General features: G+C 34.3%; 54 protein-coding genes (2 of these 54 only partly in view). 34 read left to right on the top strand and 20 right to left on the bottom strand.

Annotated elements, in window-relative coordinates; translation table 11 throughout:
* The 4 genes from BZARG_RS01720 to BZARG_RS01700 form a co-directional block, all read left to right on the top strand.
* Window positions 1-1,344 carry the 3' portion of a YifB family Mg chelatase-like AAA ATPase gene (locus tag BZARG_RS01720; RefSeq protein ID WP_008634285.1) on the top strand. The gene continues 195 nt to the left of window position 1, outside the view, so 1,344 of the gene's 1,539 nt are visible here — the last part of the coding sequence; its start codon lies beyond the left edge, outside the window; it ends in the stop codon at window positions 1,342-1,344.
* A 144-nt stretch (window positions 1,345-1,488) separates the two neighbouring features.
* Window positions 1,489-2,025, top strand: coding sequence for a hypothetical protein (locus BZARG_RS01715; protein WP_008634424.1), 537 nt, complete (start codon window positions 1,489-1,491; stop codon window positions 2,023-2,025).
* A 52-nt stretch (window positions 2,026-2,077) separates the two neighbouring features.
* A complete protein-coding gene (locus tag BZARG_RS01710; protein ID WP_008634159.1) occupies window positions 2,078-2,383 on the top strand; it encodes a hypothetical protein in 306 nt (101 codons plus the stop codon).
* Between the two features lie 876 nt (window positions 2,384-3,259).
* A complete protein-coding gene (locus tag BZARG_RS01700; RefSeq protein ID WP_040287883.1) occupies window positions 3,260-4,099 on the top strand; it encodes a sensor histidine kinase in 840 nt (279 codons plus the stop codon).
* On the opposite strand, the gene BZARG_RS01695 is transcribed toward BZARG_RS01700, so the two are convergent.
* The 4 genes from BZARG_RS01695 to BZARG_RS01680 form a co-directional block, all read right to left on the bottom strand.
* Entirely contained in the window at window positions 4,088-4,789 is a 702-nt protein-coding gene (locus BZARG_RS01695) for an RluA family pseudouridine synthase (RefSeq protein ID WP_008634442.1), read from the bottom strand. The two genes, BZARG_RS01700 and BZARG_RS01695, sit on opposite strands and share 12 nt — an antisense overlap.
* 203 nt (window positions 4,790-4,992) lie before the next feature.
* Entirely contained in the window at window positions 4,993-5,811 is an 819-nt protein-coding gene (gene panB / locus BZARG_RS01690) for a 3-methyl-2-oxobutanoate hydroxymethyltransferase (RefSeq protein WP_008634667.1), read from the bottom strand.
* 162 nt (window positions 5,812-5,973) lie between these two features.
* Window positions 5,974-7,398, bottom strand: a complete 1,425-nt coding sequence (locus BZARG_RS01685; protein WP_008634241.1) for an L-serine ammonia-lyase — start codon at window positions 7,396-7,398, stop codon at window positions 5,974-5,976.
* Window positions 7,399-7,499: 101 nt separating this feature from the next.
* Complete coding sequence (locus tag BZARG_RS01680; protein WP_008634688.1) at window positions 7,500-8,012, bottom strand: hypothetical protein; 513 nt, start codon at window positions 8,010-8,012, stop codon at window positions 7,500-7,502.
* A 199-nt stretch (window positions 8,013-8,211) separates the two neighbouring features.
* On the opposite strand from BZARG_RS01680, the gene dnaK reads away from it, so the two are divergent.
* The 3 genes from dnaK to BZARG_RS01665 all read left to right on the top strand — a co-directional run bounded on the left by dnaK (window position 8,212) and on the right by BZARG_RS01665 (window position 12,095).
* Window positions 8,212-10,116 carry a molecular chaperone DnaK gene (gene dnaK, locus BZARG_RS01675; RefSeq protein ID WP_008634531.1) on the top strand — a complete coding sequence of 635 codons (1,905 nt, stop codon included), beginning with the start codon at window positions 8,212-8,214 and terminating at the stop codon, window positions 10,114-10,116.
* 165 nt (window positions 10,117-10,281) lie between these two features.
* Entirely contained in the window at window positions 10,282-11,016 is a 735-nt protein-coding gene (locus BZARG_RS15725; protein WP_008634695.1) for a class I SAM-dependent methyltransferase, read from the top strand.
* A gap of 110 nt (window positions 11,017-11,126) precedes the next feature.
* On the top strand, window positions 11,127-12,095 hold the full coding sequence (locus BZARG_RS01665) for an NAD(P)H-dependent flavin oxidoreductase (protein WP_008634487.1): 969 nt from the start codon (window positions 11,127-11,129) through the stop codon (window positions 12,093-12,095).
* Between the two features lie 3 nt (window positions 12,096-12,098).
* Here BZARG_RS01665 and BZARG_RS01660 read toward each other — a convergent pair whose 3' ends face one another.
* A complete protein-coding gene (locus BZARG_RS01660) occupies window positions 12,099-12,740 on the bottom strand; it encodes an alpha/beta hydrolase (RefSeq protein WP_008634631.1) in 642 nt (213 codons plus the stop codon).
* A 54-nt stretch (window positions 12,741-12,794) separates the two neighbouring features.
* On the opposite strand from BZARG_RS01660, the gene BZARG_RS01655 reads away from it, so the two are divergent.
* The 5 genes from BZARG_RS01655 (at window position 12,795) to BZARG_RS01635 (ending at window position 17,576) form a co-directional block, all read left to right on the top strand.
* A complete protein-coding gene (locus tag BZARG_RS01655; RefSeq protein ID WP_008634709.1) occupies window positions 12,795-13,220 on the top strand; it encodes a PaaI family thioesterase in 426 nt (141 codons plus the stop codon).
* A 3-nt stretch (window positions 13,221-13,223) separates the two neighbouring features.
* Window positions 13,224-14,360 (top strand): chorismate-binding protein, encoded by a 1,137-nt coding sequence (locus BZARG_RS01650; RefSeq protein WP_008634497.1) that lies wholly within the window; start codon window positions 13,224-13,226, stop codon window positions 14,358-14,360.
* Between the two features lie 50 nt (window positions 14,361-14,410).
* A complete protein-coding gene (gene menD, locus BZARG_RS01645; protein ID WP_008634468.1) occupies window positions 14,411-16,171 on the top strand; it encodes a 2-succinyl-5-enolpyruvyl-6-hydroxy-3-cyclohexene-1-carboxylate synthase in 1,761 nt (586 codons plus the stop codon).
* A gap of 74 nt (window positions 16,172-16,245) precedes the next feature.
* Window positions 16,246-16,584, top strand: a complete 339-nt coding sequence (locus BZARG_RS01640; protein ID WP_008634713.1) for a DUF2853 family protein — start codon at window positions 16,246-16,248, stop codon at window positions 16,582-16,584.
* A 158-nt stretch (window positions 16,585-16,742) separates the two neighbouring features.
* Window positions 16,743-17,576 carry a CvfB family protein gene (locus BZARG_RS01635; protein WP_008634261.1) on the top strand — a complete coding sequence of 278 codons (834 nt, stop codon included), beginning with the start codon at window positions 16,743-16,745 and terminating at the stop codon, window positions 17,574-17,576.
* A gap of 275 nt (window positions 17,577-17,851) precedes the next feature.
* On the opposite strand, the gene BZARG_RS01630 is transcribed toward BZARG_RS01635, so the two are convergent.
* A complete protein-coding gene (locus BZARG_RS01630) occupies window positions 17,852-18,970 on the bottom strand; it encodes a C1 family peptidase (protein WP_008634796.1) in 1,119 nt (372 codons plus the stop codon).
* 50 nt (window positions 18,971-19,020) lie between these two features.
* Here BZARG_RS01630 and BZARG_RS01625 point away from each other — a divergent pair, with 50 nt between their 5' ends.
* From BZARG_RS01625 to BZARG_RS01615, 3 genes are all read left to right on the top strand, one after another.
* Window positions 19,021-19,860, top strand: a complete 840-nt coding sequence (locus tag BZARG_RS01625) for a 1,4-dihydroxy-2-naphthoyl-CoA synthase (RefSeq protein ID WP_008634333.1) — start codon at window positions 19,021-19,023, stop codon at window positions 19,858-19,860.
* 9 nt (window positions 19,861-19,869) lie between these two features.
* On the top strand, window positions 19,870-20,772 hold the full coding sequence (menA, locus tag BZARG_RS01620) for a 1,4-dihydroxy-2-naphthoate octaprenyltransferase (RefSeq protein ID WP_008634310.1): 903 nt from the start codon (window positions 19,870-19,872) through the stop codon (window positions 20,770-20,772).
* 78 nt (window positions 20,773-20,850) lie between these two features.
* Window positions 20,851-21,528, top strand: coding sequence for a metal-dependent hydrolase (locus BZARG_RS01615; protein ID WP_008634444.1), 678 nt, complete (start codon window positions 20,851-20,853; stop codon window positions 21,526-21,528).
* 3 nt (window positions 21,529-21,531) lie between these two features.
* Here BZARG_RS01615 and BZARG_RS01610 read toward each other — a convergent pair whose 3' ends face one another.
* On the bottom strand, window positions 21,532-22,323 hold the full coding sequence (locus tag BZARG_RS01610) for an SDR family oxidoreductase (protein ID WP_008634349.1): 792 nt from the start codon (window positions 22,321-22,323) through the stop codon (window positions 21,532-21,534).
* A 39-nt stretch (window positions 22,324-22,362) separates the two neighbouring features.
* The gene (locus tag BZARG_RS01605) at window positions 22,363-23,325 is read right to left on the bottom strand and encodes a sterol desaturase family protein (protein WP_008634279.1); all 963 of its coding nucleotides are present in this window, start codon (window positions 23,323-23,325) and stop codon (window positions 22,363-22,365) included.
* Window positions 23,326-23,382: 57 nt separating this feature from the next.
* On the opposite strand from BZARG_RS01605, the gene BZARG_RS01600 reads away from it, so the two are divergent.
* From BZARG_RS01600 to BZARG_RS01585, 4 genes are all read left to right on the top strand, one after another.
* A complete protein-coding gene (locus BZARG_RS01600) occupies window positions 23,383-24,423 on the top strand; it encodes an o-succinylbenzoate synthase (protein WP_008634583.1) in 1,041 nt (346 codons plus the stop codon).
* Window positions 24,424-24,459: 36 nt separating this feature from the next.
* Window positions 24,460-25,626 carry a CPBP family glutamic-type intramembrane protease gene (locus BZARG_RS01595; protein ID WP_008634383.1) on the top strand — a complete coding sequence of 389 codons (1,167 nt, stop codon included), beginning with the start codon at window positions 24,460-24,462 and terminating at the stop codon, window positions 25,624-25,626.
* A gap of 6 nt (window positions 25,627-25,632) precedes the next feature.
* A complete protein-coding gene (locus BZARG_RS01590) occupies window positions 25,633-26,700 on the top strand; it encodes an AMP-binding protein (RefSeq protein ID WP_008634665.1) in 1,068 nt (355 codons plus the stop codon).
* A 73-nt stretch (window positions 26,701-26,773) separates the two neighbouring features.
* On the top strand, window positions 26,774-28,879 hold the full coding sequence (locus tag BZARG_RS01585; protein ID WP_008634663.1) for a vWA domain-containing protein: 2,106 nt from the start codon (window positions 26,774-26,776) through the stop codon (window positions 28,877-28,879).
* 35 nt (window positions 28,880-28,914) lie between these two features.
* On the opposite strand, the gene BZARG_RS01580 is transcribed toward BZARG_RS01585, so the two are convergent.
* Both BZARG_RS01580 and BZARG_RS01575 read right to left on the bottom strand, forming a co-directional pair.
* A complete protein-coding gene (locus BZARG_RS01580; RefSeq protein ID WP_008634527.1) occupies window positions 28,915-30,186 on the bottom strand; it encodes an MFS transporter in 1,272 nt (423 codons plus the stop codon).
* Complete coding sequence (locus tag BZARG_RS01575) at window positions 30,186-31,814, bottom strand: acyl-CoA carboxylase subunit beta (protein WP_008634591.1); 1,629 nt, start codon at window positions 31,812-31,814, stop codon at window positions 30,186-30,188. Before BZARG_RS01575 ends, BZARG_RS01580 begins: the two co-directional genes overlap by 1 nt.
* A 144-nt stretch (window positions 31,815-31,958) precedes the next feature.
* On the opposite strand from BZARG_RS01575, the gene BZARG_RS01570 reads away from it, so the two are divergent.
* From BZARG_RS01570 to ettA, 7 genes are all read left to right on the top strand, one after another.
* On the top strand, window positions 31,959-32,315 hold the full coding sequence (locus tag BZARG_RS01570; protein WP_040287882.1) for a DoxX family protein: 357 nt from the start codon (window positions 31,959-31,961) through the stop codon (window positions 32,313-32,315).
* A 1-nt stretch (window position 32,316) separates the two neighbouring features.
* Entirely contained in the window at window positions 32,317-32,865 is a 549-nt protein-coding gene (locus BZARG_RS01565; protein WP_008634786.1) for an NADPH-dependent FMN reductase, read from the top strand.
* Window positions 32,843-33,142 (top strand): GNAT family N-acetyltransferase, encoded by a 300-nt coding sequence (locus tag BZARG_RS01560; protein WP_237702555.1) that lies wholly within the window; start codon window positions 32,843-32,845, stop codon window positions 33,140-33,142. The genes BZARG_RS01565 and BZARG_RS01560 overlap by 23 nt, the downstream gene beginning before the upstream one ends.
* Window positions 33,143-33,171: 29 nt before the next feature.
* Window positions 33,172-33,609: a MarR family winged helix-turn-helix transcriptional regulator gene (locus tag BZARG_RS01555; RefSeq protein WP_008634168.1), complete on the top strand. Its 438-nt coding sequence runs from the start codon at window positions 33,172-33,174 to the stop codon at window positions 33,607-33,609.
* A 94-nt stretch (window positions 33,610-33,703) separates the two neighbouring features.
* Window positions 33,704-34,423 (top strand): pirin family protein, encoded by a 720-nt coding sequence (locus tag BZARG_RS01550; RefSeq protein ID WP_008634675.1) that lies wholly within the window; start codon window positions 33,704-33,706, stop codon window positions 34,421-34,423.
* A gap of 102 nt (window positions 34,424-34,525) precedes the next feature.
* Window positions 34,526-34,708 (top strand): CAL67264 family membrane protein, encoded by a 183-nt coding sequence (locus BZARG_RS01545; protein ID WP_040287881.1) that lies wholly within the window; start codon window positions 34,526-34,528, stop codon window positions 34,706-34,708.
* Window positions 34,709-34,786: 78 nt separating this feature from the next.
* Window positions 34,787-36,478, top strand: a complete 1,692-nt coding sequence (gene ettA / locus BZARG_RS01540; RefSeq protein WP_008634175.1) for an energy-dependent translational throttle protein EttA — start codon at window positions 34,787-34,789, stop codon at window positions 36,476-36,478.
* A gap of 485 nt (window positions 36,479-36,963) precedes the next feature.
* Here ettA and BZARG_RS01530 read toward each other — a convergent pair whose 3' ends face one another.
* Both BZARG_RS01530 and BZARG_RS01525 read right to left on the bottom strand, forming a co-directional pair.
* Window positions 36,964-37,425, bottom strand: a complete 462-nt coding sequence (locus BZARG_RS01530; RefSeq protein ID WP_008634421.1) for a GNAT family N-acetyltransferase — start codon at window positions 37,423-37,425, stop codon at window positions 36,964-36,966.
* Complete coding sequence (locus tag BZARG_RS01525) at window positions 37,418-38,440, bottom strand: formimidoylglutamase (protein WP_008634222.1); 1,023 nt, start codon at window positions 38,438-38,440, stop codon at window positions 37,418-37,420. The genes BZARG_RS01530 and BZARG_RS01525 overlap by 8 nt, the downstream gene beginning before the upstream one ends.
* 116 nt (window positions 38,441-38,556) lie before the next feature.
* Between BZARG_RS01525 and BZARG_RS01520 the strand changes: the two genes are divergently transcribed.
* Window positions 38,557-39,438: a chromosome segregation ATPase gene (locus BZARG_RS01520; protein ID WP_008634504.1), complete on the top strand. Its 882-nt coding sequence runs from the start codon at window positions 38,557-38,559 to the stop codon at window positions 39,436-39,438.
* Between the two features lie 112 nt (window positions 39,439-39,550).
* Here BZARG_RS01520 and hutI read toward each other — a convergent pair whose 3' ends face one another.
* Entirely contained in the window at window positions 39,551-40,786 is a 1,236-nt protein-coding gene (gene hutI, locus BZARG_RS01515) for an imidazolonepropionase (protein ID WP_008634525.1), read from the bottom strand.
* A gap of 99 nt (window positions 40,787-40,885) precedes the next feature.
* Window positions 40,886-42,286 carry a class II fumarate hydratase gene (gene fumC, locus BZARG_RS01510; protein ID WP_008634521.1) on the bottom strand — a complete coding sequence of 467 codons (1,401 nt, stop codon included), beginning with the start codon at window positions 42,284-42,286 and terminating at the stop codon, window positions 40,886-40,888.
* Between the two features lie 520 nt (window positions 42,287-42,806).
* Here fumC and BZARG_RS01505 point away from each other — a divergent pair.
* Complete coding sequence (locus BZARG_RS01505) at window positions 42,807-42,986, top strand: hypothetical protein (RefSeq protein WP_008634273.1); 180 nt, start codon at window positions 42,807-42,809, stop codon at window positions 42,984-42,986.
* 297 nt (window positions 42,987-43,283) lie between these two features.
* On the opposite strand, the gene BZARG_RS01500 is transcribed toward BZARG_RS01505, so the two are convergent.
* The 3 genes from BZARG_RS01500 to prfB all read right to left on the bottom strand — a co-directional run bounded on the left by BZARG_RS01500 (window position 43,284) and on the right by prfB (window position 47,332).
* Complete coding sequence (locus tag BZARG_RS01500; RefSeq protein ID WP_008634624.1) at window positions 43,284-45,749, bottom strand: outer membrane beta-barrel family protein; 2,466 nt, start codon at window positions 45,747-45,749, stop codon at window positions 43,284-43,286.
* 110 nt (window positions 45,750-45,859) lie between these two features.
* The gene (gene arsC / locus BZARG_RS01495; RefSeq protein WP_008634200.1) at window positions 45,860-46,201 is read right to left on the bottom strand and encodes an arsenate reductase (glutaredoxin); all 342 of its coding nucleotides are present in this window, start codon (window positions 46,199-46,201) and stop codon (window positions 45,860-45,862) included.
* 20 nt (window positions 46,202-46,221) lie between these two features.
* Window positions 46,222-47,332, bottom strand: a protein-coding gene (gene prfB, locus BZARG_RS01490; RefSeq protein ID WP_123766847.1) for a peptide chain release factor 2 whose coding sequence is annotated in 2 segments (ribosomal slippage) — window positions 46,222-47,268 and window positions 47,270-47,332 — 1,110 coding nt in all. Because the reading frame shifts where the segments join, the coding sequence is not laid out codon by codon here.
* Window positions 47,333-47,421: 89 nt separating this feature from the next.
* On the opposite strand from prfB, the gene BZARG_RS01485 reads away from it, so the two are divergent.
* Window positions 47,422-48,447, top strand: a complete 1,026-nt coding sequence (locus tag BZARG_RS01485; protein WP_008634330.1) for a threonine aldolase family protein — start codon at window positions 47,422-47,424, stop codon at window positions 48,445-48,447.
* Window positions 48,448-48,538: 91 nt separating this feature from the next.
* Here the strand turns inward: BZARG_RS01485 and BZARG_RS01480 are convergent, their stop codons facing one another.
* Complete coding sequence (locus tag BZARG_RS01480) at window positions 48,539-48,862, bottom strand: YbaB/EbfC family nucleoid-associated protein (RefSeq protein WP_008634207.1); 324 nt, start codon at window positions 48,860-48,862, stop codon at window positions 48,539-48,541.
* 87 nt (window positions 48,863-48,949) lie between these two features.
* On the opposite strand from BZARG_RS01480, the gene BZARG_RS01475 reads away from it, so the two are divergent.
* The 3 genes from BZARG_RS01475 (at window position 48,950) to BZARG_RS01465 (ending at window position 53,514) form a co-directional block, all read left to right on the top strand.
* The gene (locus BZARG_RS01475; RefSeq protein ID WP_008634520.1) at window positions 48,950-50,995 is read left to right on the top strand and encodes a S9 family peptidase; all 2,046 of its coding nucleotides are present in this window, start codon (window positions 48,950-48,952) and stop codon (window positions 50,993-50,995) included.
* Window positions 50,996-51,071: 76 nt separating this feature from the next.
* Window positions 51,072-52,109, top strand: a complete 1,038-nt coding sequence (locus BZARG_RS01470; RefSeq protein ID WP_008634204.1) for a PLP-dependent cysteine synthase family protein — start codon at window positions 51,072-51,074, stop codon at window positions 52,107-52,109.
* Between the two features lie 145 nt (window positions 52,110-52,254).
* The gene (locus BZARG_RS01465; protein WP_008634382.1) at window positions 52,255-53,514 is read left to right on the top strand and encodes an aminotransferase class I/II-fold pyridoxal phosphate-dependent enzyme; all 1,260 of its coding nucleotides are present in this window, start codon (window positions 52,255-52,257) and stop codon (window positions 53,512-53,514) included.
* 205 nt (window positions 53,515-53,719) lie between these two features.
* Here the strand turns inward: BZARG_RS01465 and BZARG_RS01460 are convergent, their stop codons facing one another.
* Both BZARG_RS01460 and BZARG_RS01455 read right to left on the bottom strand, forming a co-directional pair.
* The gene (locus tag BZARG_RS01460; protein WP_008634298.1) at window positions 53,720-54,838 is read right to left on the bottom strand and encodes a hypothetical protein; all 1,119 of its coding nucleotides are present in this window, start codon (window positions 54,836-54,838) and stop codon (window positions 53,720-53,722) included.
* A gap of 22 nt (window positions 54,839-54,860) precedes the next feature.
* On the bottom strand, window positions 54,861-55,841 hold the full coding sequence (locus tag BZARG_RS01455) for a transporter (protein ID WP_008634215.1): 981 nt from the start codon (window positions 55,839-55,841) through the stop codon (window positions 54,861-54,863).
* A gap of 103 nt (window positions 55,842-55,944) precedes the next feature.
* On the opposite strand from BZARG_RS01455, the gene BZARG_RS01450 reads away from it, so the two are divergent.
* On the top strand, window positions 55,945-56,241 hold the full coding sequence (locus BZARG_RS01450; RefSeq protein ID WP_008634648.1) for a DUF4834 family protein: 297 nt from the start codon (window positions 55,945-55,947) through the stop codon (window positions 56,239-56,241).
* A 29-nt stretch (window positions 56,242-56,270) separates the two neighbouring features.
* Window positions 56,271-57,671 carry the 5' portion of a YfhO family protein gene (locus BZARG_RS01445; protein ID WP_008634545.1) on the top strand. It continues 1,011 nt past the right edge of the window, so only the first 1,401 of its 2,412 coding nucleotides appear in the window; its start codon is at window positions 56,271-56,273; the stop codon falls past the right edge of the window.

Genomic DNA, 57,671 nt, shown 5'->3' with positions numbered 1-57,671 from the left:
AATATGTCTCCAGCCGATTTACGCAAGGAGGGAAGTGCATACGATTTAACGCTAGCCATGGGGATTCTGACAGCCACTAATCAAATAAAAGCCGATGATCTAGAGAATTATGTTATTATGGGCGAATTGTCTTTAGATGGAACCTTGCAGCCCATAAAAGGCGCGTTGCCCATTGCTATTAAAGCACACGAAGAAGGTTTTAAAGGCTTTATTTTGCCAAGCCAAAATGCAAAAGAAGCTGCTATCGTTTCTGGTTTTAATGTATATGGTGTGGATAATATTACGCAAGTCATTAATTATTTTGATAAAGGCGAAGCTTTAGAGCAAACTATTATTGATGTGAAGGAAGAATTTAATAAAAGTCTTAATTTTCCTGAATTCGATTTTGCTGATGTTAAAGGTCAAGAAGGTATAAAACGTTGTATGGAAATTGCGGCAGCTGGAGGTCATAACATTATATTAATTGGTCCACCAGGTGCTGGAAAAACGATGCTTGCCAAACGTTTACCTAGTATTTTACCACCTATGACCTTGCAAGAAGCCTTGGAAACTACTAAAATTCATTCTGTAGTTGGTCGCGTAAAAGAAAATACAGGTTTAATGGCTCAACGGCCTTTTAGAAGTCCTCACCACACAATTTCAAATGTCGCTTTAGTTGGTGGCGGAAGCTACCCACAACCGGGCGAAATTTCCATGTCCCATAACGGTGTTTTATTTTTAGATGAACTACCAGAATTTAAGCGCGATGTTTTAGAAGTCATGCGCCAACCTTTGGAGGATCGGGAAGTGACAATTTCTAGAGCCAAGTTTACGGTTACTTATCCATGTTCGTTTATGTTAGTAGCCAGTATGAATCCGAGTCCAAGCGGTTATTTTAACGATCCTAGTGCGCCGGTAACGTCATCCCCAGCAGAAATGCAACGCTACTTGAGCAAAGTTTCTGGACCTCTATTGGATCGAATTGATATCCATATTGAAGTGACGCCAGTACCTTTTGAAAAACTATCTGATGAACGCAAAGGAGAAGGTTCCATAGATATTAGAAAACGTGTTACAGAAGCTAGAGAGAGGCAAACCGATCGTTTTGTAGAATCCGAAAGCGTACATTATAATGCGCAAATGAATGTTAAGCAAATTAGAAAACATTGCCGATTAGATGATACATCCAAAGAACTTTTAAAAACCGCAATGGAACGTTTAAATTTATCTGCTCGTGCTTACGACAGGATTTTAAAAGTATCCCGAACCATTGCCGATTTAGAAGCAAGTCCACACATAAATGGGTCGCATATTAGTGAAGCTATTCAGTACCGCAGTTTAGATCGTGATGGCTGGTTAGGTTAGGTAAAGTCTTTCTGACAAGTTAAATGGTAAATATTAGATATTATGAGAATTGAAAACTTACTGATTTTACATTTAAAGTCTAAAACAGGTCTATTCACATTCTTTTTTATAAATTTAACTTTTAAATTAGCTAACTAATCAACCATGAAAAATTTATCCTTATTTATTGTAGGCATCATCATTGGTGCTTTAGTCACGTATTATTTTGTTTTTAATTCTGAAATTAGTAAAAACGTCAGTAGTACAGATCCAGCATTATTTAGTAAAGTGAGTATGAAACCTAAGGGCATCATTACATCTGAACAAGCTAAAAAATTAGATAATGCTTTTAACGATAGACACAAACTCATCAGTGATTCCATTGTTAAGCGTCCAGATAACCGTTCGGCTTGGTGGTCCTTGGAGGATGTGCGGAATTATTTAAAACATGCTGAAACTCAAACACAAGAACTAGGCTATAAAATGGATGGAATTCGAGTATATTTAGGTGCGTATCCAGATACAAAGGAGAAAGGTGGTGGCTATACAACTATGTTTTTTATACCTACAGGCATGAAAGCGTTGTCTAAAGGATCTAGTATACCATTTAATTTTCAGAATGGAGGCGAAGACATTCCTGGAGGAGATGGCTTGAATGTGGGAGGATTAGGAGACCCACCTTCTGCCAGCTATCCACAATAACCTCGTAATTGTTAACCCTTAAATAAATTATTTTAATTTGAAATTCTTATGTATGTTGTTTATTAACTTTAGTTGTTCTAATGATGACGTTAAAGTTACTAATAATGATGATGCCTTGTCACCCAGGAAATTTAAAGCATCTTATGGTATTATTTCGCCAGAGCGAGCCCAAGAATTAAATAATAATTGGTCGGCTATACATGCAAACGCCATTGAGGCTGCTATCGGAAAACCGGACAATCGTTCGGTAAAATTTTCGCTACAAGATATAAGAGCATATCTGGATTATACTGAAAATCAAGCTCAAGATTTGGGTTATGATATGGATGGTGTCCGTATTTATATTGCCTTATGGTGAAAATGAAACAAATGGTAAGGCAGGTCAAGCTACGGTATTTTTAGTACCAACCGGAAATAGAAATATGTATGATTCCTTTCTTACGTGAAGAAGGCGGTGGCATTCCTTGTGGTGATGGATTGTATATGGGTAGTGATGGTGATCCACCAAGTGCCAATTACCAACAATAATCTCTAAAAATGAAGGAGTTTTTAAGCCAAAATTATTTTTTAATTACGCATACAGTTGAATTTTTAGCGGCAGTTACTGGCTTATTCTTTTATAAAAAGTATAAATCAACTGCTGTTATTTATTTTATATGGTTTCTTGTTTATAGCTCACTTTCAGATTTAACATCAAGGTATCCAAGATTTTTTCATTATTTGGAAATTTTTGATAGTATTGAGAATACCATCTTTGAAAAGAATTATTGGTATGCTACTATATTTTGGTTTATTGGCAGTACTATATTTTACGTTTTCTATTTTCAGAAAATAATTCATAAAATTCTATTGAAAAATTTTTTAAATTTTATAAAATGGTTATTTATCATATTATCTATACTTTTTTTAATTATTTATTTTGAAAATTTATATTTGGGAACTATCCCTATTATACACATTATGTCAACTATAGTGGTTGTTATCGCTACCAGTTTATATCTTTATGAAATTTTAAATAGTGATACCATTCTAAATTTCTACAAATCCATCAACTTTTATATAAGTGTTACCGTATTAATTTGGTGGTTAATTACCACGCCATTGGTTTTTTATGAGATCTATTTTTCAACTGCGGATTGGAATTTTGTGTTTTTAAAATATCAAATTTTTCTGTTTGCTAATGTATTTATGTACTTAAGTTTTACTTTAGCCTTAATTTTTTGCCAACCAAAGTATGATTAATAATTTACCTCTTAAAGTGTTTCAAGAAATATCTGTCTCAACAGCCGCTGAACGCTATTTGTTAGTCTACATGATAGGTGTTCTACTTATTATTTGTACGCTTATTATTTTGATTTTTATATTTTTTAATAAACGTAAAAATAAATTATTATTAGATAAAATTGAACGCGAACAAGCGTTTCAAGAAGAATTAACCAGTACCCAAATTGAAATTCAAGAACAAACACTAAAAAATATTGGTCAGGAGTTACATGATAATATCGGTCAGTTATTATCTGTTGCCAATATGCAAATGAGTATTATGAATACCCAAGTTCAGGAAGGTATTAGGGAGCAATTCACAGAAACGAAGAATGTCGTTAAAGAAAGTTTAAGTGAAGTGCGTGCGCTTTCTAAATCCTTAAATAGTGATGTGATTATTAATAAGGGTTTTCAGAAATCAGTTGAAAATGAAATCTCTCGGTTAAACAAATTAAAATTATTGTCGGCTAATCTAGAAATTATTGGTGATGAAACGTTGTTTAGTAATTCAAAAGACAGCATTATCTTATTCCGTATTATTCAAGAGTTTATTTCGAATACCGTTAAATATGCGTCTGCCGCTAGTTTATTTGTGAGATTAGAATATCAAAAAGAAAGCTTATTGATTAAAATTTTAGATGATGGGAAAGGCTTTGATATCGCTTCCGCAGAAAAAGGTTCAGGTTTAATTAATATGAAAAGTCGAGCAGATTTAATTCATGCTGATTTAAAATTACATTCAGCCATAAAACAAGGAACCAAATTAGAATTACAGTATCCATATCGTGAAGAAACGATGTTAACTTTCTAAACAGGCATCCCAAACAGGATCTTTTGGTAATGCTGCGGTAACATCAATAACATGGTTAGAAACGGGATGTGTAAACTTTAAATATCTGGCGTGCAAACTAATACTACCATCGGGATTGCTTCGGTTAAAGCCGTACTTTAAGTCGCCTTTTATTGGACTTCCAATACTTGCCAATTGTACTCGAATTTGATGATGTCTACCGGTTTCTAAAGATACTTCAACTAAAACGTAATTATCTAATTGTTTTAAAACTTGATAGTGTAAGATAGCCTTTTTACTATCTGGAGATTTATTAGGAAAGGCTGTCGATTTATTATTCTTAGGATTCTTTCGTAACCAATGCGTTAACGTATCGGCTTGTTTTTCCGGTACATTTTTAACCAAAGCCCAATAGGTTTTATCGGCTTTTCTGTCTACAAATAATTTGTTAAGTCGCGGTAATGCTTTACTGGTTTTTGCAAACATAACGACACCAGTTGTGGGTCTATCCAAACGATGAACCACCCCCAAATATACGTTTCCTGGTTTGTTGTATTTATCTTTTATATAGTCTTTCACAACGTCGCTTAACGGAGTGTCACCCGTTTTATCGCCTTGAACAATATCACCAGCACGTTTATTGACAATTATTAAGTGATTGTCTTCGTAGAGAACTTGGAGATTTGATTTGTTGGATAGGGTTTTCGACACGAATTATTAAATTTTACTTGACACGGATTTCACGGATGTTATAGCGCGGAAATTCACAAAGAATACCACAGAGATTCGCGGAGAATTGCTCACGAACTTTTAAACTTTAGTTCTTTAGGTCCTTGCGATAAAAAAATCTAAATTACCTACTGTAAACCGCGATTGATTATTGAACACTGTCTAAAGCAACTACAAACTGAACACTAATACTGCTCATCGTCATTTGGAAAGTCAACCGACTTAACATCTTTCGCATATTGTGAAATAGCATTGGTCATATCTTCATACAAATTCATATAACGACGTAAAAAACGTGGGTTGAATTCGTGGGTCATACCAATCATATCATGTAAAACTAAAACTTGACCATCCACACCTTTTCCTGCGCCAATTCCTATGACAGGAATACTGACACTTTCGGCAACTTCTTGTGCTAATTTCGCAGGGATTTTTTCTAAAACAATAGAAAAACAACCAGCTCTTTCAAGCATTAAAGCATCTTCTTTTAGTTTCTCAGCTTCTTCATCTTCTTTGGCGCGAACTGTATATGTTCCAAATTTATAAATAGATTGTGGCGTTAATCCTAAATGGCCCATAACAGGAATTCCAGCATTTAAAATACGCTTGATAGAGTCCTTAACTTCCTTTCCTCCTTCTAATTTAACGGCATGTCCGCCACTTTCTTTCATAATACGAATAGCAGAGCGTAAGGCTTCTTTAGGGTCACTTTGGTAACTTCCAAAAGGCAAATCTACAACAACCAAAGCGCGCTCAACTGCACGAACTACAGAAGATGCATGATAAATCATATGATCTAGAGTAATAGGTAAGGTCGTTTCATGACCAGCCATTACATTACTTGCAGAATCACCAACAAGAATAACATCTATCCCAGCGCCATCAACAATTTTTGCCATGGTATAATCATAGGCAGTTAACATGGATATTTTTTCGCCTTTGGCTTTCATATCCACTAATGTTTTAACTGTAATTCGTTTGTACTGTTTTTTTGCGACTGACATATGTTTTGTTTAAAATGCGTGTAAAATTAATAAATTTAGAATTGATATGATTAAATTTATAATTATTTCAATCCATTTATTGGTTCAAAAAGCAAATTCGGAATCATTCCAATTAATAATATAAATACAGAATGAAATTAGTTTTGTTTTATTTATAACCGATTAACAATCCGTTATATTGACACTTACTGCTAATCCACCTTCACTCGTTTCTTTATATTTGGAATTCATGTCCTTAGCGGTTTCCCACATAGTTTGAACCACTTTATCCAATGGTACTTTTACGTTTTTAGGATCCGTATCTAATGCTAATTCAGCAGCATTAATGGCTTTTATAGCGCCCATAGAATTTCGTTCAATACATGGTATTTGTACTAAACCTCCAATAGGATCGCAGGTAAGACCTAAATGATGCTCCATAGCAATTTCGGCAGCAATTAAAACTTGATCCGGTGTTCCGCCTAATAATTCACATAATGCACCAGCTGCCATGGCAGACGATACACCAATTTCAGCTTGACAACCTCCCATAGCGGCAGAAATAGTGGCTCCTTTTTTAAAGATAGAACCAATTTCACCAGCTACTAATAAGAATTTTTTAATATGTTCAAAGTCAGCTTCATGGTTTTCAATTACCAAATAATACATTAAAACAGCAGGAATAACGCCAGCGCTTCCGTTAGTAGGTGCCGTAACTACACGACCTAATGCCGCATTAACTTCATTAACCGATAATGCAAAGCAGCTAACCCATTTTAATATAGATCGGAATTTAACTTCAGTTTGGCGAATACCTTGTAACCATGTTTCAGGTGAATCGTAAGGCACATCATTATTTAATTTCTCATGCATATCGAAAGCACGACGGCGCACATTTAAACCACCAGGTAAATTACCTTCGGTATGACAGCCTGTGTACATACACTCTAACATGGTATTCCAGATACGTTTTAATTCGAAATCGATTTCTTCTTCACTACGTAAAGATTTTTCGTTTTCTAAAACAACACTTGAAACTGGTAAATTTAATTGCTTACAAAACTCTAATAATTTCACGCCATTTTCAACAGGATAAGGAAATGTGCGATAGAATGTTTCTTTTTTGGCTTTGGAGTTTTTACGCTCTTCTTGAACTACAAAACCACCCCCAATGGAGTAGTAATAAGCATGTGATTTTTTACCATTAATTTCTGCCGTAAACCGCATACCGTTTGCATGGTATGGTAAAAACTTTCTATTGAAAATAATATCGGTTTTCGGATTAAAATCGACTGTACGTTCGCCATTAAAACTTATTTTATTAGTATTATTTATTTCTGCAATAATACCATCAATAGAATCCACTGGAATATATTCGGGATCGCCACCACTTAAGCCTAGCATAACGGCGAAATCGGTAGCATGACCTTTACCAGTTAAGGATAAAGAGCCATATAGATCGACTGTAATTCTTTCTACTTTTTCAAACTTATTATCAGTTTTCAAATCGGCTATCCAACGTTCGGCAGCACGCCAGGGTCCTAGTGTGTGAGAACTGGAAGGACCAACACCAATTTTTAGCATATCAAATACAGAAATACACTCCATGTAGCAATAGTTTTTAGTTTTAAAGCAAAGATACAGTTAGTTTATGATGTTTCTTAAAGAAACCCATGGATATTCAAAACAGAATTTAATAGATTTTTAATCTACCGTTTATCAAAATGTGTAATATTATAATGTGCCATCACAGCATTGATATCGCTGAAGTCTTGTCTGCCAACATTATCAGCAGGAACAACAACAACACGGAATACGCGATTATTTGTCCAAGAAATATCGAGCGTATTAAAATCTATGGTTCCATCTAAAAAAATACTGACTTCAGTTTGAGTGAAATCGTAATTATAGACCAAAGTACCGTTATTAAATTCCACTGTTTGAGGCAATAAACGCCAAACATCTTGACCGTTATTTACTTCCCAAAGAATATAAACTAAAGTTATATCAGAAGAAAGGGTGTTAAAACCATAAGGTTCGAAAAACTCAAAATTATTAGCTGCCGTAAAATCGAGCTCTATTTCGAAAGAAGGCGCAACAATAGTTTCCCCATCAATTCCATCATTCCCTTGCAATCCGGGGGAGCCTGGAGGACCTTGTGGCCCTTCGCAAGACGTTATAAGTAAAGCAGATACAAATAATACAGCTATAAGATTTTTCATAATCATTTTTTATTAGAACTTAAAAGTAGTGATAATTCCATATAACGTCGTGTTTTTGTTTATAATTAACAAAGAGTTCTGACAAGGTGTCATATTTTTTGTCATGGCACAATCCTTGTCTTATACTATTCGAAATCAAAAAGAATATAACGTTTCCAGGGTCACTTGGAAAAATACAAATTAAAAGAACATATATATTATGAGTAAAATTATTGGAATCGATTTAGGTACAACCAACTCTTGTGTTTCTGTAATGGAAGGTAATGAGCCAGTTGTAATACCAAATGCAGAAGGCAAAAGAACAACGCCATCTGTAATCGCTTTCGTTGAAGGCGGAGAAATTAAAGTTGGAGATCCAGCAAAACGTCAAGCCGTAACCAATCCAACAAAAACGGTTTATTCTATTAAGCGTTTTATGGGTAATAAGTTTTCTGAATCTTCAAAAGAAGCAGGACGCGTACCTTACAAAGTAGTAAAAGGTGACAATGACACACCACGTGTGGATATTGATGGTCGTTTATATACGCCACAAGAATTATCAGCTATGATTCTTCAGAAAATGAAGAAAACTGCTGAAGATTATTTAGGTCAAGATGTAACACGTGCTGTAATTACAGTACCTGCTTACTTTAATGACTCACAACGTCAAGCAACTAAAGAAGCTGGTGAAATTGCAGGTTTAAAAGTAGAACGTATTATTAACGAACCTACTGCTGCTGCTTTAGCATACGGAATGGATAAGAAAGGAACTGACCAAAAAATCGTAGTTTTCGATTTTGGTGGTGGAACTCATGATGTATCTATTTTAGAATTAGGTGATGGTGTTTTTGAAGTATTATCAACTGAAGGTGATACCCATTTAGGTGGTGATGATGTAGATGAGAAAATCATTGATTGGTTAGCTGACGAATTTAAATCTGAAGAAGATATTGATTTACGTAAAGACCCAATGGCTTTACAACGTTTAAAAGAAGCTGCTGAAAAAGCGAAGATTGAATTATCATCTACTGCACAAACAGAAATTAATTTACCATATGTAACGGCTACTGCAAGTGGACCAAAACACTTGGTACGAACATTATCACGTTCTAAATTTGAGCAGTTAATTGACGATTTAGTTAAGCGTACAATCGCACCTTGTGCATCTGCTATGAAAGCAGCAGGTTTAACGAAAAGTGATATTGATGAAATTATTTTAGTAGGTGGATCAACGCGTATTCCTGCAGTTCAGGAAGCTGTTGAGAAATTTTTCGGTAAAAAACCAAGTAAAGGTGTAAATGCTGATGAAGTAGTGTCATTAGGAGCTGCTATTCAAGGTGGTGTTTTAACAGGTGATGTTAAAGATGTACTTTTATTAGATGTTACACCATTATCATTAGGTATTGAAACAATGGGTAACGTAATGACGAAACTTATTGAAGCCAACACGACTATTCCGACTAAAAAATCGCAAGTATTCTCTACAGCGGCCGATAATCAGCCATCTGTTGAAATACATGTGTTACAAGGAGAGCGTGCTATGGCAGCCGATAATAAAACAATTGGACGTTTCCATTTAGATGGTATTCCACCATCTCAACGTGGTACACCTCAAATTGAAGTAACGTTTGACATTGATGCCAACGGTATCATTAAGGTATCTGCAACGGATAAAGCGACGAATAAAACACAAGATATTCGTATTGAAGCATCTTCAGGTTTATCAGAAGAAGATATTAAGAAAATGAAAGCTGATGCTGAAGCAAATGCAGATGCAGATGCCAAAGCAAAAGAAACTGCTGAAAAATTGAATAGTGCTGACGCTATGATTTTCCAAACGGAAAGTCAGCTGAAAGAATTTGGTGAGAAATTATCTGACGATAAGAAAAAGCCAATTGAAGATGCACTTGAAGAATTGAAGACTGCTTACGAAACAAAAGATATCGCAGTTATTGATCCAGCTTTAGAGAAAATCAACGAAGCATGGAAAGTAGCAAGCGAAGAAATGTACAAAGCACAAGGTGAAGGTCAACCAGAAGGTGGTCAAGCTGGTCCAGATGCTTCAGGACAATCTGAAGATGAAGGTAGCGATGTAGAAGATGTTGACTTCGAAGAAGTGAAATAATTAAATTGATATTGTAATGTTGAGCCCAATTGAAAGGCCTTAAAAAGCAATATTATATTAGTATTAAAAACGCAATCTCCCGATAATTACCGGTGTAGATTGCGTTTTTTTTTATTTATAATTGTTAAAAAAGTTATCTTCGAAACATATAAGAATTACAGCTAAATGTACCAAATACTAAAGAAAAAAATAAAAAGCGTCTTACCCAGTAAATTCATAGAGAAAAATGAGGGCTTTTTTAGAAGTATTATTGCATTCTTTTACAGAGGAAATACCCACCAATGTAATATGTGTGATTTTAAATTATCCAAATTTGTTAGAACAGAAAACTTCGATAAACTTTGTCCAAAATGTGGCAGTGTTGCTCGAAATAGAAGATTATATACCATACTTGAAAATACGTTAGAAAATAAAAGAATATTTTACTTTTCACCTTCTAAAAGCATGAAAAGTAAAATAGAGAAATATAATACTTGCGAGTATATAACATCAGATTATTTGGGTGAGTTTAAGACTATGAAAACGCTCAACATCGAAGCGATTGATGAGCCAGACAATTACTATGATGTTGTATTATGTTATCATGTTTTAGAGCACGTTTTGCAAGATAAAAAAGCCATGCATGAACTATATAGAATATTAAAAACAAAAGGCTTGTGTTATGTACAAACGCCTTTTAAAGCTGGAGAAATCTATAAAAATCATTCCATTACAACTGAAAAAGAACTTTTACAGCATTTTGGCCAAGAAGATCATTTAAGAGTATATTCAGTTTCAGGATTATCTAAAAGATTAGAAGAATCTGGTTTTAAAACAGAAGTTTTATCCTTTAATGAAACTGCTGACAATTACTTTGGATTTTCAGAAAATGAAAACATTATTCTAGCGCAGAAGTCTTAAGTTTTTACATCAAATAAACTATGCGTGCATAATAAATTTAATTACATTTGCATTCGTTATTTAAATCTCACAGGTTTTAGAAAGCTGTAAGGTCCATTAAAAATTTAAAAATGTCTACACAACTCACAAAACTTCTTAAAATAAAACACCCAATTATCATAGCACCAATGTTTTTGGTGTCCAATACCGCAATGGTTATAGAAGGCATGAAAAGTGGCGTTGCTGGTTGTATTCCCGCTTTAAACTACCGCACTTTAGACGAGTTACGTGAAGCTATTTTAGAATTAAAAGAAGCGAAAGCAAAAGCTAGCCAGCCGGATGGCACGGGAGGATCGTTTGGATTTAACCTAATTGTAAACAAATCTAACGTTAAATACCTTGAGCAGTTACGCGTAATTTGCGAAGAGGGTTGCGATTTTATAATTACCTCTCTTGGAAGTCCTGAAGAAACTATTAGAGAAGCACACGCTGTTGGTATTAAAGTATTATGTGATGTTACCGATTTACATTTCGCTAAAAAAGTAGAGCAGCTCGGAGCCGATGCTGCCATTGCGGTAAATAGCGAAGCAGGTGGTCATCGTGGAAATTTATCACCGGAAGAATTAATCCTTTTACTTAAAAAAGAAATATCTATTCCTGTTATCTCTGCAGGTGGTGTTGGCTGCAAAGCGGATATGGATAAAATGATGAGTTATGGAGCTGACGGCGTTTCTGTGGGAAGTCCATTTATTGCCTCAATAGAAGCTGGTGTAACCGACGATTATAAGCAAGCGTGTGTGAATTATGGCGCCAAAGATATCGTCATGACAGAGCGTATTTCCGGAACGCCATGTACCGTTATTAACACACCTTATGTTCAGAAAATTGGAACCAAATCTACTGGAATCGAAAAGCTATTAAATAAAAACAAAACGCTTAAAAAATGGGTTAAAATGGTTCGTTTTTATATTGGTATGAAAGCTACAGAAAAAGCAGCTAAAGAAGCAACGTATAAAACGGTTTGGGTTGCTGGACCAAGTATTGAACATACTAAAGCTATTTTACCAACACGAGAGATTATCCAAAATCTGATTAGCTAAATATTAAACCAGACTGTTTATAATTTCAACATTTACTTCATGTTTACCTTGAAAAGGTACTAATTGTAAACGTTTGCCAAATAATTCTTGCGCACGCTTTTCTTCATAATTCATACGTTCATCATTTAAATACTCATCAGAATCACCATATATTAGGGAAACCTTGGTTGTTTCACTTAAGTAGTCAAAATCATTCTCCGTTAATTCTTTAGGAATACCGCCAGAATGCAACACTAATTGGGCACACTTTAATTGCCGTTTCACTAAATACCGTGTGGCAACACTTACACCTTGGGAATACCCTAAAACTATAAGATTCACATCCTCTGGAATTGCTTCGGCTTCTAAAACCGAATCAAAATAACGCATAATATTCTCGGTTTCTTTAACCGTATTTTCTTTGGTTAACCAACTGGAGCCAACATGTTTGAATTTAGGAGGAATATAGTATTTACTTTGGGCTTGTGGTGCAATAATATAATTTTCTTCAGCAGATAATGCTTGAAAATACCGTAAAAAATACCGACTTAAAAAACCCATGCCATGGCAAACAAACCAAACGTTTTTTGTGGAAGCGGTTAGCGTATTTAAAGTGGCATAACTATTTGTGGTGGTATAGGATATTTCCTTTTCGGTTAAATTCATTTTGTAGCGCGTGTTTTTGTACTTTTACATTTGGATTTAAAAATACAGTATTTTATGTCAATATCTAAAGAAGCCAAACTTAAACAAATCAATGCGGTTTGCAAAAATACCTTAATGGAAACTCTGGAAATTACGATTTCGGATTTTGGAGATGATTTCCTAATTGCTAAAATGCCTGTTAATTCGCGCGTATATCAACCAGATGGTGTTTTACATGGTGGCGCGACAGCAGCATTAGCGGAAAGTGTTGGTAGTTTTGCTTCGCATTTATTTTCAAATTTAGATGAAGTATTTGTTCGTGGTATTGAAATTACGGCCAATCACGTAAAAAGTGTAACCGAAGGCCATGTTTATGCAAAAGCGACTTTTTTACATAAGGGTAGAACCACGCAACTTTTAGATATTCGTGTGACTGACGATGATGACAATTTGATTTCAATTTGCCGACTTTCAACTATTTCTTTACCACGAAAAAAATAAGCTATGACTTTTACGACTTTTTTTGAGCGACTTCAAGATCAGTTTGCCAACAATTTACCTTTTGCTGCCTATAGAAACCCAGGTGCCACTGCTATAAAATCTTTTTTACAGAATGATAATACACTTTATAAAACGACAGATTTTACGGAAAGTGGATTCGTTTTTGCGCCATTTAATTTAGAAGATCCTAGTGTTTTAATTCCTGTAGATGCATCTGAAATTATGGAATGTGATTCCCTTGATTTTAAAGTTAAAAAAAGCACAAATTCAACTTCTGAAGCGACTCAAATAATAAAGGAATCTTCCGCAAAGCAAGATCATATTGAACTTGTAGAAAAAGGTGTCGAAGCCATTCTTGATGATGCTTTTGAAAAAGTGGTATTATCCAGAAAAGAAGCAGTTACAATTTCAGAAGCACAACAGATTGAAGTATTTAAAAAATTACTATCTGCCTATCCAACCGCTTATGTTTACATATGGTTTCATCCACAAATAGGGTTGTGGTTAGGCGCTACACCAGAAACCTTACTACACGTAGAAAATAAGCAAGTAAAAACTATGGCACTCGCGGGTACGCAAGTTTATAAAGATACCACCGATGTTATTTGGCAGGAAAAGGAATTACATGAGCAACAAATAGTTACTGATTTTATAGTTTCAGGTCTAAAGAATCATCTGGAATCTATTACAGTTTCAGACGTGGAAACAACAAAAGCAGGAAGTTTACTGCATTTAAAAACGCATATTTCAGGGCGCATCAATTCCGAAGAGTCAGGTTTAAAGAATATTATAAAAACGTTACATCCAACACCGGCGGTTTGTGGAATGCCAAAAGAAATTGCTAAAAGTTTTATCATTGAAAATGAACTTTATAAACGTACCTATTACTCTGGGTTTTTAGGAGAATTAAATCTTAAAAAATCAGTTTCCAGAAACTCCAATCGACGTAATGTTGAAAACAATGCCTACGCGAGTATTAAAACTGTTTCTAATTTATTTGTCAATCTTCGCTGTATGGAAATTCAAAATAATGAAGCCTTTATATATATAGGCGGCGGTATTACCGATGGATCTAATCCGACCAAGGAATGGGAGGAAACGGTGGCAAAATCTCAAACTATGAAAAAGGTATTACAATAATTTTTTTACAGTCCGCTATTTGTTATTTTTACCGTTAGAATCAACCTTAAATGCAATACCCAAAAATTCCGCTTGCTCAAACGATTATTCAGCTTTGTAAAGCTAAAAACGTTCAACACATAGTAATCTCTCCGGGTAGCCGAAATGCACCTATAACTCTTGGTTTTTCCAACGATGATTTCTTTACTTGTTACAGCATTGTGGACGAGCGTTGTGCTGCTTTTTTTGCTTTAGGAATTGCGCAGCAAATTCAAAAACCAGTTGCTGTTGTTTGTAGTTCTGGTAGTGCGCTTTTAAATTATTATCCAGCAGTTGCGGAGGCATATTATAGTCATATTCCATTAGTCGTTTTATCGGCAGACAGGCCAAAGCATTTAATTGGAATAGGAGATGGGCAAACCATTAATCAGCAGGATGTTTATAAAAACCATATACTTTATACGGCTAATTTGAGTTCTCAAATGGATGCTGAATTTAAAAACCGCGATGAAGACGAACCTGCTATTTTTAAAAATATTGAAAATAAACTTGAACGTCTTTTAGGAAGAAAACAGGAATTGCAGCAGGAAAATGAAACCGAAATTAATAAAGCGTTGAATAAAGCTTTATCGAAACGTGGACCTGTTCACATAAATATGCCTTTTCATGAGCCACTTTATGAATTAACGGATACTTTAATTGTAAACCCGAAAGTTATAGGTTTTGAAAAACGCCCTAGTAAAATAGACGATTTTATTTACAACCAATGCTTGGATGCATGGAACAGTTCAGCTAAAAAAATGGTTTTGGTAGGTGTTAATCCTCCAAATGCTGTTGAGCAAAAATGGTTAGACGAGTTAGTTAAGGATAATAGCGTTATTGTTTTTACAGAAACAACATCCAATATTCATAATCCTGGGTTTTTTAATAGTATTGATACCATGATTGCCTCTTTGGATGAGGAAGATTTCAAGGCTTTACAACCGGATATTCTACTTACTTTTGGAGGATTGATAGTTTCTAAAAAAATTAAAGACTATTTAAGAACATATCAGCCTAAAGAACATTGGCACATTGACAGGGATTATGCAAATGATACTTTTTTCTGTTTAGAAAAGCATATTGAAACAACACCGAATAATTTCTTTGAAACCTTTTTACCGCAAATCACACATTTTGTAAAAAGTGATTATAAAGCTACTTGGGAAGCGGTTAAAAATCACCGTAAAGAGAAGCATAGCGAATATTTAACCACAATTCCTTTTAGCGATTTTCAAGCTTTTGAAACCTTATTTAAAAGTCTACCACGCGGTATTGTGTTACAATTAGGAAACAGCTCCACAATTAGGTACGCTCAACTTTTCGATATTCATAAATCCATACAAGTGTTCTGTAATCGCGGTACAAGTGGTATTGATGGTAGTACATCAACTGCTATTGGTTGTGCGGTAAGTAACACCAAGCAAACCGTTTTTATTACTGGCGATTTAAGCTTTTTTTACGACAGTAATGCTTTATGGAATAATTATATTCCAGCAAATTTTAGGATTGTTATAATCAATAATCAGGGTGGTGGTATTTTTAGAATTTTACCAGGAAATACAGATTCCGAAAATTTTGAAAACTTCTTTGAAACAAAACATGATTTAACAGCTAAGCATCTTGCTAGCATGTATGGTTTTCAATATGTAACCGCATCCAATGCCATACAGGTTAAAAATAAATTAAAGGATTTTTATAGTGAGTCCGAAAAGCCTAAAATATTGGAGATATTTACACCTAGAACGGTAAACGATGAAGTTTTACTGAATTATTTCAAGTTTGTTAAGTAATTTTCTTTTAAATTAACTAGATATTATTTATATTTAGATCAAAGAGTGATTTTTTAATTTAAATGCAAAATAAAATGAGTAAGAGAGACGATTTAATCACCAAATACGCAGCCGATTTAAAAGATAAAATTGGTGTAACTGCAGATATGGACTTATTAACTAAAGTAACTATTGGTTGTGGACCATCAATTTACAATGCAGATGCTGCAACAGTATCGGCTACAGATCCAGCTGAATTAGCTACGGTAAAGAATAATTTCTTAATTAAGAAGCTAGGCTTAAAAGATAGTCCAGAATTAGATAAAGCAATTGATTCAGTCATGGAACAATACGGCAAATCAAACCGAAATAAGTACAGAGCAGTTGTTTATTATTTATTAACGAAACATTTCAAAAAAGAAGGTATTTACTAAATATTAGTAAAACTTCATAAATATAAAATTTCAAATTTTAAAAACGTCACTTGTTTCAAGTGACGTTTTTTTTATGGACAAAAGTGATTTTAAAATTACCATATCTAAATCCAATAAACAGATGTGCTTAGTATCCTATAAAATATTATCTTTGTGCCATGATAAAAATTGGAGAATACAATACATTAGAAATATTACGGGAAACAGAACCTGGATTGTTTTTAGAAGACGATGAAGGCAATGAAGTATTATTGCCAAACCGCTATGTACCGAAGGAATTTAAAATTTGGGATAAGCTGGATGTATTTGTGTATCTAGATAATGAAGAACGACTAGTTGCCGTTACCGATAAGCCTTATATAATGCGCGGTGAGTTTGCTGTATTACGCTGTAATGCAGTTACCGATCATGGTGCTTTTTTAGACTGGGGAATGGTTAAAGAATTATTCTGTCCGTTTAGAGAGCAAGCTTTTAGTATGAAAAAAGGCGGCTGGTATTTAGTTTATTGTTTTCTAGATGACGAATCGAATCGTTTAGTGGCTTCTAGTAAAACCAATCAGTTTTTAGATAATAAGGAATTAACTGTTGAACAATTTCAGGAAGTGGATTTAATAGTTTCGCATCCATCGGATATTGGCATGAATGTTATTGTAAACAAAATACATCAAGGCTTAATTTTTACCGATGATATTTTTCAAGATTTATCTATTGGTGATCGCTTAAAAGGTTTTGTTAAAAAAATACGTCCTGACAATAAGCTGGATATCGGTTTAGGTAAAATAGGATATAGAAGTATTGAGCCTAATGCTGATTTAATCATGAAAGAACTCGATGATCATGGTGGTTTTTTAAAGTTGACGGATAAATCTGATCCGGAAGCTATTAAAAATGCGCTTCAAATGAGTAAAAAGAGCTTTAAAAAAGCGATCGGTACACTTTATAAGCAAAAACTTATTGAAATTAAAGACGACGGAATTTATTTAGTAGAATAAGATTTTTCTGGTATATTCAATAACTAGAAAAGCATTTAAAAAAAAGTCATCAACTACGATTTAGAAGTTGATGACTTTTTTGTGTTTTAAAGCATTAGTAGTCTTAACTATGAAAGTTGTGAAGTAGAAAACTCAAAGAATGGATTTATAACTATGATTTTTTGCGTATTTATGTTTTAAATGCATATAAATCAGGTTTTCATTCCTTGGCTAGCGTCAGACGGGTTGTTTCTATAAGCGAAGGGGTCTAAATTATCTGTCCGGCATTACTATTTTTACAACTTCAATTTCTTTTTCAAATCTTTAGTCATAGCATCTTTATGAATCATTATTGCAATAGTTTTTAGGCGCATATAAGCTTCACTCATGTAAACGAATCCACCATTAGCTATATACATGTCATCGGTTCCCCAAGAGTTTTTTACTTTATAATAAATTTTGCCATTTTGATCGCTCATGGTTCCAGTAATATGCATTAAATGATCGTCTTGCGTTGCATAGCTTTCAAACTCTTGTTGTCTGTATGCTTGCGTAATATTTTTCTCTGGACGAACTTGCGTCATAATTTCTTTAAAATGCGCTTCATCATCTGGAATTACAGCAAGACCTTGCTTGGCAGAAAAAGTTCTTTCACTTACATCACAATCTAATTCAACTGTATAACCATTTTCTAATGCACGATTAAGTGTCGCCATCATATCATCTAAAGTCACATTATAAAAACTACCATTTGAGAAATTATCAGGAATATTTAAAATGAATTGCGAGTAAAAAGGATGATGTGTAAATGACGTTAGACTCACATAATTATCAGGATTAATTTTAGTCATTGCCTGAAAGGATTTTGGGGTGTATTGAACACCTTCATAAGTGAAATCTGTAATATCTTTACCTAAATACGTATCTAGCGTATGGCTAACAATCCCTTGCCATTTAGGCGATAAGCTTCTGCTCGGATTATCAATATAAACATCTAACATGCCTTTTAAAAGGGCAGCCAATTCGGCGTGGTTATGTCCGCTAGCATCGGCGTCCATTCCACTATAAACCGATTTTGGAACTAACCCATTTTCACGAATACTATTCATAACATCATGTGCTAAACCGCCTTCTCCAAATTGCGCTTTTCCTTGGCGCATAACGTAATTCCAAGCTTTTTTAGGATAGGTATGGCGGACCTGATACATTTCAGAAACATCAATTTGTTTTCCGGTTAAACGTTTTATTTCACTTTCTAAAAATGAAGAGGTCGAAAAACTCCAGCACGTTCCCGTAGTTCCTTGACTAATAACTTCGGTAGTTTCCAAATTAATAACTTGTTCAAAGGTGTAAACTTGCGAAAAACTGTTTGTAAAACTGAAAAGAAGGGCTAATAAAAATAGAATGTTCTTCATAGGATGGTTTGTTAGCTAAATAATAATTATTTTTGTCTAAAATAGATAAAATGAGTGTAGCAAACTGGAAAACCGCTAAAGAATATGAAGATATCACCTATCAGAAATGTAATGGTGTGGCGCGTATTGCTTTTAACAGACCTGATATTAGAAATGCTTTTCGTCCGAAAACGACGAAAGAATTATATGATGCATTCTATGATGCCGGGGAAGATGTAAATATTGGTGTTGTATTATTATCTGCTGAAGGACCTTCAAGTAAGGATGGTGTTTACAGTTTTTGCTCTGGCGGCGATCAAAAGGCGCGAGGTCATCAAGGTTATGTAGGTGAAGATGGTTATCACCGTTTAAATATTTTAGAAGTACAACGCTTAATTCGCTTTATGCCTAAAGCGGTTATTGCCGTAGTTCCAGGTTGGGCTGTTGGTGGTGGACACAGTTTACATGTTGTTTGCGATTTAACGCTTGCCAGTAAAGAACACGCTATTTTTAAACAAACGGATGCCGATGTTACCAGTTTTGATGGTGGCTATGGTTCTGCGTATTTAGCAAAAATGGTTGGTCAGAAACGCGCACGTGAAATTTTCTTTTTAGGTCGAAACTACTCTGCTCAAGAAGCTTACGAAATGGGTATGGTTAACGCTGTAATTCCGCATGATGAGTTAGAAGCGACAGCTTATGAATGGGCGCAGGAAATTTTAGCAAAATCACCAACATCCATTAAAATGTTGAAATTTGCTATGAATTTAACAGACGATGGCATGGTTGGGCAACAGGTTTTTGCTGGCGAAGCAACACGTTTAGCTTATATGACAGACGAAGCAAAAGAAGGTCGTGATGCCTTTTTAGAAAAACGTAAGCCTAACTTTCCTAAAAAGTGGATTCCTTAAATAATAACTATGCCATCATTTAAACATTGGGTTTCTGCGGCACGTGTCCGCACGTTACCCTTATCTCTTTCTGGAATTATTATAGCCACCTGTTTTGCGGCTTATAATGGTTTTATGAATTGGCCTATTTGTATTTTGGCCATTTTAACTACGGTTGCATTACAAGTGTTATCCAATTTTGCTAATGATTATGGTGATGGCGTAAAAGGTACCGATAATCACGAACGGATTGGTCCACAGCGGGCTTTACAAAGTGGCGCGGTATCTGCAGCGCAGATGCTGGTCGCTATTAAAATCAATATTGCCATCATTATAATTTTGGTTATTGCTTTGCTTTTAACTGCATTTGGTATGCGCTATTTCCTTTATACTATGGGGTTTTTAGTACTTGGAGGTTTTTCAGTTTACGCGGCTATTAGTTATACAGTGGGCGATTCTGCTTATGGCTATCGCGGTTTAGGTGATATTTTCGTTTTTATTTTCTTCGGAATAGTCAGCACTTTTGGAACGTATTTTCTCTATGCATTAAAAATTGATCATATCATTTTTCTTCCAGCCTGTATTATCGGTTTATTAAGTGTGGCAGTTTTGAATTTGAATAATATGCGTGATATTATTTCCGATAAAAATGCCAATAAAATCACATTGGCTGTTAAATTAGGTTTGAAAAATGCGAAAAAATATCATTACTTTTTAATTGGTGGTGCTATCGTTCTATCTTTGGTATTTACCGCTTTCTACTATGTATCGCCATTTAATTTATTGTTTATGGTGTTGTATATTCCGTTGGTAAAGCATTTGTTTTACGTTAAAAAAACAACAGAACCTTCGAATTTAGATCAGGAATTAAAAAAAGTAGCGCTTTCTACATTTTTCTTGGCTATTTTAATGGGTGTTGGGTATCTCATCTAATATATTTTATCCACTTCTTTTGATGAAATTGTTTTAGATTTTGTATTTTTCAGTACATAAAATTTAAAACGTTTTTCAATGAAAATTACATTTTACGGCCACGCCAGTTTAGGAATAGAAGTAGATGGTGTTCACATCTTGGTGGATCCTTTTATTACTGGTAACGAAAAGGCCTCTCACATAGATATCAATACGTTAAAAGCCGATTATATTTTACTTACGCACGCGCATCAAGATCATATTCTGGACGTAGAAGCGATTGCCAAGCGAACAGATGCTGTAATTGTTTCGAACTTTGAAATCGTTACGTATTTTCAAAATAAAGGATTTGAAGGGCATCCAATGAATCATGGAGGTTCTTGGGATTTCGAGTTTGGTGAAGTCAAATATGTAAATGCAATTCACACATCGTCATTTCCAGATGGTAGTTATGGTGGGCAACCTGGTGGATTTGTCATTAAAGGCGAACATAAAAATATTTATATTGCTGGTGATACAGCGCTAACAATGGATATGAAACTGATTCCGTTAAGCACGAAATTAGATTTAGCTATTTTACCAATCGGAGATAATTTTACCATGGGAATCGACGATGCTATTTTAGCCAGTGATTTTGTGGAATGCGATAAAGTACTCGGTTACCATTTTGACACCTTTGGTTATATAGAAATCAATCATGAAGATGCTAAACGCAAGTTTTTTGAAAAAGATAAAGACTTGATGTTATTGGGAATTGGTGAGAGTTTAGATTTGTAGAGTTTATCGTACCACACTTCTCAAAATATACCAATGCAAAAACTTGGGAAAAAAGCGTTTTAAATATACACCCAAAACTTCTTTTTTTCCAAAATACGCTTCGAATTTATTTTTATGAATAGCTTTTAGCATGCGCTCGGCAAAAAGGTTTACGTCTAGTCCGTTTTTGGTAGCAGTATCTTGAGTGTTTTGTAAACTGCCATCACCAGTTAAAGCATTTTTGGCAATATCTGTATTTACGAATCCCGGACAAATAAGCGTGACGCTAATCCCATCTTTTTCATGCTCTAATCGCAAAGCATCAAAAAAGCCATGAAGCGCATGTTTGGCCCCACAATACCCCGATCGATAAGGCGAAGCAAATTTCCCCATTAAACTTGTAACCGCTACAAATTGCCCAGACTGCTGTTTAACAAAATAGGGCAGAAGTGCTTTGGAAAGTGCAACAGTTCCTAAATAATCGACTTCCATTAATTTTTTATCCACGGAAATATCGGTTTCAATAATTAGCGATCGTTGACTAATACCACCGTTGTTTATTAAAATATTAATTTTGCCAAATGCAGAAACTGCCTTTTCTACAATAGTTGACATAGTTTGGTAATCAGCCAAATCAAATGGTAAACAGGCTATGTTTTCGGGTTTTGGACAGGCATTTTTTACGGCTTCCAAATCAGCTATCCGTCGTGAGGAAATAATGAGTTGACAGTTTTGTTTTGCTAAAATCATCACTAACGCTTTTCCTATTCCGCTAGAAGCACCTGTAATCCAAATAACTTGATTGTTGAAATCCATAATAATGCTCGCGAAAGTGGTTATCTCTTAATTAATAAATCAATTTTCATTATGCGACTGCGACTGCGACTGCGACTGCGACTGCGACTGCGACTGCGACTGCGACTGCGACTGCGAGCTATTTTCAAGCCACTCATCCCGTAAATCACCACTCATTTTTCCGGTGCCATCGTGGAGCCATCCAGGTGGTTTTATAAAATATAGTAAGCGACTTTTAAAAGGTTTGTTGCCCGAAAAGGCATCTTTAAATAAATTTCGCCATTCTATAAAAGCAATTTTCACTGGATTATAAGTATCAATGTTAACTACTAATCCATACACTACTTTTTCGTCTTTTAATTCCGGTTGAAAGGTTCCAAATAATTTATCCCAAATAATAAGAATACCGGCGTGATTCCTATCTAAATACAATGGATTACTACCATGATGTACGCGATGGTGAGAAGGTGTATTCATAACGGCTTCAAACCATTTTGGCATTTTATCAATTGCTTCAGTATGAATCCAGAACTGATATAATAAACTAATAGACATCTGCAGTAAAATCATGCCAGGATGAAAACCGACTAGCGGCATCCATAACCAAAATATAAAAGAGTAAAATCCGCCAGACCAGGTTTGCCGTAAGGCCGTACTTAAATTATAATGTTTTGAGGAATGATGCACGACATGCGAGGCCCAAAACAACCGACTTTCATGAGAAATACGATGAAACCAATAATAGGACAAATCATCGGCAAAGAAAATCAATATAAAACTCCACCAGGCAATCGGAATGGTAAATAGACGGAAGTTATCATAAATCCAAAAAAATGCTAATAATACGATAGCCTTACTCAAAAATCCAACAAAAACATTACCCAATCCCATGGCAATGGATGAAAAGGAGTCTTTTACTTCGTAAGATTTAATCTGTTGTTTGGCAGTAACATACATTTCTAGCAACATGGCCAAGACAAAAACTGGAATGGCAAATAGTATGATGTTTGGAAATTCAGGCATTTGGTTTGTTTTATGTTGTCTAAAATACAAAATAATTTGAGTACTTTTGAATACTATATGAAAGCAACTTATTATCAACATATTCTTAATTTTAAACAAGCAAGTGGAACCTCTCGCGGTGTTTTGAAAACGAAAGAAACTTGGTTTATTATTCTAGAAGAAAACAAAAAGCAAGGTATTGGCGAATGTGGTATTTTACGTGGTTTAAGTGCTGACGATGTTCCTAATTACGAGGAGAAACTACAATGGACTTGCGCAAATATTCATTTGGGTTTATCCGTTTTATATAACGAATTAAAAGAATTTCCAAGCATTCAATTCGGATTGGAAATGGCTTTTAAATCATTGCAAGCAGAAAATAAATTCGATTTATTTCCTTCAGAATTCACTCAAAATAACCAATCGATTCCTATAAATGGTTTGATTTGGATGGGAACAGAAGCATTTATGAAACAGCAAATTCAGGAGAAAATTGAAGCCGGTTTCCGCTGTATAAAAATGAAAATTGGAGCGATAGACTTTGAAACTGAATACACGTTGCTAAAAGCTATAAGAAAAGAGTTTTCAGCAAAAGATATCGAATTGCGTGTGGATGCTAACGGCGCGTTTTCACCAGATGAAGCATTAGAGAAATTAAAGCGTTTATCCGAACTAGAATTACATTCCATTGAGCAACCAATAAAAGCGGGACAAATAGAAGTTATGGCAAAACTGTGTAAACAAACACCTTTGCCAATTGCTTTGGATGAAGAATTGATTGGGGTTTTTAAAACTTCGGAAAAAGAAGTTTTATTAAAGACTATCAATCCCCAATTTATTATTTTAAAGCCGAGTTTTGTTGGTGGTTTTCAGGGTAGTACTGAATGGATTCAATTTGCCGAAAAACAACAAATAGGTTGGTGGATAACCAGTGCTTTGGAAAGCAATGTGGGTTTAAATGCGATTGCACAATGGACCTATACGTTGCAAAGTAATTTACCTCAAGGTTTAGGAACAGGTAGTTTATTTACTAACAATTTTGAAAGCCCGTTGACTGTAAAACATGGTTCTTTATATTACGATCACAACAAATTTTGGGAATTTAATTTCCCAAATTAATTTATAATTTCACTAAAATATAATCATAAATAAAATATGTATATAGCTCAAGCATTTAAAGGATTTCACGATTGGTGGCGGTATATTATTGGAACTGTTGCTATAGTTGCGGCAGTGGTGATTGGTCAAATACCATTTACAGTCGCCGTATTTGTAAAAGCATTTTCAGAGGGCGGAAGTGTAATGGGCATGAATGAGGCCGATTTAATGGGGATGTTAGAATCTAATTTGAATTTATTTTTGATGCTTCTATCCTTTGCAGGTGGTTTAGTAGGGGTCTTTTTAGTTGTGAAATATCTGCATAAGCAATCTATTACTGAATTAACAACAGCACGTAAAAAAATTGATTGGAACCGATTTTGGTTTGCCTTTATTTTATGGGGCGTAATTGCTACTAGCTTTATTTTTTTAGATTATTATTCATCACCTGAAAATTACGTCTTAAACTTTAAATTAGTCCCATTTTTAATTTTATGCATGATTGCAATTGTATTGATTCCTATTCAAACTAGTTTTGAAGAATATTTATTTCGTGGTTATTTCATGCAAGGTTTAGGGATAGCAACAATTCAAAATAAGTTTCCTTTTATTTTTATTTTTTCAATTGCCTCAATTCTGATTTACTTCTATTTAGATTATGTTTTTGTATTTAGTTCCATTTTGAAATCAGCATATTACATTTTTATGCCATTACTTTTAATCTGGCTAACGAGTTCTAATCTTTTTAAAAATATCGTTATTTCCAAACCAAATAGCTTGCTATATAAAGTTTTGAACAGAAATTCAACACCCCTTCTAATCACATCTTTAGTTTTCGGTTTACTGCACATTGCCAATCCAGAAGTGGCGCAATTAGGCTATGTAGTTATGGTATATTATATTGGAACAGGCTTGTTTTTAGGTGTTATGACCTTAATGGACGACGGCCTGGAACTTGCTTTGGGTTTTCATGCTGCTAATAATTTATTTACGGCTTTACTTGTTACGGCTGATTGGACTGCCTTTCAAACGCATTCTGTTTTTAAAGACACATCATTGCCTGAAGCAGCAGGATTTATGGATGTATTTATGCCAGTATTTATCGTGTTTCCTATATTACTTTATATATTTTCGAGAAAATACAAATGGAACAATTGGCAACAGAAACTTTTTGGTACAGTAAAAGAGCCGGCAAACGAATCAACTAATAGTATAAACGAATAATTTAAGATGACACCTACATTTGATAAAGTACACAACCATTTTCAACTTAATGGTTTTCATTATAATCGCGAAGGTTTAAAAGAAGTCGCTTACAGTTATATTAAGGAAGGTGATGATTTTGAAATCGCTATTGGCGAATTCCTGGCGGATTGGTTAGATCCTAATGATACTTTGGAAGCCAAAACTTCTGGATCTACAGGAGCGCCTAAAACCATTGGTATTAGTAAACAAGCCATGGTACATTCAGCGTTGACGACTGGAGATTTTTTCGAATTACAACCTAAAGATGGTGCGCTTTTGTGTTTGCCCGCGGGAACTATTGCTGGTAAAATGATGCTAATTCGTGCTATGATGTTGGGTTTACACTTGGACATTATTTCACCAAAAAAAATATTGGAAATTAATGAGCGTAAAGTATACAGGTTTGCTGCTATGATTCCGATGCAATTGCAAATGAATCTTTCTAAAGTCGAAAAAATAGAAATGATTATTGTTGGTGGCGCTCCTGTGTCAAGCGATTTAAAAAAGACGATTCAAAATATTACTCCAACCGTTTTTGAATCCTATGGTATGACGGAAACTGTTAGTCATATAGCACTTAAACAGCTTAATAATTTTCCGGAAGCAAGCGCTAACAACTTTTTTGTAGTGTTGCCTGGTGTTCTAATTTCGCAAGATGAGCGCGGTTGTCTGGTTATAGATGCCAAAAATATTGCTGAAGAGATAATTACAACCAACGATGTTGTAAAAATTCATGGCGATTCAACCTTTGAATGGTTAGGTCGAACGGATTTTGTAATTAATTCTGGAGGTGTTAAAATTCATCCGGAAATGGTTGAAAATGCTTTAGCGACAAATATCGATTCTCGATTTTTTATCGCCTCTTTACCAGATAATGAATTAGGAGAACGTGTTATTCTTATTATTGAAGGTGAAACAAAAACATTTAAACCAGAGGTGTTTTCAAATTTAAATAAACATGAAATTCCTAAAGAAATTTTCTTCGTAAAACGGTTTAAAGAAACAGATTCCGGGAAAATTCAACGTAAAAAGACGGTTGCCTCAATCAAATAGCGCATACACGAATTTCAGATTTTATATATAGTATTTGTGTTTTAGGTTTACATAGAATTTAAAACACAAAACCATGAATAATCTATTACAATTTGTATTTGTAGCTTTTATAAGTCTTCAAATTCATGCGCAACAACGAACTATCTCTGGAACTATCTCTGACGAAAACGGTATTGCGTTACCCGGTGTGAATGTTATTATAAAAGGCACATCAGACGGAACTCAAACTAATTTTGATGGTTTTTACAGTATTAAAGCAAAACCAGGTGATTTATTAGTATTCTCATTTATCGGTTATCAAATCGAAGAAAAAGAAGTCAACAAAAATACATCTAATCTTACGTTTGCTATGCAAGTGGATTCTGCTGTTTTAGAAGAAGTGGTTGTGTCATCTATAGGTTTTGAAAAGGAATTAAACAGAGAACGAAACACCCAAACAAATAGAGTTCATTCATTACAAGGCAAAGTAGCAGCTGTTAATATTAACTCTAATGGCAAACATATTAATCAAACCTCACAAATTGTTTTACGCGGAAATCGGTCAATTCTAGGACCCCAAGAAGCCATAATAGTTATTGATGGCAATATATCTAGTGCCGAAACTTTAGCGAATTTAGAACCTGAAAATATAGATATCGTAAATGTAATAAAAGGAGCAGGAGGTAAAGCTTTATATGGTGCACAAGGCGCAAATGGGGTTGTAATTGTAACAACAAAGGATGGGAATTATATCCTTCCAAATGAAGTTAAGCAGCACATTTTGCATCCAAATACTTATGATAATTCTGATTCCTATGAAGAAATTGTAGAAAACGCTTTTGAAAACGTAAAAACTAAACCCTTATCAACGTTTTCCATTGATGTAGATAAAGCTTCTTACAGCAATATCAGACGCATGATAAATAATGGTCAAGAAGTTCCTGCCAATTCAGTTAAAATTGAGGAAATGGTAAACTATTTCGATTATGATTATCCACAGCCAGTTGATAAGCATCCATTTTCTATCAATACCGAACAAATTAAAACACCTTGGAATACCGATACACAATTAGTTCGGATTGGTTTACAAGGGAAAACCTACGAGAATGATGCGCTGCCAGCTTCTAACTTAACATTCCTTATTGATGTTTCTGGTTCTATGAATGGTACAAATAGACTGCCATTATTAAAATCTGCTTTTAAATTATTAGTTAACCAATTACGAGAAAAAGATTTGGTTTCCATAGTAGTTTACGCTGGAGCGGCAGGTGTGGTTTTAGAGCCGACTTCAGGAAATAAAAAGGATAGAATAATAGCAGCTTTAGATAAATTAGCGGCAGGAGGATCAACTGCTGGTGGACAAGGTATAGAATTGGCATATAGTTTAGCAGAAAAGCATTTTAAGAAAAACGGCAATAATCGTGTTATATTAGCAACGGATGGCGATTTTAACGTTGGTGCTTCTTCAGATAAAGACATGGAAAAATTAATTGAAGAAAAACGTAAAACGGGTGTATTCTTGTCGGTTTTAGGTTTTGGATATGGCAATTACAAAGACTCTAAACTCGAAACATTAGCTGATAAAGGAAATGGAAATCACGCATACATTGACACCATGCAAGAAGCTCAAAAAGTATTTGGAAAAGAATTTGGTGGTACTTTATATACGATAGCTAAAGATGTTAAAATTCAAGTTGAATTTAATCCTGCAGTCGTTCAAGCTTATCGTTTAATTGGTTACGAAAATAGAATATTAGCAGATGAAGATTTTATAGACGATACCAAAGATGCTGGTGAATTAGGAAGTGGACATTCCGTAACTGCCTTATATGAAGTGATCCCAGTAGGTGTAAAGAGTCCTTATATGAAAAATATTTCCGATTTGAAATATACAAAAAGTGAAAATACTTTAAATTTTTCTGATGAATTGTTTACCGTGAAATTCCGTTACAAAAAACCTGATGGCGAAAAAAGCATTGAAATGGTTCATGTGCATGAAAACAAAGTTCATAAAGCTTCTACGGATATGCAATTTGCATCGGCAGTCGCCTTATTTGGCATGCAATTACGGGATTCTAAATATGATAACAACGGACAAATAACAGATGTCTTGGTATTAGCGAAACAGGGTAGAGGTATTGATAATAATGGCTACCGTTCGGAGTTTTTAAGATTGGTAAATGCATATAACAGCTTGTAATTAAATTTAAAAAATTAGAAAGAACGCTTAAGGAATTAAGCGTTCTTTCTTGTTGAAATTTTATAGAAAGCATAAGAAGCAATCAGGCCTATTAGAGATACTACTGCCATAATCATAAATACATGTCTATGACCCAGCGCTCCTGGTGATGCATCTAGAAAGTAACCAATTATTGGGCCAGCAAAAATGTCTGGCGTGTAGCCAACAACAGAAATAAAACCAACAGCTGTACCGGTTAAAGCTACAGGGATTTTAGCTTCGTTTAATGTGGCAAAATATAGTACGCGTGCCGAATATACACCAATAGCCATAATGATAATTGATAATACAAAAAGCATGGTGGTATGACTGTTTATCATAGACGTCGAAAAAATAAGGCTCGTAATTAGCATTGCCAAAAACCCAATGACAATCCACAAGGAAGCACGCGTTTTATCGGCTAATAAACCTATAACGACACCAATTATTGGGCGCATATAAAGTAAATAGGTACCAACTTGAGCAGAATCTATATCATTATAGAGCATGACGTCTTTTGCGTATAAACTAAAAACATCTGTCATTTTATAACCAAAATAAGCACACAGAATAATTATCATTAGCAACCAAACACTAGGATATGCCATGACTGTTTTAAAGTTCCGCCAAGTTAAGTTTTGAGTTGAATTTGAGGCTGTTTCAGAATAGCCTTTATTTTTTAGAAAAAAATAGACTAAAAACGCGATAAAGCAAACAATTGAAGAGGTGACAATAATCACCATTTTAAAGGCTTTTTGTCGTTCTAGTAAACTCGTTTCTGCAATATCCGAAGTGATAAACACAGAAAATAATAATACACCGAGGGAACCAAAAAGTGCAGCCGTTAAACCACGACCACCATCCAAAAATCCAAATGCCAAGCCTTGATGGTTATTACCGCCCCATATGCGGGTGGCTTTTATCATAGCAGCCCAAAATAAAAAAATAGTAGTAAATCCCCAAAAACCATACAAAATATGAAGCATGATTAAAGAGGGATATGAGGCAAGATAGAAACCACCAAATGCTGTTAGCATTAATGCTACAGCCATTAATTTACTAGGTTTAAATTTATCTGCTAAAGGTCCGCCGAAAAGGTAGGAAATAAGCGCAACAGCACCATAAACGGAAAAACAACTTCCCAATTGGGTGTTATTAATGGCAAAAACTTCGAGAAAAGTTGGTCTAAAAATACGCGCTAATACAAAAGGTAAAACAAAAACAGCTTCACCCGCCAATATAAGCAAGATGATTATAAATGCAGATGAAGCCGATTTTTTCTTAAGCATTATACCTGTAAAACACCCATATTAAATTTCTTTTCAATAGGCGAGTGATTAGCAGCTTCTATTCCCATACTTATCCATTTTCGGGTATCTAACGGATCAATTATGGCGTCAGTCCAAATTCGAGCAGCTGCATAATATGGCGAAACCTGATTATCGTAACGATCTTTGATTTCTTTAAACATGGCATCTTCTTTTTCTTGAGTAATTTCTTCACCTTTCTTTTTAAGCGATGCTTTTTCAATTTGTAACAATACCTTTGCAGCACTATTACCACTCATAACTGCTAATTCAGCACTTGGCCAAGCAACAATCAGTCTTGGATCGTAAGCTTTTCCGCACATAGCATAGTTTCCAGCACCGTAACTATTACCTAGGATAATAGTGAATTTTGGTACCACACTATTACTTACAGCATTTACCATTTTAGCACCGTCTTTTATAATACCGCCGTGTTCACTTTTACTTCCTACCATAAATCCGGTAACGTCTTGTAGAAAGACTAAAGGTATTTTCTTCTGGTTACAATTCGCAATAAATCGGGTGGACTTATCAGCTGAATCGTTATAAATAACACCACCAAATTGCATTTCACCTTTTGCGGTTTTCACTAATTTTCGTTGGTTAGCAACAATTCCAACAGCCCAACCATCAATACGTGCATAACAGGTAATAATAGTTTTTCCGTAATCGGCTTTGTACTCTTCAAATTCACTATTATCAACCAAACGCTTAATCACTTCATACATATCGTATTGATCAGCACGAGATTTTGGAAGAATACCATAAATGTCTTCTGGATTTTCTTTAGGCTTTAGGGCGTCAGAACGATTATAACCTGCTTTATCATAATCACCAATTTTATCGATAATATTCTTGATTTTATCTAAAGCATCCTTATCATCTTTCGCTTTATAATCTGTAACTCCCGAAATTTCGCAATGGGTAGTTGCACCTCCTAAAGTTTCGTTATCAATAGTCTCTCCAATAGCAGCTTTTACTAAATAGCTTCCAGCTAAAAAGATACTTCCTGTTTTATCAACAATCATTGCTTCATCACTCATAATTGGTAAATAAGCGCCACCAGCAACACAGCTCCCCATAACGGCAGCAATTTGGGTAATTCCCATACTACTCATAATGGCGTTATTTCTAAAAATACGTCCGAAATGTTCTTTATCTGGAAAAATTTCATCTTGCATTGGTAAATAAACTCCTGCAGAATCCACTAAATATATAATTGGTAATCTGTTTTCAATAGAAATTTCTTGCGCGCGTAAATTCTTTTTGGCAGTAATTGGAAACCAGGCGCCAGCTTTTACGGTAGCATCGTTAGCTACAACTAAACACTGTTTACCTTTTACATAACCCATTTTAACAACCACACCACCAGAAGGACAACCACCTTGCTCTTCGTACATATCTTCGCCGGCAAAAGCGCCGATTTCAATGCTTGGTTTTTTCGGGTCTAATAAATAATCAACACGTTCGCGTGCGGTTAGTTTTCCTTTAGCATGTTGCTTTTCAATACTCGGTTTTCCGCCTCCTAATTTAACATGCGCCAGGCGTTTTTTTAATTCTGAAACGAGCATTTTATTATGATCTTCGTTTTTATTGAAGTTGATGTCCATAGATTTTTTCTTTGCCACGAATTTACGAAAGAAGAACATGGTTTGAAAGTGAATATTTTAATAAATAATTTTACACGGAAATAGTTTCCTTGGAAACTATTAATATTGTCCTTATATTTGTCTTCTAACTTTAAAACAATTAAAATGAAAAGAAACACAATTATTTATTACATCTCCACAGGTTTGTTAAGCTTGTTACTTTTGTATTCCGTTAGTATGTATTTTCTTATGTATGATGATGTGGCAGGTCAGTTTACTAATTTCGGTTATCCAACTTATTTAATTTATCCTTACGCCGTAATTAAACTAATAGGCGTAATTGTTTTATGGGTTCCAACTTTAAAAATTATTAAGGAATGGACTTATGCCGGATTCTTTTTTGCATTTATATTAGCATTTTTTGCACATTACATGATTGGAGATGGCGAGCAAATAGCAGCAGTTTTAGCTATAATATTATTGCTTGTTTCATATTTTTTTAATAAAAAGATTAACGCGTAATATGAAAAGAATCATTGCTTTTGCCGGTAGTAATAGTAAACAATCTATAAATAAAATGCTGGTAGAATATACCAGAAAACAAGTCGAAGAATCAGGATTAGAAGTAATTATTTTAGATTTAAACGATTTTGAAATGCCAATTTTTGGAGTCGATTTAGAATCTCGTGATGGTTATCCGGAATCAGCTAAAAACTTATTTAATTACATTAAAAATTGTGATGGGATTATTTTAAGTTTAGCAGAGCACAATGGCGCGTATAGTACGGTTTTTAAAAATGCTTTTGATTGGATGTCTCGAATAGAGGCCAAATTATTTGCTAAAAAACCCATGTTACTTATGGCCACCTCGTCTGGAGGTCGCGGTGGTGCTTCGGTTTTAGCTATTGCCAAAGATAGATTTCCTAGACATGATGCTCATATTGTAGCTGACTTCTCATTACCTATGTTTAACACACATTTTAAAAATGGCGAAATAATTGAGGAGTTGCTTAAAACCGAATTCAAAAATAAAGTAGAACTATTTAAAAATGAAATCAAAAATGGAGATTAAACATCAAAAAGACCAAGAAAGCGGAACATTTTTTATCGAAATCAATGGAACTAGAGAGGCTGAAATGACCTATAGGTACATAAATACAAACACTATTGATATCAATCATACAGAAGTAAATGATGCTTTAAAAGGTGAAGGTGTCGGTTCTAAATTAGTAGAAGCTGCCGTTAAATTTTTAAGAGAAAATAATTTAAAAGCTGTGGCAAGTTGTTCGTATGTATCTCATGTTTTTGATAAAAAACAGGAAATGTATAAGGATATTATTTCTGGCTAATTTGGTCAAAATATTTAAAATTTGAAACTATGGGGAATATTGTAGAAGATGTACAGTCGCGTTTTGAAAACAATAAAGTAAAAGCTTTAATTAATATTTTATATACAGCTAGTTGGATATCGAATAAGCAGAATATGTTTTTTAAACAGTTTGGTATTTCTCCGCAGCAATATAATATTTTACGTATTTTAAAAGGTGCTAAAAAGCCGTTAAAGGCTCAAGAAGTTAAGGATCGGATGATAGAACGTTCACCAAATTCAACGCGGCTCATGGATAAGTTAGTTGCTAAAAATTTGATTAAACGTTCGCCTTGCGAAAATGATAGGCGGGTTGTTTACATCCATATAACTACTGACGGTTTGAATCTTTTAAAATCAATTTCCAGTGATTATAACCTTGATATTTTAAAAAATTTATCTGAAGGTGAAGCAGAAGAGTTAAGTGATTTATTAGATAAATTACGATAAAAATTTGGATTTAACACTAATCGGATAGAATAAATAATAAATAAATATACCCACTTTCGTGGGCAATAAAGATGAACTTTCGTGGGCAATAAAGATGAAAACTATACTATATAAAGCAGAAGACAGAGGTTTTGCCAATCACGGTTGGTTACAAGCAAATCATTCTTTTAGTTTTGCCAATTATTTTGATAAAGAAAAAATGAATTTCGGGGCTCTACGCGTTTTAAATGATGATGTTATTGCGCCTAAAATGGGGTTTGGAACACATCCTCACGAGAATATGGAAATTATAACCATTCCATTAAGTGGCGTTTTAAAACATCGTGATGATATGCATCAGGATTGGCAATCTGTTTCGTCCGATGAAGTACAAGTAATGAGTGCTGGAACGGGTATACAACATTCTGAAATTAATGGGTCGGAAAAGGAACATTTAAATATTTTCCAAATATGGATAACGCCTAATAAGCAGAATGTTAATCCGCGATATGGCCAGAAAAAATTTTTAAAGGAAGATCGGAACAATAATCTTCAAATTTTGGTTATTTCAATGGATGATAGTCATGAAGGCAGTTTAAAAATTAATCAAGATGCTGTCATTTCTAGAATTGACTTGGATGCTGATAAAACGTACAATTATACGTTGAAAAGCAATAACCACGGAGTATATATTATGAATATTTCAGGGAACGTAACTATTGATAGTACGACTTTAGAAACACGAGATGCACTTGGAGTTTCACAAACAGATCAATTTTTAATAACAGCAAATGATGCTTCAGGTCTTTTATTTATTGAAGTTCCAATGAGTTAATGTCTTTATCGCAGGCGTGTTAAAAAGCAAGCATTAGCGTGTAAATTCTATTAAAAATACCGATATTTGTTATTGCTAACTTTTAAACTAAAAAAACAGATTATGTCAATGAATAAAAACACAGTATTAGCGTGGGCAACGGCTATTATGATTTTTGTAGGTCTAGCGCTAATTGCGCTAGGAGCCTTTAGATATGATGATGTGGCCGGCTGGGGATTTGCTGCTGTAGGAATCGGTTTTTTTGCAATAGCATGGGTTTTCAATGCACTTAAAGGACGGGTTTAATTAGCTTCCGAATTATTCGTAATTGACAATTAAAGTCATAAAATTTATCACAAATCAACAATAAAACTTATTTAAAAAATGAGCGACGATAAAAAAGTAATTTTTTCTATGTCTGGTTTAACCAAGACATTTCCAGGTGCTAATTCACCTGTTTTAAAGAATATTCATTTAAGTTTTTTCTATGGCGCTAAAATTGGAATTTTAGGTCTTAATGGTTCTGGAAAATCAACTTTACTAAAAATTATTGCAGGTCAGGATAAAAACTATCAAGGCGATGTAACCTTTTTACAAGATTATTCTGTAGGATTTTTAGAACAAGAACCGCAATTGGATAATGAAAAAACGGTAATGGAAATCGTTCGTGAAGGTGCTGCTGAAACCGTTGCTATTCTTGATGAATACAATAAAATTAACGAAATGTTTGGTCTGGAAGAAGTATATTCTGATGCAGACAAAATGGAAAAACTCATGAACCGCCAAGCTTTGCTTCAAGATCAAATTGATGCATCAGATGCTTGGGAATTGGATACTAAATTAGAAATTGCCATGGATGCTTTAAGAACTCCAGATGGCGACAAGAAAATTGGTGTGCTTTCCGGTGGTGAGCGTCGTCGTGTAGCATTATGTCGTTTGTTATTGCAAGAGCCTGATGTATTATTACTAGATGAGCCTACCAACCACTTGGATGCAGAATCCGTACATTGGTTGGAGCACCATTTAGCACAATATAAAGGAACTGTAATTGCTGTAACGCACGATAGATATTTCTTGGACAATGTAGCAGGATGGATTTTAGAACTGGATAGAGGTGAAGGTATTCCTTGGAAAGGGAACTATTCGTCTTGGTTAGATCAGAAATCAAAACGTATGGCTCAAGAAGGTAAAGCTGCTTCTAAACGTCAGAAAACATTAGAACGTGAGTTGGAATGGGTTCGTCAAGGTGCCAAAGGGCGTCAGACCAAACAAAAAGCGCGTTTGAATAACTATGACAAATTAATGAGTCAGGATCAAAAGCAATTGGATGAGAAATTAGAAATTTACATTCCAAATGGTCCACGCTTAGGAACTAATGTTATTGAAGCCAAAGGTGTGAGTAAAGGTTATGACGATAAGTTGTTATATGAAGATTTAAACTTCAATTTACCTCAAGCAGGAATAGTTGGTGTTATTGGACCTAACGGTGCCGGTAAAACAACTATTTTTAGAATGATTATGGGTGAGGAAACTCCAGATAAAGGCGAGTTTATAGTGGGTGATACTGCTAAAATCTCCTATGTAGATCAGAGTCACTCTAATATTGATCAAGAGAAATCTATTTGGCAAAACTTCAGTGATGAGCAGGAGTTAGTAATGATGGGTGGTAAACAAGTGAATTCTCGAGCTTATTTAAGTCGCTTTAATTTCAGTGGAAGTGAGCAGAATAAGAAAGTGAAATTACTTTCTGGTGGTGAGCGTAACCGATTGCATTTAGCAATGACTTTAAAAGAAGAAGGCAACGTATTATTACTGGATGAGCCTACAAACGACTTGGATGTAAACACATTGAGAGCTTTAGAAGAAGGTTTAGAAAACTTTGCTGGGTGTGCAGTAGTTATTAGTCACGACAGATGGTTTTTAGATAGAATTTGTACACATATTTTAGCTTTTGAAGGCAATAGTGAAGTCTATTTCTTTGAAGGAGGCTTTAGTGAATATGAAGAGAATAAGAAAAAACGTTTGGGTGGCGATTTAATGCCAAAACGAATTAAGTATAAAAAATTAGTTCGCTAATTAAACCTAAAAAGCCTCGATTAGTTCGAGGCTTTTTTATGCTTTATTTTGAAATTATTAATTCCGTTCGTATAGATGTCCCTCTCTGAAATCTTTGTAGAATAGTTTAGATTTTTTGTTTTTTAAAGTTTGTGATTTGCTCAAACGTTCATTTTCTTTATTTAAAAGGAAAGATTCCCTAATAACCAGAATTAATAATGCCAAAAAAAATAAAACAATGATAGCAAGTATATTTACAATACTAGTTTGATCAATTAAAAAAAGAGAATGAATAAGTTCGATTATTTGTATGCGCAACATAGTAGAAGATATAATTTGTTCTTATATCTAATCAAATATAAATCTATTATATCACTAATAAACTAAAGATGAAAATATTGTGATATTTTTTGGAGTCTTTTAAGATGATTTTAAGGAATTAGATACTGTTTGAAATTAAATAAATTTCAATACTAGATATACAGTGCGCTTTAGGAGATTATAATTTACAAATCTAAAATCATTTTAATATCACCCCGAGTATAAGGCGAGTTTTCTTCTACAGGAACATTTACAAATCCATACTTACTATAAATATGAATAGCATTTTTTAATTTGCTATTCGTATACAATATCAGACTTTTTAAATTTTGTTCTTTAGCAAAATCAATACAATGCTGCATTAACTTCTGACCCATATTTTGGCCACGTAATGTTGGTGAAATCGCCATTTTAGTCAATTCTAAAATAGATCTATCTGTGGTTGGCATAAGTGCAACAGTACCGACTATTTTGTTATCCAGACGCACAAAAAATATAAACCCTCCCTTATTAATTATATAGATTTCAGGATTGCTTAATACCTCTTTATCCAAAGGTTCAACATAAAAATAGCTTTCCAACCATTCTATATTAAGTTTGTAAAATGCGTTTGCGTATTGTTTTTCAAAAGGAATAATTTCAAGCATTATTGTGGGCTTTTATAAAATCAGTTATTAAATATGATAATAGTTTTCCAACTTGTGATTCTGTTTCGGGTGTTGGAGCAGCCTCACAAAGATGTAAGTACATGGCTTGCTTATTTTGCGCCATAATGTGTAAAAAATTACGCGCTTTAGATGTGCTAAAACCGCTTGGTGTCATGGCGCTACTCGGTATATTTAAAATGGCATCACAATCTATTTCTACTCCAAAAGGTTTAGATTGTATAAATTGCAAGGCGCGATTTAATTCCGATTTAAAGGATAACTCTTTACGTACTTCAATAGCTTCGAAGCTGTTGAACTCAATATGTGGATTATCTGATAATTCTTTGAAAATAGCCTCCGAAGTGTAATTTTCATGTAGACCGAAAATAAAGTAATTCTTTAAAAAACCTTCTGAATAGGCGTAGCGAAAACCATTTCCACTGTGTCGGCCTTCTTCATTTCTAAAATCGGTATGCGCATCAAAATTAATAACGTTTATAGGTTTTTTAAGTGCTAATGATGTGCCTTTAATATTCCCGTAAGCATTATTATGACCACCCCCAATTACAATCGGCGTTTTTCCAGCTTTTACAATAATAGAAACGAGGTCCGAAACATGTTTATCAATTTTAGATACTAGTTTACGTGATTTCTGGATGTCTTTTGAGTTTTTTTGGTCTAATTCGGAAAGTTTTTGCATTTCTTTGGAAAAATCTAAATGTCCTAAAACAAGCACCTTATTAGCATGTGTAAATTGATTGCTTTGAATATTTAAAAGAACCATAAGACAGGCATCCCAAGCATTTGAGGTGCCTGGTTTCCCTAAATTGGCAAAAACGCCAACATCTTCGGGAATACCAAAAATGATGTATTGGACGTCCAAAGTTTTGATTTGTTCGTATATATCGGTATGTTGAAGCGGTATATGTATATGTTCGCCAAACTTGGATTCGTCTGAACGCTTAGTTAATAATGATTTAAGTTTCGTTTCATTAAATACTTCCAGCTTTTCCATATACACAGTCAATTTTAGTATAAAGAACAAAAGTACTTTATATTTGAAACTTTAGGAGCAAATGATTAAAAAAGCCTAAAATAATAGTAACTTTATTTTTTTAATTAATAACATTTATGAAAAACAACGGAAATAATACAGGATTAAAAGTCGCATTAGGCATCGCCTTGGTTTTATTTGTAGCTACTGGAATTTACACCTCTAAACTTTATAAAGAAAAAGAGAGTACAGAAGCGCATTTATTGCAAGAGAAAGAAATGGTCATGAAGGATTTAAGCAACATGGCTAAACAGTATGATGTTGTTATCGGCGAGAATGATATTGCCAATGAAAAACTAATTGAAGCTAAAGGTCGTATTCAAGGATTAATCGATTCTTTAAAAGTCTCTGAAACAAATGTGCAGAGTTTGTATCGTTATAAATCTAAATACACGGCTTTACAAAAGGAAATGACCGTTTTATTAAAAGAAAATGACCGTTTGAAAGTTGAAAATCAATCGTTATCAACGTCATTAGATAGTACGAGAGTTCGTTTAGAGGAACGTACCATGTTTACAGATTCTTTACTTGTTCAAAACACGGCATTAGCTGAGGTAGTAAGTAATGCATCAGTTTTAAGTGCGGTTTCTTTAGAAGGTTTTGGCGTTATTGAACGCAATTCAGGAAAGTTAATCCCAACAGAAAGTGCAAGACGTGCTGATAAAATACGCGTATGTTTTACTGTTCCTAAAAACAAACTAGTTGAAGGTGGCGAACAAGAACTATACATTCAAGTTATCGATCCTAATAATAATACCATGGGTGCAAACGAGCAAATTGAATTTGATGAAAAAGTACTGAACTATAGTATGGTCAGTAAGTTTAATTATGAGAACACAAGTTTAAATATTTGTGAATTTGTGGCAGGTAACGATAATAAATTTGAAAAAGGACGTTATATTGTTAATGTTTTCAATAAGAAGGATTTAGTTGCCACATCAGAATTTACTCTAAAATAGTAGTCTTACAGTAATTTTATAAAGCGAACTAATTACAAAAAACCCGAAGGTTTAAACTTTCGGGTTTTTTGTGCTTTATTAAATACGCAGTGTAATTTCCGTCTATGTGAAATTATACAATTTGTCCATTAATAATAACGGTATCAATATGATTGTTACCAAAGGCATAAGGCAAAAATGCATAACTAGGAATTTCTTTAGTAATAATAATATTTGCTTTTTTACCACGCGTGATACTCCCATATAAATTACCAACTTCCATAGCGTAAGCACCATTTATGGTAGCCGCATTAATAGCCTCTTCTGGCGTTAATTTCATTTTAATACACGCTGCACTCACTACAAAATTCATGTTACCACTTGGAGTGGTGCCAGGATTAAAGTCTGAAGCCAAAGCCACAGGTAATCCAGCATCAATTAATTTACGCGCTGGTGTGTACGGAATACTTATAAAAAATGAACAGGAGGGAAGTGCCACAGGCATAGTTTCACTGTTTTTTAGAACTTCGATATCATTATCATTTAAAACTTCTAAATGATCAACCGATAGAGCTTTATTATTTACGCCCACTTCAATACCGCCAAAAGCATTAAATTGATTCACGTGAATTTTAGGAATTAAACCATGTTTTGCGCCAGCTTTTAAAATACGATCGGTGTCTTGTAAATCGAAATACCCTTTTTCACAAAAAACATCAATGTAACTTGCTAATTGTTCTTTGGCTACTGTTGGTATCATTTCATTGATTAGTAAATCAACAAAACCATCCTTATTATCTTTGTACTCTTTTGGAACCGCATGAGCAGCCAAAAATGTCGCTTTTACTTTTAAAGGAAAATCCTGTTTTAAGCGCTTAATTACGCGGAGCATTTTAAGTTCTGCCTCAATTGTAAGACCGTAGCCTGATTTAATTTCAATAGCTCCGGTACCCAATTTCATAACCTGCTGTAAACGGATTGCCGATTGCTGGTATATATCCTCTTCACTGGTGTTTTGTAGTTTTTCGGCTGAATTTAAAATCCCTCCGCCGCGATTAGCAATTTCTTCATAACTCAAACCGTTAATTCTATCTACAAATTCTTGCTCTCTATTTCCAGCATATACAATATGTGTATGGGAGTCGCACCAGGTTGGTAATACCAGTTTTCCAGTTGCATCAATAACCGTATCCGCTTTCATATTATTTAAATCCGTCATAATGCCATAATCGACAATAGTGTCGCCATCTATTAAAAGATAAGCGTTTTTAAGGGTTGGAAGATGCTTCATGTCTTTTCCAGAAACTTTTAATACATTGGTGTCCCTAACCTGAAGTAATTCTTTGATATTTGTAATTATTGTTGTCACGTTGCTTGTTTTTTCAAAGTTCCTTAATTTTTAGGTAATAAAAAAACGCTAACAATATTAATGCTAACGTTTTCGATTTTTATTAAAATAGGATGATTTTTATTTTTGAATTGCTCCTACCATTTCTTCTGGTTTAACCCAAGCGTCATAATCTTCAGCGGAAACATAACCTAAATTAACGGCTTCTTCTTTTAAAGTAGTACCATTTTTATGAGCGGTATTAGCAATTTCAGCTGCTTTATAGTACCCTATTTTAGTGTTTAAAGCTGTAACTAACATTAAAGAGTTATTAAGTAACTGTTTAATAACTTCATGATTAGGCTCAATACCCTGTGCACAATGCTCGTCAAAACTCATACAAGCATCGCCTAATAATTGCGCAGACTGTAAAACGTTTGCTGCCATCATTGGTTTAAAAACATTCAATTCATAATGACCTTGCGTACCACCAACGGTCACCGCTACATCATTACCCATAACTTGTGCACAAACCATTGTTAAGGCTTCGCATTGCGTAGGATTCACTTTTCCTGGCATGATAGAGCTTCCTGGTTCGTTAGCAGGAATGTTAATTTCGCCAATTCCAGAACGCGGTCCAGATGCCATCATTCGAATATCATTAGCAATTTTATTCAAGGAAACGGCTAATTGTTTTAATGCGCCATGTGTTCCGACTAAAGCATCGTGTGCTGCTAAAGCTTCAAATTTATTTGGTGCTGTAATAAATGGTAGATTCGTGAAATCAGCGATATATTTAGCCACTAATTCCGAGTAACCTTCTGGTGTATTTAAACCCGTACCAACTGCGGTTCCGCCTAAAGCAAGCTCCGATAAATGTGGCAACGTGTTTTCAAGAGCTTTTAATCCATGATCAAGTTGAGAAACATAACCAGAAAACTCCTGGCCTAATGTTATAGGTGTAGCATCCATTAAATGTGTACGACCTATTTTAACAACATCTTGAAATTCAGTCGATTTGTTATGAAGCGTATTTCGTAGTTGAATAACACCGTGTATGGTTGTTTCTACAATTTTTTTATAGGCAGCAATATGCATTCCTGTTGGAAAGGTATCGTTTGATGATTGCGATTTGTTAACATCATCATTTGGCTGAATGGTTTTTTCACCTTCACCAATAGTTTTACCTGCAATTTGATGTGCTCTGTTGGCAATAACCTCATTCACATTCATATTACTTTGCGTTCCTGAACCTGTTTGCCAGATAACTAATGGAAACTGATCGTCATGCTTGCCTTGTAAAATTTCTTCGCAAACTTGAGCAATAAGGTCCCGTTTATCTTCCGGAAGTACGCCTAAATCGCAGTTAGTATAAGCGGCAGCTTTCTTTAAATAAGCAAATCCGTAAACTATTTCTAAAGGCATAGATGCTGGTGCACCAATTTTAAAGTTATTTCTTGAGCGTTCTGTTTGCGCTCCCCAAAGTTTGTCCGCAGGCACTTTAACGTCGCCCATCGTATCTTTTTCTATTCTAAAAGCCATGATTTTGTAAAATTGAAATAAAAATTAGTTGTCCTACAAATTTACGCTTTTAAGATCAAAATCGAGAATAGATAGTAGGCAATTTATTGGAATATAATAGCTGTAATACTATATAATGCTAAAAATTTGACTTTTACCTGTAGCTATTTAAAGTATTCGATAAAATTATTAGTTTCTAAAATGCTAAATTTTTTTGATTGAAGCGTTACTTAATGATCTTGGCAACCTATTGCACATATCTAAAAGTCTTTTTATTATTTGTTAGCAGTTTTAAGCCATAGTAAAAGATAAAACAACTGCTTTTCGTAAAATATTCGGGATAAATATTATTTTAAGACTTGAAATTCCGATAATATTTGTTTGATATAGCCGATGTAATTCTCATATATTCAGTTGTTTTCATGTGCTTTTGAATTAAAAACATCTATAACAATTGGCGTATAAATAAAAGTTGCATCAACTATTGTAAAACATAAGTCTTTATTATATCTTTGCTTTAATTAATAGTAAAGAAACCACCATGTTTGAATTTGAACAGTATTTAGGATTTATAGCGTTTTTAACCATTTTAACCATCGGTTTTTGGTTGATGATTTTCTTATTGACCTTTGTTATTCCTTATTGGATTGGTGGCTCATTAATGGAACGCATGAAAGAAATGCGTGACGAAAAGAAAGCAAAAAGAGAAAGCTTAAACTAATACAATATTAGTTTTTTTATATAGAACGTTTAAAAGAAATTTTAAACGTTTTTTTTATGCCTGAAATCTAAATATTAAATACTTTCGAAATTTCATGTTAGTTACGATGCTGTATACTGATTAACATAACTTAGAGTCAGGGTAGTGATGTGGTTTCAATAATCGTATTTATAACTTTTAGTCGGCCACTAATTTTAAAGAGGGTAGCAAAATTAATTCACCCTAAAAAAGCAATTCAATTTAAAGCAAAAAAAACTGCCCCGAAAGGCAGTTTTATACTTTAATATGTTGTGTGATTTATCCTTCGAATTCAAAATCGCCACCACCATTTGGAGCGCCACCTCGGTCTTGACGTTTCTTCTGCTGATTAAACCTATAAGTGAAGGACAGGTTGAAACTACGCTCACTCCATTTAAATTCAGATGTACTGTTATAAGTATCTGTGAACGTGTTCATATTACGTTTTCTACTATTTAATAAATCACTTACGTTAACGGCAATAGATGCTCTGTCGTTAAATAAGTCCTTACTAAAAGCCATATTAGCAGAAAATACACCATCACGCTCGTTTTGAGCATCCGCTGATGGGCCTCTGTAATTTAAACTTGTTTGCCATTCTATGCTACCTGGTAAGGTATATTTGTTATTTAAACGCGCAAACCAGCTAGTATTATCATTATCTAAAGATAAACCATTAGGTGTTGTACCCGTTATAGACTGCTGGAATATATTAAAGTTTGAATTAATATTCCAGTTTTTAGTCGGTTTGTAAGTTACCGTAAATTCAAAACCGTAACGATTTTCTTCTGCCAAGTTAATTGGAGAACGCTCAATTACAGTTAATGCTTGACCGTCTACTATTTCAGTTCTTCCAGTGTCGAAACTAACAAAGCTAAAAGCATCGGTTGCATGTTGATAGTAAGCTGATGTATTTAAAGATACTTTACCAAACTTTTTATAATAACCAGCATCAAATAGACCTGAATAACTAGGTGCTAAATCTGGATTTCCTCTAAATATATTCGTTACACTAGATCTAGAAGGGAATGGATTGATAAACCAAGAGTTTGGACGACGAATACGTCTGCTATAACCTAAAGTTATATTTTCGGTATCGCTTAGCTCATAACTTAAGTTTAACGTTGGAAATAAACCAGTATAATCTTTTTTACTAAAATCGCCACTAGTAGGCTGATCGATTGTCGTACGTGTATTCTCTAAACGAAGTCCCATTAGAAATGAGAACTTATCACCAAGTTTACTTCCAAACTGTGTGTAAACAGAATTCACATATTCGCGATAGTTTAAAAAGTTTGTAAGACCATTATCAATTTCAAATTGATTTGTACCAGTATTTAAAAGGGAGACTTCATAATCAGTATCTTGATCGTTGAAGTTTCCACGATATCCTGCTTCAAATTGACTTTTTTCGCCAATAGGCAATACATAATCCGCTTGTAATAAAATACGGCTTTGATCTTCAATCGTTGAAACACGTTCTGAATTAATATTACCAACAAAAACTTCAGAAAATTCATCTTCTGAATTATCTTCATATTGAAAATCAACGGTTAGTTTATGGCCAGTATTATCAAAGTCCTTCATGAAGTTTAAGGCGTATTGCATAACCGTGTCATCTTCTCGTTCTGGATCAAAACGATTTGTTTGAGAAACTAAATTCTTGTTTTCATCGAATTGCGTTAATTGGTTTCTCGTGTTACTTTCATTATCGCCATTTCTATAAGAAATAGACCCCGTTAAAGAAGCTGAATTTGTAATATACCATTCTGCACCGAAGTTGGTAGTAAAACCTTTTCTTATGCGCTCATAGTCGTTTGTTTCATCTAAATAACTATCCGGGTTATCAACCATTAGATTACCAAAACTATCATATTCCTTATTAAAATATTGTGTGTATGAATTAGAGCTTCCAGGAACCTCACGATAGTTATAACTTGTGGTGTTAAAAATGTTCACATCACCAGTACGGTAATTAATGTTTCCTGAAAGGCCTGCAGAGTTTGGGTAACCGCCATTGGCTGTAATAGCACCGTTGAAACCTTGTAGCTTACTACGGCGTAAAATTATATTTAAAATACCAGCAGTTCCTTCAGCATCATATCTAGCAGAAGGCGATGTAATAACTTCAATACGTTCTATAGACTCGGCTGGTAACTGACGCAGCGCATCGGTACTGTTTAAACCAACTAAACCAGAAGGTTTTCCGTTAATTAAAATCTTTACGTTTTCATTACCACGTAAAGCTACATTTCCTTCAAGATCCACGGATACGGAAGGAACGTTGTCTAAAACATCACTTACGGTACCACCTCTAACAGTTAAATCTTTACCGACGTTATATATTTTTTTATCTAGCTTAATTTCAACTGTTGTTGTTTCCGCTATAATTTCTACTTCATCTAAAGCTTGGGCATCTTCAACTAAACCTATATTTCCTAGATTTCTGTTGGTAGTTAGCGTTTGGTTAGGGATTGTTAATTTAATGAATCCAATAAACTCAATAGTTACATCATAAACACCTGCTGGAATAGGGATACTAAATGCACCAGATTCAGTGGTTATACCACCTGTAACAATGCGGTTGTCGTCTTTATCTACAAAAGCAACAGTTGCGTACTCTAAAGGATAGCTGGTTGCTTTTTCAAAAACTTTACCAGTAATGGTAATTTGTTTGTCGTTCTGAGCTGTCAGGTTGAAAACAGCTAAAACTATTAGGGAAAAGGTTAAAATTAGTTTATTCATGAATCTATTTTTGCATATTGGACTGCGAAAATAGTACTTGGTTTAGTGGTGTTTGGTTAAAGATTTGTTAAATAAAAAAGCTTCAATTGTAACAACTGAAGCGTGTAAGATTATAGAATTTCTAATATTTTTTCTTGTGGTCTACCAATTATAGCTTGATTACCATTTACTACAATTGGTCTTTCAATTAATTTTGGGTTTTGAATCATAGCTGAAATTATTTCAGCATCCGATAACACCTTTCCTTTATAGTTTTCTTTCCAAATTACTTCATTTTTCCGAACCAACTCTATAGGTTCAATTTTTAACAAAGAAATGATGTTTTTTAATTCTTCTTCGGAAGGAACATCTTCTAAATATTTTTTCACCTCGAAAGGTTTGCCTGAATTTTCTACAATTTCTAATCCACTGCGAGATTTACTACAGCGATTGTTGTGATATATTGTTATCATAATTATAAGTTTTAAAAAGTTTAAAGCTGGCTGGAATCCTCTGTTTTTTGGCCCATCATCATTAAATATGCTTTTAGAAAAGGTTGAATTTCACCGTCCATAACATCATCTACATTTCCGGTTTCATGGGCTGTTCTTACATCTTTCACCAATTTATAAGGATGCATCACGTAATTACGAATTTGACTTCCCCATTCAATTTTCATTTTATCGGATTCGATATCCTCACGTTGGGCGAGTTGTTTTTGAAGTTCAATTTCATATAACTGCGATCTTAACATCTGCATAGCACGCGATCGGTTATCGTGCTGCGAGCGTGTTTCACTACAAGAAATTTGAATTCCAGTTGGTTTATGAACTAATTGGACTTTTGTTTCAACTTTATTCACATTCTGACCACCAGCACCACCAGATCGCGACGTTGTTATTTCAATATCTGCTGGATTAATGTCAATTTCAATAGTATCATCCACCAAAGGATATACATAAACCGAAGCAAAGCTGGTATGACGCTTGGCATTACTATCAAATGGGGAAATACGTACCAATCTGTGCACGCCATTTTCACCTTTTAACCAACCAAAGGCAAAATCTCCTTCAATTTCCAGTGTCACTGTTTTTATACCGGCTACATCACCTTCTTGGTAGTTTAGTTCTTTTACTTTAAATCCGCTTTTTTCAGCATACATTAAATACATACGCATAAGCATGCTGGCCCAGTCGCAAGACTCGGTTCCACCAGCTCCTGATGTAATTTGTAAAACAGCGCTTAAACTATCACCTTCTTCCGAAAGCATATTTTTAAACTCTAAATCTTCAATAAGCGTTTGGCATTCATTAAACCGATTTTGAACATCCTCGGCTGTTGCTTCATCTTCTTTATAAAACTCGTAAATAACTTCTAAATCGTCATGAAGTGTTATGCCAGCTTCATATTCAGAAACCCATTTCTTTTTTGCTTGAAGGGATTGCATAATCGCTTCGGCTGCTTTAGAGTCATTCCAGAAATCTGGGGAGAAGGTTTGCTCTTCTTCGTTTTGAATTTCAATTAGTTTGGCATCAACGTCAAAGATAGTGCCTAAGTTTGTCTAGGCGGGTTTTGAGATCTTTAATTTGATCTGAAGTAATCATAGGTTATAAATTTTAACAAAAATATAATTAAAACAGTCAACAGAAAACTTAAAATGAATTAATTTTAGACCAAACTTAATTGCTGTTATATGAAAATTGACTTACGAAGTGATACTGTTACCAAACCCACAGAAGGCATGTTAGACGCCATGATGTCTGCCAAAGTTGGCGACGATGTATATAAGGAGGATGAAACCGTAAATGCTTTAGAGGAAAGACTTGCCAAGCTTTTTGGAAAGCCAAAAGCCTTATTTTTTCCTACTGGAACAATGGCAAATCAAACGGCCATAAAGTTACATACTAATCCTGGAGATCAGATTATTTGCGATAAAGACGCCCATATTTACCATTACGAAGGTGGCGGCGTATCCTTTAATAGTGGTGTTTCGTGTAAATTGGTAGCTGGTAATCGTGGAATGTTTACAGCAGAAGACGTTTTGGATGCCATTAATCCACCAGATTTTTATCATAGTCCATTAACGAAACTCGTAGAAGTTGAAAATACAGCGAATAGAGGAGGAGGTTCCTGTTGGGATTTTGAAGAACTCCAAAAAATCCGAACTGTTTGTGACGATAATCAATTAGGGTTTCATTTAGATGGTGCCCGCTTATGGAACGCATTGGTAGCTAAAAATGAAACAGCTAAAGATTATGGTGGTATATTCGATACGATTTCAGTTTGTTTAAGTAAAGGATTGGGTTGCCCCGTTGGTTCTGTATTAATTGGTGACGAGCACATCATGCAAAATGCCATCCGAATCCGTAAAATTTTAGGTGGTGGTATGCGTCAAGTCGGTTATTTGGCCGCAGCTGGTTTATATGCTTTAGATAATCATGTAGCACGTTTGGCTGAAGATCATGAAAAAGCGAAGGAGATTGAAACTGTTTTAAAATCCTTGTCATTTATAAATAAAGTAGAACCTGTTGAAACCAATATCATTATATTCGAATTAGCTGAAAAGAAGAAAGAACATGCTTTTTTTAACCATTTTGAAGAAAAAGGTATTCGTTTAAGTTCTATGGGAAGTGGAAAACTCCGTATTGTTACACATTTAGATTATACCGATGCCATGCATGATTATTTTTTAACGGTTTTGAGAAACGTTAAACTGTAATGGTGGTAAGAGAATCTAGGCATAAATAATTTATTAAATTGTAATTTCTGATTAAACTATTGCATGAAATCAGAAATTACATTTCTAACAACTATTTAAACATATCCATTCCAGGAATATTTGGCATCCCATCTTTAGCAACAGCACCAATTTCGGTTTCATGAACTTCGGAGGCGCGTCCAATAGCTTTATTTAAAGTCATTAATAAATAGTCTTCTAAAGCTTCTTTATCTGCTAAAAGCGACTCATCAATACTAATATCTTTTATGGTTCTATTAGCTGTGATGGTAATTTTCAGTTTACCATCAGAACTCGATTCATCTAGTAGAACTGTATTTAAACGCGCTTTTGTTTCTTCAACTTTCTTTTGGGTTTCCTTTATTTTACCCATCATTCCCATTAAATCTCCAAACATAATATTATCATTTTTTATTGAATACAAAGCTATTTAAATTTTCTATTTTTGCACGTTGAATAACTGCACTTTTTTAAAATAAAATTCATGAATCCACCTATAGCAAAAAAAATTCCAGAATCATTAATTACACATGGTGATGAACGTATAGATAATTATTTCTGGCTTAATGACCGTGAGGATACCGAAGTAATAGATTATTTAAATGCCGAAAACACCTATACCGAGGAGGTTATGAAGCCTACAGAGGCGTTTCAGGAATCGCTTTTTGAGGAAATGAAAGCCCGTATTAAGGAAGATGACGAATCGGTGCCTTATTTTTACAATGGTTATTGGTATATAACACGATTTGAAACAGGAAAAGATTATCCTTTTTACACCCGAAAAAAAGAATCTTTAGAAGCCGAGGAAGAAGTGATGTTCGATTGTAATGAAATGGCAAAAGATCATAAATACTTCAAATTAGGCGGTATTTCTATCAGTCCAGATAATTCTATGGCGGCTTTTTCCGTAGATACTGTAAGCAGGCGTCAATATACTATTCAAATTAAAAATTTGAAAACTGGAAAATTACGAGCGCATAAAATTGAAAACACAACAGGTGGTTGTACCTGGGCAAATGATAACAAGACAGTTTTTTATTCAATAAAAGACTCGGTTACGCTGCGTTCTTCTAAAATTTTTAAACACAAAATAAATCAAGATGCTTCAGAAGATATTGAAGTGTTTCATGAAGACGACGAAACATTTAACGCTTTTGTTTATAAAACCAAGTCACGAAAATTTATTGTTATTGGTTCATCTAGTACGTTAACTTCAGAATATCGTATAGTATCTGCCGATAAACCGGATCAAGAATTCCGTATTTTTCATGAGCGCGAGCGTGGATTGGAATATGCTATTGCTCATTATAATAATACGTTCTATATTATTACCAATAGTGACAAGGCAATAAATTTCAAGCTTCAAAAAACGCTAGAAACAGCTACAAATAAAGCAAACTGGGAAGATGTTATTCCGCATAGATCAGACGTTCTATTAGAAGACATTGAAATATTTCATGATTATTATGTTTTAAGTGAACGGGAGCAAGGCCTCAATAAATTACGAATTATTAGCTGGAATGGAGAAGAAGATTACTATTTACCTTTTAATAGTGAAACATACACAGCGTACATAGGCAACAATCCTGAATTTAATTCGGATGTGTTACGCTATGGATATAATGGCATGACCACGCCAAGCTCAATAATTGAGTATAGTTTTAAAACAAAGGAACGCGTCATTTTAAAAGAACAAGAAGTCTTAGGCGATTTCGATAAAGATAATTATACATCAGAACGGATTTGGGCAACAGCGCGTGATGGCGAGAAAATTCCTATGTCGGTTGTATATAAAAAAGGCTTAAAAATGGATGGTAAGAATCCGTTGCTACAATATGCTTATGGCTCCTATGGAATGACTATCGATCCTTATTTTTCTACCATTCGCTTAAGTTTATTAGACCGCGGTTTTATATATGTTATTGCACATATTCGTGGTGGCGAATATTTAGGTCGCGGTTGGTATGAAGACGGAAAGCTTCTTAAAAAAGCAAATACTTTTTACGATTATATTGATTGCTCTAAGTATTTAATAGAACAAAAATATACGTCTAGTGCGCATTTGTACGCAAATGGCGGTTCGGCTGGTGGATTACTTATGGGTGTTATTGTTAATATGAATCCGGAATTATATAACGGTGTTGTTGCAGCAGTGCCTTTTGTAGATGTGGTTTCTACCATGCTGGACGATTCTATTCCGCTAACAACTGGAGAATATGACGAATGGGGAAATCCAAACAATGAAACCTTCTATCATTATATTAAGTCCTACTCACCTTATGATAATGTGAAAGCACAAGCTTATCCAAACATGCTAGTAACAACAGGAATTCACGATTCGCAAGTACAATATTGGGAACCGGCTAAATGGGTTGCCAAGCTACGTGACTTAAAAATAGACACGAATAAATTACTTTTACAAGTGGACATGCATACTGGTCATGGTGGTGCGTCCGGACGTTTTGAAAGCTTAAAAGAAGTAGCTTTAGAGTATGCCTTTTTACTGGAATTAGAGGGTATTAGCCAATAGTTTAAAAAAAAATTGTATTTTTGCTGGGTTTTAAGCTGCATTTCACCTAAAAAATGGAGCTACTTAAATAGCAAATATGGGACACAAAAACAAAGTTTACAATAACGTGTTGGACCTAATCGGGAATACACCATTAATAAAACTTAATAAAATTACAGCACCTTTTAGCGGTAAGTACTTTGCAAAATTAGAAGCCTCTAATCCAGGCCACTCTTCTAAAGATAGAATTGCATTATACATTATTGATCAAGCTGAAAAGCAAGGTCTTTTAAAGCCGGGCGATACTATTGTAGAAACCACTTCGGGTAATACTGGTTTTAGTTTGGCTATGGTTAGCATTGTAAAAGGTTATAAGTGTATTTTAGCCGTGAGTTCAAAATCATCGCCAGATAAAATTGATATGTTGAGAACCATGGGAGCGGAAGTTCATATTTGTCCAGCTCATGTGGCAGCGGACGATCCGAAATCCTATTATGAAGTCGCAAAAAGACTGCATGAGGAAACTCCAGGTTCAATTTATATTAATCAATATTTTAACGATTTAAATGTGGATGCTCACTACCATTCAACTGGTCCAGAAATTTGGAATCAAACAGAAGGTAAAATCACCCATTTAGTTGCTTGTAGTGGAACAGGTGGAACTATTTCTGGAACTGCTAAATATTTAAAGGAACAAAATCCTGATATCAAAATTTTAGGTGTTGATGCTTATGGTTCGGTATTAAAAAAATATCATGAAACCAGAGAGTTCGATAAAGCAGAAATCTATCCATACCGTATTGAAGGTTTGGGTAAAAATTTAATTCCTACTGCCACCGAATTTGACTTAATTGATGAATTCATCAAAGTAACCGATGAAGAAAGTGCGCTAACTGCACGCGAAATAGCTAAAACTGAAGGATTATTCGTTGGCTATACTTCTGGCGCAGCTATTCAAGCCATAAAACAACTAAATGACGATAATACATTTGATGAAAATGATGTTATTGTTGTTATTTTTCCAGATCATGGATCCCGCTATATGAGTAAAATATACAGTGATAAATGGATGAATGATCAAGGCTTTTTAGATTCATTTAAAGTAGAAGAAAAAGAGGACGTTAAAATTACATAGTATATCAATTTACACAACAGATGATAGTTAACTTTACATAATAATGAGTTAGCTATCATCTGTTGTTAATAATAGTAGGTAAAATTATTATGCTGTGAGGATTAAAATATCTAATTTCGCAGTATCTAACTAGATTAATAGCTTTATGAGAGATTTATTTGATAAAATTTATAGAGATAAAGGGCCTCTAGGAAAATGGGCTTCCCACGCCGAAGGTTATTTCGTATTCCCAAAATTAGAAGGTGAAATTTCTAATCGTATGAAATTCCAAGGAAAAGAAGTGGTAACATGGAGTATAAACGATTATTTAGGTTTAGCTAACCATCCAGAAGTTCGTAAAGTAGATGCGGAAGCTGGTGCAGCTTACGGTTCTGCATACCCTATGGGTGCGCGTATGATGTCTGGACACACTGAACTTCACGAAACTTTACAAACCGAATTAGCAGCTTTTGTTAATAAAGAGGCAGCGTACTTATTAAATTTTGGTTACCAAGGTATGGTATCAACTATAGACGCTTTGGTGTCTAAAGATGATATTATTGTTTATGATGTGGATGCTCACGCTTGTATTATTGACGGTGTACGCTTACATATGGGTAAACGTTTTACATATAAGCACAACGATGTTGAAAGTTTAGAAAAGAACTTGGAGCGTGCAACTAAAATGGCTGAACAAACGGGCGGTGGTATTTTAGTAATTTCAGAAGGTGTTTTTGGAATGCGTGGCGAACAAGGTCGACTTAAAGAAATTGTTGAATTAAAAAAGAAATATAATTTTAGATTCTTCGTTGACGATGCCCATGGTTTTGGTACACTTGGTGCTACTGGAGCTGGAGCAGGTGAGGAGCAAGGTGTTCAAGATGGTATTGATGTATATTTTGCAACTTTCGCAAAATCTATGGCTAGTACGGGTGCATTTATTGCTGCTGACAAAGAAATAATTGATTATTTAAAATACAACTTACGTTCACAAATGTTTGCAAAATCTTTGCAAATGCAATTAGTTGTTGGTGCGCTAAAACGTTTAGATATGTTGCGTACTATGCCAGAACTGAAAGAAAATCTGTGGAAAATAGTTAACGCTTTACAATCTGGTTTAACAGAACGCGGTTTTGATATTGGAACTACACAAAGTTGTGTAACGCCGGTTTATTTAAAAGGAAGTATTCCTGAAGCCATGGCTTTAGTAAAAGATTTACGTGAGAATTACGGAATTTTCTGCTCTATTGTAGTTTATCCGGTTATTCCTAAAGGATTAATATTGCTGCGTATGATTCCAACAGCAACACATACTTTAGAAGACGTAAGTGTAACTTTAGATGCATTTGATGCTATTAGAACCCGTTTAGAAAACGGAACTTATAAGCGTTTATCTGCGGCGGTTACAGCTGCAATGGAGAAGTAATTCTATAATTTTAAGATAATAAAAAAGCCGATTTTAATTTAAAATCGGCTTTTTGTCATTATATAATTCGTGTTCTTCATTTAAAACTAAAGTACGTTTGGAATACATGCGTTTTATAAGAGTAACCCGCTGTATTTTGTTCAAAGCCTTATAGTTTTAGTCTAGACTCAAATAGTTCAATTTTTTTATAGAACAAACTATAATACTATAATACTTTTTTAAATGTTTTGCGGCGTTTAATAATCCGGGTATCGAAATCTTTCCATATTTGATGAGACGCTAAATTGTCTGCTAATTCTGGCAAACGAATACAGGTTTCAACACCGAATTTTGTAAAGGATTTATGGAACTCATTAAAAATAATAGCCGTTACTCCTTTATTTTGATATTGTGGTTCCACACCAATCAGGTAGAAAAGCGCCGTCTTACTCGTTTTTTTAGCTTTTAGTAATTTTAAAAACCCAAAGGGGAATAATTTGCCATTTGTTTCTTGTAATGCTTCAGAAAACGAGGGTAATACAATAGCAAATGCTACCATTTTATCATGTTCATCAAATACAAATTTGATAAACTCTGGATTGATAAAGTTGATAAATTTCTTTTTGAAATAATCCCGTTGTGCATCAGAAATGGGTACGAAAGAGGATAATTTAGAATAAGATCTATTAAATAAATTGAACATGCTGTCCAAATGTGGGACAATTTCTTTAGTAGTTGTAAAAGTGCCAGCTTTTAATTTAAATCGCTTTAAAATGATATCATTGGCTCTAACAAAACGTTCAACCGGTAAGTCTATGAATGAAAACTTACTTTCTATATATTCTTTCTCCGTTTCATATCCTAATTGCTCCAAATGGTCAATATAATACGCATGATTGTACCAAGTTGCCATTGTTCCTATATGATCAAACCCTTCGGTTAAAGCGCCATTTTTATCTAAATTTGAAAAACCTACTGGTCCTTCAATATATTCCAGTTTATGTTCTTTACCAATTTCAGCGACTTTATTTAACAGCGCTTTTGAAACGTCAACATCATTAATTGTATCAAACCAACCGAAGCGCATTTTCTTAACTTTCTGCTCATTAATTTCAGTCCAATTTATAATAGCAGCAACACGACCAACAATTTGCTTGTTTTTATAAGCCAAAAAGTACCGAGCTTCAGCATGTTGAAAAGCGGGATTTTTATCCGCACTTAAGGTGGCAACTTCATCAGAAATAATAGGTGGTACCCAGTATTTAGAATCTTTATATAACGAAAAAGGAAACGTTACAAAGTTTTTGAGGTCTTTTTTGTTTTTTACTTCTTGTAATTGTATCATGAATCTTTCCGCATCAAATTATTTAATCATCAAAATCGGTTTCTTGTTTTTCGCGCTTGTCTTTATCTTTTCCTCGCGATTTGTTTTCACGACGTTCAAGCTCTTCTTTCGCAGAGGTCCCGTTGTTTCTTTCTTTATCTTTATGAAAATCCAATCGGTACGATGCACCAATGGTTAAACCTAAAACACTAGGTGTGTCTTTAGTGTTAAATGTTAAAGCAGTATCAAGTTGGAAATTTTTATTCATAAGGTAAGCACCTCCAAATCGAATAAGGTTATCCGCATAAAAATCGCTACTAATGCCTTGAGTTTCTCCAAATAGAACCCATTGATCGGTAACAGATTTTGTAAGGGTTAAAATATATGAGAAATCCGATTGGTCGGTTCCAATTCTATCTAAAATAAAGTTGGTAACAAATACCCAACCACTAGAAAAATTGTTTTGAGTAGCTGCCATTACTTTAGGGCTAAATCCTTCAACACCAGGTGCTGTAAATGGGTTATCTTTCGGGTCGTAATTAGCGCCAGCATATATGGCAATGGCTGGAATTAATTGCTTCCATTTAAAAGCTTGGTTGGCTTTCCAACTTCTAACATTAGGTTTTTCTTCACCCGCATTTTTATAGGGATCATAAATCAAATATTTAGCACCAACCGTTAAGGTTTTAAAATTACTAAAAGATTCTTCATTGTCAACAATTCCTGTGTATGAGCGATCGGTAGATTGAAATGTTCCTTCAACATTTAGTTCTAATTGTGGAAAAAGCAAGCCATATCGAACAGCGAAATCTGCGCCAAAGCTTTTATCTTCTCTATTTAAAAGGTTATGATTTTCATTTAATATATAAGGTCCCACTTCAAATTGAACCACATTGGTTCCAACAGAAAATGCGCTACGAGAAACACCCGGTCGGTTAGAATTTATTACATCTGTATATTGCGCATGCGAGTAAAGCGCTGAAAGCGAAACAAGTAGAAATAAAAAGGATTTAATAGATTTCATAAGTCTGTCATTAAAGTCAAATATAGATATTTTATATTTTTTTTAAGTAATTAGGAGCTAATTTAAATGGATAAGAATTGTATTTTTGTAAAAAATTAAGAATATGCTACATCACGCATCTTTTACGGGCTTAATTAAAACAATTTTAATCATATTGTTAGTTTGGTATGGTATGAAAATTTTAACCCGTTTGTTTGCGCCTGCTTTAATGCGCTATGTCGCAAAAAAAGCAGAGGCTAAATTTGGCCAACAGTTCGGACAACAATTTCAACAGAAACAAAAGCAAAATCAGCAACAACCTTCCCAAAAAGAAGGGGAAACAGTTATTGGAAAAGTACCGGAATCAAATACTTCAAATAAAAACGTTGGCGAATATGTAGATTACGAAGAAATTGATTAATTTTCGCTTTAATTGATTAATCCGATTTCATGCAATTTTCAGTAAAAAAATGCCTGCCTCATATTCTTGTATTAGTAGGCTTTATTAGTATTTCATTAGCTTATTTCAGCCCAGTTTTAAAAGGTAAGGAAATTTATCAAAGCGATATAAAACACTATATCGGGATGGCGCAGCAGCAAAAGGATTTTAAAGCCGATACTGGCGAAGAAACCTATTGGACCAATAGTGCTTTTGGTGGTATGCCAACTTATCAATTAGGTGCTAAATACCCGCATAACTATATTAAGAAACTCGATTTGACGCTGCGTTTTTTACCAAGACCTGCGGATTACTTATTCCTTTATTTTATAGGATTTTACATACTGTTAATTACACTAAAGGTTGACTTTAAGTTAGCCGCTTTAGGAGCCTTGGCTTTTGGTTTTTCCACGTATTTAATAATTATTCTCGGTGTTGGTCATAATAGTAAAGCACATGCCATTGCATATATGCCGCTAGTGTTAAGCGGTATTATTCTAACTTTTAGAAAAAAGTACATTATTGGCTTTTTATTGACTACCGTCGCTATGGCTTTGGAATTGGTGGCGAATCATTTCCAAATGACTTACTACCTTATGTTTTTAGTGGTCATTTTAGGTATTGCATATTTTATAGATGCTTATAAAAAACAATTATTACCTCATTATTTTAAATCAGTCGGTATCATGGTGGTTGCCGTTGTTTTGGCTTTAGGTCTAAATGCCACAAACATTCTAGCAACGCAAGAATATGCCGCAGAAAGTACACGTAGTAAAAGCGATTTAACTATAAACACCGATGGTTCTCCAAAAGAAATTACTTCGGGACTAGACAAAGATTATATTACCGAATACAGTTACGGTATTTTAGAAACTTTTAACTTATATATTCCTCGTTTTCTAGGTGGTGGAAGCCGTGAGGATGTTGGAAAAGAATCGGCATCTTATGAGTACTTTTTAGGTCTTGGTGCATCGCCACTTCAGGCTATGGAGCAAGTGAAAAATACACCAACTTATTGGGGAGACCAAACTATTGTTGAGGCGCCTGCTTATATTGGAGCAGTCGTATTATTTTTGTTTGTACTGGCTTTGTTTTTAGTAAAAGGTCGCTTGAAATGGTGGTTAGTCGGAGGTACGGTGTTATCCTTATTGCTTTCTTATGGTAAGAACCTTGGTTTTTTAACCGATTTCTTTATCGATTTTGTACCCATGTATAATAAATTTAGAGCGGTGAGTTCTATTCAAGTAATTTTGGAATTATGTATTCCAATTCTAGCCATTTTTGGGTTGGTACGCTTATTTGATCCACTGGAAAAACAAGAAGAAAAACTAAAAGCCTTAAAATATACCGCAATGATTACTGCTGGTTTAGCTGTGGTTTTTTTACTGTTTAAATCTTCGTTATTTAATTTT

This window comes from Bizionia argentinensis JUB59 (assembly GCF_000224335.1).
In the GTDB taxonomy this organism is placed as follows: Bacteria; Bacteroidota; Bacteroidia; order Flavobacteriales; family Flavobacteriaceae; genus Algorimicrobium; species Algorimicrobium argentinense.
Note: the sequence above shows the minus strand (reverse complement) of the source record. Positions and strands in the feature narration are given on the sequence as shown.

Coding starts and splice junctions, on each gene's coding strand:
- menA (WP_008634310.1), top strand. CDS start 19,870: ATGCCATCATTTAAACATTGGGTTTCTGCGGCACGTGTCCGCACGTTA.
- BZARG_RS01460 (WP_008634298.1), bottom strand. CDS start 54,838: ATGATACAATTACAAGAAGTAAAAAACAAAAAAGACCTCAAAAACTTT.
- BZARG_RS01520 (WP_008634504.1), top strand. CDS start 38,557: ATGAAAAACAACGGAAATAATACAGGATTAAAAGTCGCATTAGGCATC.
- panB (WP_008634667.1), bottom strand. CDS start 5,811: ATGTCAGTCGCAAAAAAACAGTACAAACGAATTACAGTTAAAACATTA.
- BZARG_RS01500 (WP_008634624.1), bottom strand. CDS start 45,749: ATGAATAAACTAATTTTAACCTTTTCCCTAATAGTTTTAGCTGTTTTC.
- BZARG_RS01480 (WP_008634207.1), bottom strand. CDS start 48,862: ATGTTTGGAGATTTAATGGGAATGATGGGTAAAATAAAGGAAACCCAA.
- arsC (WP_008634200.1), bottom strand. CDS start 46,201: ATGATAACAATATATCACAACAATCGCTGTAGTAAATCTCGCAGTGGA.
- menD (WP_008634468.1), top strand. CDS start 14,411: ATGCAATACCCAAAAATTCCGCTTGCTCAAACGATTATTCAGCTTTGT.
- BZARG_RS01570 (WP_040287882.1), top strand. CDS start 31,959: ATGAAAAGAAACACAATTATTTATTACATCTCCACAGGTTTGTTAAGC.
- BZARG_RS01580 (WP_008634527.1), bottom strand. CDS start 30,186: ATGCTTAAGAAAAAATCGGCTTCATCTGCATTTATAATCATCTTGCTT.
- BZARG_RS01575 (WP_008634591.1), bottom strand. CDS start 31,814: ATGGACATCAACTTCAATAAAAACGAAGATCATAATAAAATGCTCGTT.
- BZARG_RS01590 (WP_008634665.1), top strand. CDS start 25,633: ATGACACCTACATTTGATAAAGTACACAACCATTTTCAACTTAATGGT.
- BZARG_RS01700 (WP_040287883.1), top strand. CDS start 3,260: ATGATTAATAATTTACCTCTTAAAGTGTTTCAAGAAATATCTGTCTCA.
- BZARG_RS15725 (WP_008634695.1), top strand. CDS start 10,282: ATGTACCAAATACTAAAGAAAAAAATAAAAAGCGTCTTACCCAGTAAA.
- BZARG_RS01530 (WP_008634421.1), bottom strand. CDS start 37,425: ATGCTTGAAATTATTCCTTTTGAAAAACAATACGCAAACGCATTTTAC.
- BZARG_RS01625 (WP_008634333.1), top strand. CDS start 19,021: ATGAGTGTAGCAAACTGGAAAACCGCTAAAGAATATGAAGATATCACC.
- BZARG_RS01470 (WP_008634204.1), top strand. CDS start 51,072: ATGGGACACAAAAACAAAGTTTACAATAACGTGTTGGACCTAATCGGG.
- BZARG_RS01605 (WP_008634279.1), bottom strand. CDS start 23,325: ATGCCTGAATTTCCAAACATCATACTATTTGCCATTCCAGTTTTTGTC.
- BZARG_RS01680 (WP_008634688.1), bottom strand. CDS start 8,012: ATGAAAAATCTTATAGCTGTATTATTTGTATCTGCTTTACTTATAACG.
- BZARG_RS01715 (WP_008634424.1), top strand. CDS start 1,489: ATGAAAAATTTATCCTTATTTATTGTAGGCATCATCATTGGTGCTTTA.
- BZARG_RS01560 (WP_237702555.1), top strand. CDS start 32,843: ATGAAATCAAAAATGGAGATTAAACATCAAAAAGACCAAGAAAGCGGA.
- BZARG_RS01505 (WP_008634273.1), top strand. CDS start 42,807: ATGTTTGAATTTGAACAGTATTTAGGATTTATAGCGTTTTTAACCATT.
- BZARG_RS01595 (WP_008634383.1), top strand. CDS start 24,460: ATGTATATAGCTCAAGCATTTAAAGGATTTCACGATTGGTGGCGGTAT.
- BZARG_RS01545 (WP_040287881.1), top strand. CDS start 34,526: ATGTCAATGAATAAAAACACAGTATTAGCGTGGGCAACGGCTATTATG.
- BZARG_RS01610 (WP_008634349.1), bottom strand. CDS start 22,323: ATGGATTTCAACAATCAAGTTATTTGGATTACAGGTGCTTCTAGCGGA.
- BZARG_RS01660 (WP_008634631.1), bottom strand. CDS start 12,740: ATGAATTTAACCGAAAAGGAAATATCCTATACCACCACAAATAGTTAT.
- dnaK (WP_008634531.1), top strand. CDS start 8,212: ATGAGTAAAATTATTGGAATCGATTTAGGTACAACCAACTCTTGTGTT.
- BZARG_RS01640 (WP_008634713.1), top strand. CDS start 16,246: ATGAGTAAGAGAGACGATTTAATCACCAAATACGCAGCCGATTTAAAA.
- BZARG_RS01450 (WP_008634648.1), top strand. CDS start 55,945: ATGCTACATCACGCATCTTTTACGGGCTTAATTAAAACAATTTTAATC.
- BZARG_RS01455 (WP_008634215.1), bottom strand. CDS start 55,841: ATGAAATCTATTAAATCCTTTTTATTTCTACTTGTTTCGCTTTCAGCG.
- BZARG_RS01585 (WP_008634663.1), top strand. CDS start 26,774: ATGAATAATCTATTACAATTTGTATTTGTAGCTTTTATAAGTCTTCAA.
- BZARG_RS01565 (WP_008634786.1), top strand. CDS start 32,317: ATGAAAAGAATCATTGCTTTTGCCGGTAGTAATAGTAAACAATCTATA.
- BZARG_RS01650 (WP_008634497.1), top strand. CDS start 13,224: ATGACTTTTACGACTTTTTTTGAGCGACTTCAAGATCAGTTTGCCAAC.
- ettA (WP_008634175.1), top strand. CDS start 34,787: ATGAGCGACGATAAAAAAGTAATTTTTTCTATGTCTGGTTTAACCAAG.
- BZARG_RS01525 (WP_008634222.1), bottom strand. CDS start 38,440: ATGGAAAAGCTGGAAGTATTTAATGAAACGAAACTTAAATCATTATTA.
- BZARG_RS01615 (WP_008634444.1), top strand. CDS start 20,851: ATGAAAATTACATTTTACGGCCACGCCAGTTTAGGAATAGAAGTAGAT.
- BZARG_RS01555 (WP_008634168.1), top strand. CDS start 33,172: ATGGGGAATATTGTAGAAGATGTACAGTCGCGTTTTGAAAACAATAAA.
- BZARG_RS01465 (WP_008634382.1), top strand. CDS start 52,255: ATGAGAGATTTATTTGATAAAATTTATAGAGATAAAGGGCCTCTAGGA.
- BZARG_RS01655 (WP_008634709.1), top strand. CDS start 12,795: ATGTCAATATCTAAAGAAGCCAAACTTAAACAAATCAATGCGGTTTGC.
- BZARG_RS01550 (WP_008634675.1), top strand. CDS start 33,704: ATGAAAACTATACTATATAAAGCAGAAGACAGAGGTTTTGCCAATCAC.
- BZARG_RS01600 (WP_008634583.1), top strand. CDS start 23,383: ATGAAAGCAACTTATTATCAACATATTCTTAATTTTAAACAAGCAAGT.
- BZARG_RS01475 (WP_008634520.1), top strand. CDS start 48,950: ATGAATCCACCTATAGCAAAAAAAATTCCAGAATCATTAATTACACAT.
- BZARG_RS01665 (WP_008634487.1), top strand. CDS start 11,127: ATGTCTACACAACTCACAAAACTTCTTAAAATAAAACACCCAATTATC.
- BZARG_RS01630 (WP_008634796.1), bottom strand. CDS start 18,970: ATGAAGAACATTCTATTTTTATTAGCCCTTCTTTTCAGTTTTACAAAC.
- BZARG_RS01635 (WP_008634261.1), top strand. CDS start 16,743: ATGATAAAAATTGGAGAATACAATACATTAGAAATATTACGGGAAACA.
- fumC (WP_008634521.1), bottom strand. CDS start 42,286: ATGGCTTTTAGAATAGAAAAAGATACGATGGGCGACGTTAAAGTGCCT.
- BZARG_RS01710 (WP_008634159.1), top strand. CDS start 2,078: ATGTTGTTTATTAACTTTAGTTGTTCTAATGATGACGTTAAAGTTACT.
- BZARG_RS01485 (WP_008634330.1), top strand. CDS start 47,422: ATGAAAATTGACTTACGAAGTGATACTGTTACCAAACCCACAGAAGGC.
- BZARG_RS01685 (WP_008634241.1), bottom strand. CDS start 7,398: ATGGAGTGTATTTCTGTATTTGATATGCTAAAAATTGGTGTTGGTCCT.